The sequence below is a fragment of the Flavobacterium sp. NRK1 genome (assembly GCF_024054175.1).
Classification (GTDB): domain Bacteria; phylum Bacteroidota; class Bacteroidia; order Flavobacteriales; family Flavobacteriaceae; genus Flavobacterium.
Map to the genome: position 1 here is coordinate 3491154 of NZ_JAMXLA010000001.1, position 57671 is coordinate 3548824.

The 57671-nt window shown below is 36.1% G+C and carries 58 protein-coding genes, 1 tRNA gene and 1 riboswitch (2 of these 60 cut by a window edge); of the genes, 30 read left to right on the forward strand and 29 right to left on the reverse strand.

Annotated features, from left to right (window positions below; genetic code table 11):
• Both NHE85_RS16055 and NHE85_RS16060 read left to right on the forward strand, forming a co-directional pair.
• A protein-coding gene (locus NHE85_RS16055; RefSeq protein ID WP_252813155.1) for a GNAT family N-acetyltransferase crosses the window boundary here: on the forward strand, positions 1-269 show its 3' portion. Its footprint begins 10 nt before the window's first position; the window shows 269 of its 279 coding nt (coding positions 11-279); the start codon falls outside the window, past its left edge; its stop codon occupies positions 267-269.
• A gap of 75 nt (positions 270-344) precedes the next feature.
• A complete protein-coding gene (locus tag NHE85_RS16060) occupies positions 345-764 on the forward strand; it encodes a DUF3995 domain-containing protein (protein ID WP_252813156.1) in 420 nt (139 codons plus the stop codon).
• An 82-nt stretch (positions 765-846) separates the two neighbouring features.
• Here NHE85_RS16060 and NHE85_RS16065 read toward each other — a convergent pair whose 3' ends face one another.
• The 3 genes from NHE85_RS16065 to NHE85_RS16075 are packed head-to-tail and all read right to left on the reverse strand — an operon-like array spanning position 847 to position 3660.
• A complete protein-coding gene (locus tag NHE85_RS16065; RefSeq protein WP_252813157.1) occupies positions 847-1893 on the reverse strand; it encodes an NAD(P)-dependent alcohol dehydrogenase in 1047 nt (348 codons plus the stop codon).
• Between the two features lie 26 nt (positions 1894-1919).
• Positions 1920-2636, reverse strand: coding sequence for a LytTR family DNA-binding domain-containing protein (locus NHE85_RS16070; RefSeq protein WP_252813158.1), 717 nt, complete (start codon positions 2634-2636; stop codon positions 1920-1922).
• A complete protein-coding gene (locus tag NHE85_RS16075) occupies positions 2620-3660 on the reverse strand; it encodes a sensor histidine kinase (RefSeq protein ID WP_252813159.1) in 1041 nt (346 codons plus the stop codon). The genes NHE85_RS16070 and NHE85_RS16075 overlap by 17 nt, the downstream gene beginning before the upstream one ends.
• Before the next feature lie 163 nt (positions 3661-3823).
• Here NHE85_RS16075 and NHE85_RS16080 point away from each other — a divergent pair, with 163 nt between their 5' ends.
• The 3 genes from NHE85_RS16080 to NHE85_RS16090 are packed head-to-tail and all read left to right on the forward strand — an operon-like array spanning position 3824 to position 9546.
• On the forward strand, positions 3824-5212 hold the full coding sequence (locus tag NHE85_RS16080) for a TolC family protein (protein ID WP_252813160.1): 1389 nt from the start codon (positions 3824-3826) through the stop codon (positions 5210-5212).
• 13 nt (positions 5213-5225) lie between these two features.
• On the forward strand, positions 5226-8453 hold the full coding sequence (locus NHE85_RS16085) for an efflux RND transporter permease subunit (RefSeq protein ID WP_252813161.1): 3228 nt from the start codon (positions 5226-5228) through the stop codon (positions 8451-8453).
• A gap of 4 nt (positions 8454-8457) precedes the next feature.
• Positions 8458-9546, forward strand: a complete 1089-nt coding sequence (locus NHE85_RS16090; RefSeq protein WP_252813162.1) for an efflux RND transporter periplasmic adaptor subunit — start codon at positions 8458-8460, stop codon at positions 9544-9546.
• Positions 9547-9606: 60 nt separating this feature from the next.
• On the opposite strand, the gene NHE85_RS16095 is transcribed toward NHE85_RS16090, so the two are convergent.
• From NHE85_RS16095 to NHE85_RS16120, 6 genes are all read right to left on the reverse strand, one after another.
• Positions 9607-11877 carry a cation:proton antiporter gene (locus tag NHE85_RS16095; RefSeq protein WP_252813163.1) on the reverse strand — a complete coding sequence of 757 codons (2271 nt, stop codon included), beginning with the start codon at positions 11875-11877 and terminating at the stop codon, positions 9607-9609.
• Positions 11878-12014: 137 nt separating this feature from the next.
• Positions 12015-12734 carry a LytTR family DNA-binding domain-containing protein gene (locus NHE85_RS16100; protein ID WP_252813164.1) on the reverse strand — a complete coding sequence of 240 codons (720 nt, stop codon included), beginning with the start codon at positions 12732-12734 and terminating at the stop codon, positions 12015-12017.
• Positions 12703-13452, reverse strand: a complete 750-nt coding sequence (locus NHE85_RS16105; RefSeq protein WP_252813165.1) for a histidine kinase — start codon at positions 13450-13452, stop codon at positions 12703-12705. The genes NHE85_RS16100 and NHE85_RS16105 overlap by 32 nt, the downstream gene beginning before the upstream one ends.
• A 19-nt stretch (positions 13453-13471) precedes the next feature.
• Positions 13472-13858 (reverse strand): rhodanese-like domain-containing protein, encoded by a 387-nt coding sequence (locus tag NHE85_RS16110; protein ID WP_252813166.1) that lies wholly within the window; start codon positions 13856-13858, stop codon positions 13472-13474.
• Positions 13859-13902: 44 nt separating this feature from the next.
• Positions 13903-14736: a GNAT family N-acetyltransferase gene (locus tag NHE85_RS16815; protein ID WP_252813167.1), complete on the reverse strand. Its 834-nt coding sequence runs from the start codon at positions 14734-14736 to the stop codon at positions 13903-13905.
• Positions 14737-14744: 8 nt separating this feature from the next.
• On the reverse strand, positions 14745-15263 hold the full coding sequence (locus NHE85_RS16120; protein ID WP_252813168.1) for a thioredoxin family protein: 519 nt from the start codon (positions 15261-15263) through the stop codon (positions 14745-14747).
• A gap of 199 nt (positions 15264-15462) precedes the next feature.
• Here NHE85_RS16120 and NHE85_RS16125 point away from each other — a divergent pair, with 199 nt between their 5' ends.
• Both NHE85_RS16125 and NHE85_RS16130 read left to right on the forward strand, forming a co-directional pair.
• On the forward strand, positions 15463-15894 hold the full coding sequence (locus tag NHE85_RS16125) for a response regulator (RefSeq protein ID WP_252813169.1): 432 nt from the start codon (positions 15463-15465) through the stop codon (positions 15892-15894).
• Between the two features lie 86 nt (positions 15895-15980).
• Positions 15981-16796 carry an alpha/beta hydrolase gene (locus NHE85_RS16130; protein WP_252813170.1) on the forward strand — a complete coding sequence of 272 codons (816 nt, stop codon included), beginning with the start codon at positions 15981-15983 and terminating at the stop codon, positions 16794-16796.
• Between the two features lie 97 nt (positions 16797-16893).
• On the opposite strand, the gene sucC is transcribed toward NHE85_RS16130, so the two are convergent.
• Positions 16894-18087, reverse strand: coding sequence for an ADP-forming succinate--CoA ligase subunit beta (sucC, locus tag NHE85_RS16135; protein WP_252813171.1), 1194 nt, complete (start codon positions 18085-18087; stop codon positions 16894-16896).
• A gap of 287 nt (positions 18088-18374) precedes the next feature.
• Between sucC and NHE85_RS16140 the strand changes: the two genes are divergently transcribed.
• The 6 genes from NHE85_RS16140 to NHE85_RS16165 all read left to right on the forward strand — a co-directional run bounded on the left by NHE85_RS16140 (position 18375) and on the right by NHE85_RS16165 (position 24670).
• Complete coding sequence (locus NHE85_RS16140) at positions 18375-18797, forward strand: hypothetical protein (RefSeq protein ID WP_252813172.1); 423 nt, start codon at positions 18375-18377, stop codon at positions 18795-18797.
• 28 nt (positions 18798-18825) lie between these two features.
• The gene (locus tag NHE85_RS16145) at positions 18826-19245 is read left to right on the forward strand and encodes a lipocalin-like domain-containing protein (RefSeq protein WP_252813173.1); all 420 of its coding nucleotides are present in this window, start codon (positions 18826-18828) and stop codon (positions 19243-19245) included.
• A 329-nt stretch (positions 19246-19574) separates the two neighbouring features.
• Positions 19575-20819 (forward strand): diaminopimelate decarboxylase, encoded by a 1245-nt coding sequence (gene lysA / locus NHE85_RS16150; protein ID WP_252813174.1) that lies wholly within the window; start codon positions 19575-19577, stop codon positions 20817-20819.
• A gap of 103 nt (positions 20820-20922) precedes the next feature.
• The gene (locus NHE85_RS16155; RefSeq protein ID WP_252813175.1) at positions 20923-21789 is read left to right on the forward strand and encodes a GIY-YIG nuclease family protein; all 867 of its coding nucleotides are present in this window, start codon (positions 20923-20925) and stop codon (positions 21787-21789) included.
• A gap of 46 nt (positions 21790-21835) precedes the next feature.
• Positions 21836-23152: a DUF2268 domain-containing putative Zn-dependent protease gene (locus NHE85_RS16160; protein ID WP_252813176.1), complete on the forward strand. Its 1317-nt coding sequence runs from the start codon at positions 21836-21838 to the stop codon at positions 23150-23152.
• A gap of 99 nt (positions 23153-23251) precedes the next feature.
• Positions 23252-24670, forward strand: a complete 1419-nt coding sequence (locus NHE85_RS16165) for an alkaline phosphatase (RefSeq protein WP_252813177.1) — start codon at positions 23252-23254, stop codon at positions 24668-24670.
• A gap of 281 nt (positions 24671-24951) precedes the next feature.
• On the opposite strand, the gene NHE85_RS16170 is transcribed toward NHE85_RS16165, so the two are convergent.
• On the reverse strand, positions 24952-25890 hold the full coding sequence (locus NHE85_RS16170) for a nitronate monooxygenase family protein (protein WP_252813178.1): 939 nt from the start codon (positions 25888-25890) through the stop codon (positions 24952-24954).
• Positions 25891-25966: 76 nt separating this feature from the next.
• Positions 25967-27574 (reverse strand): S8 family serine peptidase, encoded by a 1608-nt coding sequence (locus NHE85_RS16175; protein ID WP_252813179.1) that lies wholly within the window; start codon positions 27572-27574, stop codon positions 25967-25969.
• 96 nt (positions 27575-27670) lie between these two features.
• Here NHE85_RS16175 and NHE85_RS16180 point away from each other — a divergent pair, with 96 nt between their 5' ends.
• From NHE85_RS16180 to NHE85_RS16190, 3 genes are all read left to right on the forward strand, one after another.
• Positions 27671-28528: an EamA family transporter gene (locus NHE85_RS16180; protein WP_252813180.1), complete on the forward strand. Its 858-nt coding sequence runs from the start codon at positions 27671-27673 to the stop codon at positions 28526-28528.
• Between the two features lie 111 nt (positions 28529-28639).
• Positions 28640-28751, forward strand: a riboswitch (SAM riboswitch).
• 145 nt (positions 28752-28896) lie between these two features.
• Positions 28897-30078 carry a PLP-dependent aspartate aminotransferase family protein gene (locus NHE85_RS16185; protein WP_252813181.1) on the forward strand — a complete coding sequence of 394 codons (1182 nt, stop codon included), beginning with the start codon at positions 28897-28899 and terminating at the stop codon, positions 30076-30078.
• A gap of 12 nt (positions 30079-30090) precedes the next feature.
• Positions 30091-31326, forward strand: a complete 1236-nt coding sequence (locus tag NHE85_RS16190) for a homoserine dehydrogenase (protein WP_252813182.1) — start codon at positions 30091-30093, stop codon at positions 31324-31326.
• A gap of 99 nt (positions 31327-31425) precedes the next feature.
• Here the strand turns inward: NHE85_RS16190 and NHE85_RS16195 are convergent, their stop codons facing one another.
• Entirely contained in the window at positions 31426-32034 is a 609-nt protein-coding gene (locus NHE85_RS16195) for a DUF1684 domain-containing protein (protein WP_252813183.1), read from the reverse strand.
• A gap of 14 nt (positions 32035-32048) precedes the next feature.
• Positions 32049-32255, reverse strand: coding sequence for a DUF4287 domain-containing protein (locus NHE85_RS16200; protein ID WP_252813184.1), 207 nt, complete (start codon positions 32253-32255; stop codon positions 32049-32051).
• A 125-nt stretch (positions 32256-32380) separates the two neighbouring features.
• Between NHE85_RS16200 and NHE85_RS16205 the strand changes: the two genes are divergently transcribed.
• The 4 genes from NHE85_RS16205 to NHE85_RS16220 all read left to right on the forward strand — a co-directional run bounded on the left by NHE85_RS16205 (position 32381) and on the right by NHE85_RS16220 (position 36399).
• Entirely contained in the window at positions 32381-33598 is a 1218-nt protein-coding gene (locus NHE85_RS16205; protein ID WP_252813185.1) for an MFS transporter, read from the forward strand.
• Between the two features lie 110 nt (positions 33599-33708).
• On the forward strand, positions 33709-34068 hold the full coding sequence (locus NHE85_RS16210) for a BlaI/MecI/CopY family transcriptional regulator (RefSeq protein WP_252813186.1): 360 nt from the start codon (positions 33709-33711) through the stop codon (positions 34066-34068).
• A 1-nt stretch (position 34069) separates the two neighbouring features.
• Entirely contained in the window at positions 34070-36100 is a 2031-nt protein-coding gene (locus NHE85_RS16215) for a M56 family metallopeptidase (RefSeq protein ID WP_252813187.1), read from the forward strand.
• Between the two features lie 158 nt (positions 36101-36258).
• On the forward strand, positions 36259-36399 hold the full coding sequence (locus NHE85_RS16220) for an SsrA-binding protein (RefSeq protein WP_252813188.1): 141 nt from the start codon (positions 36259-36261) through the stop codon (positions 36397-36399).
• On the opposite strand, the gene NHE85_RS16225 is transcribed toward NHE85_RS16220, so the two are convergent.
• On the reverse strand, positions 36396-36908 hold the full coding sequence (locus NHE85_RS16225; RefSeq protein ID WP_252813189.1) for an adenine phosphoribosyltransferase: 513 nt from the start codon (positions 36906-36908) through the stop codon (positions 36396-36398). The genes NHE85_RS16220 and NHE85_RS16225 overlap by 4 nt on opposite strands.
• Before the next feature lie 70 nt (positions 36909-36978).
• On the opposite strand from NHE85_RS16225, the gene NHE85_RS16230 reads away from it, so the two are divergent.
• Positions 36979-37052: transfer RNA gene (locus tag NHE85_RS16230), tRNA-Arg, on the forward strand.
• Between the two features lie 271 nt (positions 37053-37323).
• On the opposite strand, the gene NHE85_RS16235 is transcribed toward NHE85_RS16230, so the two are convergent.
• Entirely contained in the window at positions 37324-37866 is a 543-nt protein-coding gene (locus NHE85_RS16235; protein ID WP_252813190.1) for a hypothetical protein, read from the reverse strand.
• 52 nt (positions 37867-37918) lie between these two features.
• Positions 37919-38143, reverse strand: a complete 225-nt coding sequence (locus NHE85_RS16240; RefSeq protein ID WP_252813191.1) for an RHS repeat domain-containing protein — start codon at positions 38141-38143, stop codon at positions 37919-37921.
• Positions 38144-38783: 640 nt separating this feature from the next.
• Here NHE85_RS16240 and NHE85_RS16245 point away from each other — a divergent pair.
• The gene (locus tag NHE85_RS16245; protein ID WP_252813192.1) at positions 38784-40298 is read left to right on the forward strand and encodes a DEAD/DEAH box helicase; all 1515 of its coding nucleotides are present in this window, start codon (positions 38784-38786) and stop codon (positions 40296-40298) included.
• 107 nt (positions 40299-40405) lie between these two features.
• Here NHE85_RS16245 and NHE85_RS16250 read toward each other — a convergent pair whose 3' ends face one another.
• From NHE85_RS16250 to NHE85_RS16270, 5 genes are all read right to left on the reverse strand, one after another.
• On the reverse strand, positions 40406-42130 hold the full coding sequence (locus tag NHE85_RS16250; protein WP_252813193.1) for an FAD/NAD(P)-binding protein: 1725 nt from the start codon (positions 42128-42130) through the stop codon (positions 40406-40408).
• A gap of 147 nt (positions 42131-42277) precedes the next feature.
• Positions 42278-42745 (reverse strand): hypothetical protein, encoded by a 468-nt coding sequence (locus tag NHE85_RS16255; RefSeq protein WP_252813194.1) that lies wholly within the window; start codon positions 42743-42745, stop codon positions 42278-42280.
• 372 nt (positions 42746-43117) lie between these two features.
• The gene (locus tag NHE85_RS16260) at positions 43118-43360 is read right to left on the reverse strand and encodes a nuclear transport factor 2 family protein (protein ID WP_252813195.1); all 243 of its coding nucleotides are present in this window, start codon (positions 43358-43360) and stop codon (positions 43118-43120) included.
• A gap of 73 nt (positions 43361-43433) precedes the next feature.
• Entirely contained in the window at positions 43434-44453 is a 1020-nt protein-coding gene (locus NHE85_RS16265; protein WP_252813196.1) for an SDR family NAD(P)-dependent oxidoreductase, read from the reverse strand.
• A 404-nt stretch (positions 44454-44857) separates the two neighbouring features.
• Positions 44858-45286 (reverse strand): helix-turn-helix domain-containing protein, encoded by a 429-nt coding sequence (locus tag NHE85_RS16270; RefSeq protein ID WP_252813197.1) that lies wholly within the window; start codon positions 45284-45286, stop codon positions 44858-44860.
• A gap of 131 nt (positions 45287-45417) precedes the next feature.
• Between NHE85_RS16270 and NHE85_RS16275 the strand changes: the two genes are divergently transcribed.
• The 7 genes from NHE85_RS16275 (at position 45418) to NHE85_RS16305 (ending at position 51542) form a co-directional block, all read left to right on the forward strand.
• Positions 45418-46287, forward strand: a complete 870-nt coding sequence (locus NHE85_RS16275; RefSeq protein WP_252813198.1) for an SDR family oxidoreductase — start codon at positions 45418-45420, stop codon at positions 46285-46287.
• Between the two features lie 330 nt (positions 46288-46617).
• Positions 46618-47616 (forward strand): aldo/keto reductase, encoded by a 999-nt coding sequence (locus NHE85_RS16280; protein WP_252813199.1) that lies wholly within the window; start codon positions 46618-46620, stop codon positions 47614-47616.
• 51 nt (positions 47617-47667) lie between these two features.
• Entirely contained in the window at positions 47668-48564 is an 897-nt protein-coding gene (locus tag NHE85_RS16285) for an AraC family transcriptional regulator (RefSeq protein ID WP_252813200.1), read from the forward strand.
• A 316-nt stretch (positions 48565-48880) separates the two neighbouring features.
• A complete protein-coding gene (locus NHE85_RS16290; protein WP_252813201.1) occupies positions 48881-49378 on the forward strand; it encodes a CinA family protein in 498 nt (165 codons plus the stop codon).
• 25 nt (positions 49379-49403) lie between these two features.
• Positions 49404-49640, forward strand: coding sequence for a hypothetical protein (locus NHE85_RS16295; RefSeq protein WP_252813202.1), 237 nt, complete (start codon positions 49404-49406; stop codon positions 49638-49640).
• A gap of 437 nt (positions 49641-50077) precedes the next feature.
• Positions 50078-50632 (forward strand): ferritin-like domain-containing protein, encoded by a 555-nt coding sequence (locus tag NHE85_RS16300; RefSeq protein WP_252813203.1) that lies wholly within the window; start codon positions 50078-50080, stop codon positions 50630-50632.
• A gap of 181 nt (positions 50633-50813) precedes the next feature.
• Positions 50814-51542, forward strand: a complete 729-nt coding sequence (locus NHE85_RS16305; RefSeq protein WP_252813204.1) for a DUF72 domain-containing protein — start codon at positions 50814-50816, stop codon at positions 51540-51542.
• 58 nt (positions 51543-51600) lie between these two features.
• On the opposite strand, the gene NHE85_RS16310 is transcribed toward NHE85_RS16305, so the two are convergent.
• The 5 genes from NHE85_RS16310 to NHE85_RS16330 form a co-directional block, all read right to left on the reverse strand.
• Positions 51601-51936 carry a hypothetical protein gene (locus NHE85_RS16310; RefSeq protein ID WP_252813205.1) on the reverse strand — a complete coding sequence of 112 codons (336 nt, stop codon included), beginning with the start codon at positions 51934-51936 and terminating at the stop codon, positions 51601-51603.
• A 25-nt stretch (positions 51937-51961) separates the two neighbouring features.
• The gene (locus NHE85_RS16315; protein WP_252813206.1) at positions 51962-52597 is read right to left on the reverse strand and encodes an FAD-binding oxidoreductase; all 636 of its coding nucleotides are present in this window, start codon (positions 52595-52597) and stop codon (positions 51962-51964) included.
• 17 nt (positions 52598-52614) lie between these two features.
• A complete protein-coding gene (locus NHE85_RS16320; RefSeq protein ID WP_252813207.1) occupies positions 52615-53496 on the reverse strand; it encodes an SDR family oxidoreductase in 882 nt (293 codons plus the stop codon).
• A gap of 52 nt (positions 53497-53548) precedes the next feature.
• Positions 53549-53878: a hypothetical protein gene (locus tag NHE85_RS16325; RefSeq protein WP_252813208.1), complete on the reverse strand. Its 330-nt coding sequence runs from the start codon at positions 53876-53878 to the stop codon at positions 53549-53551.
• Between the two features lie 333 nt (positions 53879-54211).
• Positions 54212-55213 (reverse strand): SDR family oxidoreductase, encoded by a 1002-nt coding sequence (locus NHE85_RS16330; protein WP_252813209.1) that lies wholly within the window; start codon positions 55211-55213, stop codon positions 54212-54214.
• 361 nt (positions 55214-55574) lie between these two features.
• On the opposite strand from NHE85_RS16330, the gene NHE85_RS16335 reads away from it, so the two are divergent.
• A complete protein-coding gene (locus NHE85_RS16335; protein WP_252813210.1) occupies positions 55575-55799 on the forward strand; it encodes a hypothetical protein in 225 nt (74 codons plus the stop codon).
• Positions 55800-55862: 63 nt separating this feature from the next.
• On the opposite strand, the gene NHE85_RS16340 is transcribed toward NHE85_RS16335, so the two are convergent.
• Both NHE85_RS16340 and NHE85_RS16345 read right to left on the reverse strand, forming a co-directional pair.
• Complete coding sequence (locus NHE85_RS16340) at positions 55863-57482, reverse strand: ATP-binding protein (RefSeq protein ID WP_252813211.1); 1620 nt, start codon at positions 57480-57482, stop codon at positions 55863-55865.
• 1 nt (position 57483) lies between these two features.
• Positions 57484-57671 carry the 3' end of a SpoIIE family protein phosphatase gene (locus NHE85_RS16345; protein WP_252813212.1) on the reverse strand. 829 nt of this gene lie beyond the right edge of the window, so the window shows 188 of its 1017 coding nt (coding positions 830-1017); its start codon lies off the right edge, out of view; the stop codon is at positions 57484-57486.

The following is a 57671-nucleotide window of genomic DNA, read 5'->3' on the forward strand; positions in this document are numbered from 1 at the left end:
AACATTCTGACGACGGGGATAAAGGCTACTTTAGTGCTAAAGAAGGCGAAGTGAAAGCCGGATTAATGACATATGTATGGGCGGGTAATGATAAATTCATAATAGACCATACAGAAGGCAATCCTGACTTTAAAGGTATTGGTAAAAAATTGCTTGATGCAGCAGTAAACTATGCGCGGGAAAACAATAAGAAGATTATTCCGTTATGCCCTTTCGCTAAAAAAATGTTCGATCGTTATGAAGAGTTACATGATGTGCTTTCGGCATAAAGTATTGTAATTTAGCATAATATTAAAACATTCATCAGGAAGTTTAATTACCTTTAAAAGTATAAACCATACCTAATGATTTTTTTAGTACTCATAAATGCGTCTGTTTTTATTATGTTATCGTTTGTGCATGTTTACTGGGCAATGATTAATAATGAAGATATGCGCGGTGTATTACCAACCGACACTAATGGTAAAGAAGTTTTTCAGCCCGGTGTTATTGGTACTTTTGCTATAGCAGCATTTTTAGGCATATGTGCTTTTATAACTATAGGAAACCTTGGCATATATGAATCTTTTATAAATCACAGCATCATTACATATGGCACTATACTGATTGGCTTTTTATTCATAGTAAGAGCAATAGGAGATTTTAAATATGCAGGTTTCTTTAAAAGAATAAAAGGCACCTGTTTTTCAGCAAATGATACCCGATATTACTCACCCCTATGCCTTTTTGTTGGTGTTTGTAATATTATTATAGCTTTTATATAAATTGAAAAGAGCAATCGGTACCAATTGCTCTTTCAAGGTTAAGGGAAGAAAGATAACCTTTGAATGCTCTTCCCGATAATCCTTATTTCATGGAAGCCATGTCAATTACAAACCTATATTTAACATCGCTTTTATTCATTCGGTCGTATGCTTCATTAATATAATCCATATCTATTACTTCAACATCAGCTGTAATATTATGTTCAGCACAATAATCAAGCATTTCCTGAGTTTCTTTAATCCCGCCTATAAGGCTGCCCATTATACTTCTCCTTTTAAATATAAGGGTAAATGCCTGTAAAGGTTCGCCTGCAGGAGGCGCTCCAACAATAATCATAGTACCGTTTTTCTTTAAAAGATTAAGGTAAGTATTGTAATCATGCTTAGCAGATACTGTATTCAGAATAAAATCGAAACTATTGGCCAAAGAATCCATAGTTGCAGGATCTGTAGTAAGTGCAAAATGGTGTGCTCCCAATGCCTTTGCATCAGCTTCTTTAGATGGTGATGTACTAAGCATAGTAACTTCTGCCCCAAAAGAAGCAGCAAATTTAACCGCCATGTGACCAAGACCGCCAAGGCCTAATACAGCAACTTTGTGTCCTTTACCTACTTTAAGATAGCGTAATGGTGAGTAGGTTGTAATACCTGCACATAATAAAGGGGCAACTCCTTTTAAGTCAAGTTTATCAGATACATGAAGTACATAATCCTGATCTACAGTTATGGTAGTAGAATAGCCTCCGTATGTAGGAGTAGTTGTGCCTCTTTCATAACTGTTATAAGTACCGGTCATACCTTCATCACAAAACTGTTCTTCACCTTCAATACAGCTCTGGCATTTACGGCACGAATCTACAAAACATCCTACACCAGCTAACTCACCAACTTCAAACTTGGTAACATTTTCGCCCGTTTTAATAATTTTACCAACAATTTCGTGCCCCGGAACAAGAGGATATATTGCAGGTCCCCAGTCTCCTTTAGCGGTATGAATATCAGAGTGGCAAACACCACTGTATAATATCTCTATTTGTACTTGGTTTGCACCAACTTCTTTACGTTCAAATTCAAAAGGCCTTAATGGTGTTTCCGCATCATAGGCCGCAAAAGCTTTTACCTGAATCATGTTTTTAGAGGTTTTTGGTTATTATTTTAATTTTTAATCAAGTGTTTCAGTTTTTCTGCAAGTTCACGTCTGTACGTAATACCAATTGGTATAGGGTTACGTTTTATAACAACGTGGTCTTTCATTACTTCGTCAACTTTATTCAAAGCTATAATATATGATTTATGCGCTCTCATAAACTGAGATGAGGGCAGCATTTTTTCAAGATCATTGGTTGTTACGGTAGCTAAATAATTCCTTTTTGGAGTAAAAATTTTTACGTAGTTGCCATAACTTTGGGCGTACAAAATACTGCTTACTTCTATTTCAATAGTATCACTATCTACCTTAACATGTATGCTGCCGGTTTCTTCCTGATGATCCTCTCCCTGCCTGGTTGCTTCAATTTCAAAAAAACGATCTAAAGCTTTTACAAAACGAGGATAATAAATAGGTTTTAGCAAATAGTCTAATACTCCATATTCATAACTTTCAAGAGCAAATTCGCTATAAGCAGTAGTAAGTATTGTTCGTGGCGGATTAGCAAGTTTTTGAAGCATCTCTATCCCTGATATTTCAGGCATATCAATATCCAAAAACATAAGGTCAACATCGTTGCTTTCAAGATATTCCATAGCTTCAAGACCGTTATATCCCTGAAAAACAAGTTCCAGAGACGGATTTTGTTTTATATAGTTAGCCAGCACATAATGTGCCGCAGGTTCATCGTCTATAATAATACATTTTTTAACGAACTGGCTCATACCTTTTTAACTGCAATTGTAAATTTACGGTATAAATATCGGTTTGTTCTATATCAAGAGTATAATTACTTCCGTATAAAAGTCTTAATCTTTCTTTAGTGTTTTTAATGCCTATTTTTGTAGAAACAACTTCATTCTTCTTTTCAGGAATTGAGTTTCTTACAACAAGTTCCAACTTACCATTGGTAACAGTAACATCTACATCAACAAAACATTTTTCTATAGTACAGGTACCATGCTTAAAGGCATTTTCGATAAAACTTATAAGCAGCATTGGAGGTATTTTGTAACTATTAGGATCATCAACCTCACTATTAAAACTTATGTTACAGCGATACCCTACTCTTTCTTTTTCAAGCTCAATATAGCTGCTTATAAAGCTTATTTCATCCTCAAGGGCTACACATTGCCTTTCATTACTCTCCAACTGATAGCGCATAAGCTGAGATACATGCATAATAAGTTCGGGAGTACGTTGAGGATATTGAAGGCTTATACCATAAAGAGTATTAAAGGTATTAAACAAAAAATGAGGGTTTAATTGTTCTCTTAATGAGTTAAGTTGAGCCTGGTTATACAAAAGCTTTTCCTGATCCAGATCTTTACGGTCACGATAAAACTTAAGTATCATGTGTACAGACAATATACAAATAAGCGTAGCTACAAGTGTAGCTGCCTGAAAAATATAGCTTTTTTGCTCGGACGATTTATAGAGAAAACAGTTTTTATATATCCATAATGTTGTTACCTGATACATAATTATCGAGAAAACAAATATTAAAACACCTGTTAACAGTATGTATAATAATGCCTTATGTTTTTTTAGTAAAAACGGTAACAAAAAATACCTGTTTAGCTGCGCATGCAGATACAGCATAAGAAAATAGGCACAGCCCGACCAAATGCCACGCCATGACTTTATAAGTATCCAGTCGTTAAGCGTAAAAAGTATAAAAGAGAATGCAAGTATAAAAAACTCCTGCGACCATTTGTTCTCAATTATATTACTGAAAATCTTCTTCATCAATTTACATTTCTTATTGCAAAGTAAGCATATATATCTATAACTGTAACAATTTGTATGACGAATTCAATTCATCATTTATTATCAGTTTGTGCCAAAAGTGCGTTTTACCTTTGCCAATAATTTAACAAAATTATCTTACTCTATAAATTCACTTATTTCAATGCACTTAAAAAAATTAACACTGTTACTGCTCTTCGGTTCAGTTACAGGTTTTGGTCAAACACATCTTTCCCTCAGGGAAGCAATAGATAAAGGTGTGGCTAACTATGGCATGGTAAAAGCCAAAGGCAGTTATGCCAAAGCTGCACAGGAAACAGTAAAACAATCTAAGCGCGACTATTTACCTAACCTCAATTTATCTGCACAGCAGGATTATGGTACTGTAAACGGACAAAACGGGCCTCTTTACGGTTTTGGAGGATTAGGGGTTGCTTCGTCAGGGCTTCCTTTGGCAGAACAAAACTGGAATGCAGCATTCGGAGCCTTATATCTGGTTAATATGAACTGGGATTTCTTCACCTTCGGGAGAATGAAACAGCGTATTAACATTGCGAAAGCTGATGCCGAAAAACAACAGAAAGATTTTGAACAGGAGCAGTTTCAGCAAAAGATAAAAATAGCAGGTGCTTATCTTAATCTTTTAGCGAGCCAGCGTTTGGAAAAATCGCAAATAAAAAATTTAGACCGCGCACAGGTTGTACTTAATAATGCTGCAATAAGAGTTAAAAACGGCTTGCTTCCGGGTGTAGATTCTACGCTTGCCTCTGCCGAAGTATCACGTGCCAAAATAGCTCTTAACCAAATAAGAGAACAGGTAAAACTACAAAACAATAAACTGGTAGAACTTTTGGGTGTAGAACCAGCAGATTATAAAGTTGACACCACGTTTGTTGCTACAGTACCCAAAGCTGTTTTAACAGGGGAAATGCAATCGGATAGCCTGAACAATCCTGTTCGCCAGTTTTACAAAAGCCGTATAGCTTTAAGTAATAACCAATTAAGCCTTTACAAAAAAGAATACTATCCTACTTTTAGCTTCTTTGGAGTGTATCAGGCAAGGGGTTCTGGATTTAACAGCAATTATGCTACAGATCAGACTTCATTCTCCAAAAATTATGTTGACGGAATAGATCCTACACGACAAAACTATCTGCTGGGTATAGGTATGACATGGAATTTAACCTCTATAGCACGCTCATCTAAAAAAGTAAGTGCACAAAAGTTCATATCGCAGGGATTAGAAGAAGAATATAAAGCCATAGACCTACAGCTCAAAGCACAGGAAGATGCCGCAAATGCGCGTATGGATTTTGCTATGCAAAACTATAAAGAAGCTCCAAGACAGGTTCGTGCTGCACAGCAGGCATACCTGCAGCGCACAACATTATATAATAACGGCCTTACCAATCTTGTAGATGTTACACAGGCACTTTATACATTAAACCGTGCAGAAACAGATCGCGATATTATATATACCAACGTATGGCAGGCTTTATTAATGAAAGCAGCAGCTACAGGCGATTTTAATCTTTTTATCAACGAATTTTAATATTTATTAAATAATGAATTTAATACGTTTTGCACTTCGCAAACCCATATCGATACTGGTACTGGTAGCCGGACTGTTCTTTTTCGGGATAGGTGCCGTGCGCACCATTAAGGTAGATATATTACCGGAAATGAATTTGCCTGTAATATATCTGGCACACCCCTTTAATGGTTATACTCCGGATCAAATGGAATCGTATTTCGCTAAGAACTACGTAAATATTATGCTTTTTGCCAATGGCGTAAAAAGTATTGAAACAAAAAACTTACAGGGCCTTATGCTCATGAAAGTTACCTATTATGAAGGTACAAACATGGCACAGGCAGCTGCAGAAATGAGTGCGCTTACAAACCGTATACAGGCCATATTTCCGCCAGGGTCACAACCGCCGTTTGTAATACGTTTTGATGCTTCATCAATGCCTGTAGGTCAGCTTGTATTAAGCAGTAAAATAAGAAGCAATAACGAACTGCAGGATTTGGCCAATGTTTATGTGCGTTCCTCTTTTACAAATATTCCCGGATTATTATCTCCTGCACCTTTTGGCGGCAGCCCGCGAGCTATAGAAATTAATATAGACCCTGCAAAACTTAACTCCTTCAACTTAACGCCGGATCAGATTGTAGAAGCCATAAGGCTTAACAACCAAACGGCCCCTTCCGGGAATGTTCGTATAGGAGATAAAAACTACCTTACTCCTACTAACAATACTATTCACGGTATAAAAGATTTTGAAAAAATACCCCTGTTTAAAGGAGGCGTACAAAATCTTTATCTGGGTGATGTTGCTACCGTTAAAGATGGAGCTGACGTTACCAATGGTTATGCTCTTGTAAACGGCAAACGCTCGGTATATATCAGTATAGCAAAAGCCGGAGATGCATCTACCTGGGATGTGGTTAAAAACCTGAAAAAAAATCTCCCTAAAATTCAGAGTACTTTGCCTCCTGATGTATCAGTATCTTACGAGTTTGACCAGTCGGTATATGTTATAAACTCAGTAAAAAGTTTAATTACCGAAGGGGCTATTGGGGCTGTACTTACCGGACTAATGGTAATTTTATTTTTAGGAGACAGAAGAGCTGCACTTATTGTAATACTTACTATTCCTATTTCCATAATATCGGGAGTTTTATTCCTTAAATTATTCGGACAGACTATTAACCTGATGTCATTAAGCGGCTTGGCACTTGCTATTGGTATATTGGTTGATGAAAGTACAGTAACCATAGAAAATATCCACCAGCACCTCGATATGGGAAAACCAAAAGCCCTCGCAATATGGGATGCCTGTAAAGAGATAGCACTTCCAAAATTACTTATTTTATTATGTATTCTTGCGGTATTTGCTCCGGCCTTTACAATGGCAGGTATTCCGGGTTCATTATTCCTTCCCTTAGCAATGGCTATTGGTTTCTCAATGATCATTTCGTTCCTGCTTTCACAAACTTTTGTACCTGTTATGGCAAACTGGGTAATGAAAACTACAGGGCATGGTAAAACACATGAAGAAGCAGGTTTAGAACATCATGAGTATGCTCATAAAAATGATTTTGCTGAAAGGAACGACTATAATAATGATGGAAAACTAAGTGGTTTTGAAAAATTCAGACTGCGTTTTATGAAACTTATAGATCGTTTATTACCAAATCGTAAGTTTATAGGTATTGCTTATCTTATAATTATATCAGGATTAGCAGTCCTATTCCTAAATGTAATCGGACAGGATGTATTTCCTAAAGTAAACAGCAGTCAGTTTCAGCTGCGTATGCGTGCTCCAAGCGGAATGCGTATAGAGCGCACCGAAGAAAAAGCACTTAGAGTACTTAAAGAAATAGAAAGAACTGTAGGCAAAGAGCATATAGGTATATCTTCAGTATATGTTGGTACTCACCCCTCTTTATATTCAGTATCGCCTATCTATCTGTTTATGGCAGGACCTCATGAGGCAGTATTTCAGATAGCATTGAAAGATTACCATACCGATATGGATGATTTTAAAGACCTGCTTCGCAAAAATATTTCTAAAATTGAGCCTGATGTTAAACTTTCGTTTGAACCAATAGAACTTACCGACAAAGTGCTTAGTCAGGGTTCACCAACACCGGTTGAAATACGCTTTGCGGGTAAAAACAAAAAGGTAAATGAACAGTATGCCAATAAACTTATGGCAGAACTTAAAAAGAAAGATTATTTCCGTGATATTCAAATAGCCCAGCCAATACACTACCCTGCACTTAATATTGAAATTGACCGTGTAAGGGCAGCGCAATTGGGTGTAGATATGAGCGATATTTCGCGATCATTAATTGCCAGTACCTCATCTTCACGATATACAGAGAAGAACACGTGGATCGATGAAAAAATTGGTTTGTCTTATAGTGTACAGGTTCAGGTGCCATTAGATAAAATGAGTAGTGAAGAGGATATCAAAAATATTCCATTGCTAAAAAATTCTGTACGCCCTGTGTTAGGTGATGTAGCAACTATAACACATGCAGAAACCCATGGAGAAAATGACAACCTTGGTGCTATGCCATATATTTCGGTAACAGCCAATATAAACCATACCGACCTGGGTACCGCTACAAAAGATGTTAAGGCAGCAGTGGCTGGTCTTGGAGAATTACCAAGAGGACTTTTTGTTGAACCAATAGGCCTCAGCAAAGTATTAGAAGAAACAATGGGCAGTCTTGAAATGGGATTATTAGTAGCTGTAGTAGTTATTTTCCTTATGCTATCGGCAAACTTTCAGTCTTTCAGAGTTTCACTTGTTATACTTACCGCTGTACCCGCTGTAGTTTTAGGATCGTTATTACTGCTTTTAGCAACCGGCTCTACTCTTAACTTACAATCTTATATGGGAATTATCATGTCGGTCGGTGTATCTATAGCAAATGCCGTTTTACTGGTTACAAATGCAGAACAGCTCCGTAAAGAAAACGGTGGCAATGCACTTAAAGCAGCACGCGAAGCGGCATCTATACGCCTTCGTCCAATTATAATGACAAGTGTAGCAATGATAGCCGGTATGCTGCCAATGGCTATTGGCCACGGAGAAAGTGGCGAACAGGTATCACCATTAGGACGTGCAGTTATTGGCGGATTATTATTTTCAACCTTTACTGTATTAGTTATACTACCTGTTATTTTTGCATGGGCTCAAGGTAAAGCAACTATACAATCTCCATCATTAGACCCTGAAGACGAACACAGCAAACATTATGTACATACACATTAATACTATGAAAAATATCACCCTACTAACATCTGCAACAGCATTACTGCTGCTATTATACGGCTGTGGCGAAGAAAAAAAAGAAACAGCACCCGAACCAGCACCTGTTACAGAAACTTTTGAATTGCAAAAAGAAAAGTTATCCAGCGAAGTACGCCTTCCTGCAGAATTACAAGGCTTTAAACAAACCGATCTATATGCTAAAGTAAGCAGCTTTGTTAAAGAACTTAAAGTAGATATAGGCAGCCAGGTTAAACAAGGACAATTGCTTATTGTACTTGAAGCTCCGGAAATAAGCTCACAGCTTGCAGCAGCAGAATCGCGCCTGCATTCTGCCGAAGCTGTATATATGGCTACTAACAGTACCTATAACAGAATACTGGAAACAAGTAAAGTAGAAGGAACTATATCTAAAAATGATCTTGACGTTGCCCTATCACGTAAAAGCAGTGATTATGCCCAATTACAAGCTGCAAAAGCTGCTTATAAAGAAATACAGGTAATACAAAGCTATTTACAAATTCGTGCACCATTTGACGGAGTAATATCAGCACGTAATATAAATGCCGGGGCTTATGTTGGGCCTGCAGGAAAAGGCAGCGAATTGCCTTTGCTTACAATACAGGACCAACAGAAACTAAGGCTTGCCGTTTCGGTACCGGAAATGTATACAGGTTATCTGAATATGGGAGATGAAATAAGCTTTAAGGTAGCTCCACTGCCTAATAAAACATTTACTGCAAAAATTGCACGCAGAAGCGGTGCTCTTGACCAGAAGCTTCGCTCTGAAAGAATAGAAATGGATGTAATAAACAAAGACGGAAAACTATTACCGGGCACAGTAGCTGAAGTAATATTGCCACTAAATGCAAAAGACAGCACATTTGTTGTACCAAAAACTGCGGTAGTAAACAGCAGCGAAGCTATTTATGTTGTAACTGTTCAGGATAATAAACTGCACCGTACCAATGTAGTAAAAGGACGCGAATATGGTGATAAAGTAGAAATTTACAGTGACAGCCTTCAGGTAAACCAAAAACTGATTAAAGAAGCCAGTGAGGAAATGCGTAATGGCGATCCAATAAATAAAGAATAATTACTCTCTCATAGTAATTTTGTTTGGTGAGAAGCCCCGTTAAGTAAGAGCGGGGCTTTTTTATTGCTTCATAATAAGTAAAGAAGGTGTATGGTTAAGCCATGTACTGCCTGAATCAACCAGCTTTTTCCAGCTATCAACACTTATTATCATCAAATCTTGTCCTTCAAGAAAAGCCTCTTCAAGTTTTCTTTGATTCAGTAATTTTATATGATTAGGTACATTATGCTCTATGCTGCGTATCGCTTCTTTTATTTCAGGATTATTTTTAACAGATCCTTCGGCATCAAGCACTGTCACCTGCGAGCCCATGTTACTTATAAGTTTTTGTATAAAATCTATCAGGAAAGCATCGGCCGCATCAAAAATAGTTACAAAAACCTTATCTGTACTTTTAAAATCTTTATCAACTAAAATGCCTACCGGAGCTTCTGTTTTAGAAAGTATATGCTGCGTACGTTCGTCAAAAGGAGAATTTTCAAATAACTTCTCTTTACCCGTAAAAGTGTTCAGTAAATTTTCAGGATTAATAATCCTGGTTGTAAAACCTAGAATTTTACCAAGAAGGGTACCTTCAAAAATACTTTGTCCTATATCTATAAGTACCAGATCAAATTCCCCTTTATTCGCTACGGTGGCAATATCGCTATCCATATCCATAGTAGCTTTAAAGAGCGTGGTTACCTTTTGGCCAAGATTTTCGGCTTCTGCTAAAATGGGCTTAAAGCTTTCTTTTTCATATTCTTCAAGATTAAAAGTATGTATATCGTTACTGTGTGATATATGCATTGCGGTAACCATGGCATTACCCTTCATTTTCCGTACAAAAGCATTTGCAAGTTTAAGCAGTGTTTTACCTCCTTCAGGGCTATCAAAAGACACAAGTACTTTAAAACGGCTTACCTGACGAATTTCTGTAGGAATATAATTTTTCCTTCTGTTAAATATAAAGCCTATTAAGTCCAGCGCCGGGCCTGTCATTACAGTTGTAGCCAACGCCATAATAACCATCATAGAAAAAACCTCTGCCGATAAAACTCCCAGATCATAGCCAATATTAAGTACAACAAGTTCCATAAGTCCACGGGTATTCATAAGAGCACCTATGGTAAAGCTATCCCGCCAATTCTGACCTACAAATCTCGCTGTTAATGCGCTTCCAATAAATTTCCCTGTAACAGCAACGGCGATTATAAGTCCGCAGATTTTCCAAAGATACGGATCATCAAGAAGTCCTATTTGTGTTCTTAATCCTGTAAAAACAAAGAATAAAGGTAATAACATTACCTGGGATACATCTTCTACCTTTTCTATAAAAATGCTCCTGAAACGCATATTTTCAGGCATAATTGCACCTGCCATAAATGCTCCAAATAAAGCATGTATACCTATAAGTTCTGTAGTATATGATGATAGTAAGAGCGTAAGAAAGAATATTGCAACAACAGGTTTAGTAACATTTTCTTTATTGCTATACAATTCACCAATTCGTTTTAAAAATGGCTTTACCACTTTAAGCATCAGGGCAACATATACTACTGCCAATACCATTACATACAATGAGCTTATTAACGAACCCGCTTTTACAATTGCTATTACTGCTGCCAAAAGACACCATGCAGTTACATCGTCTGCAGCAGCACATGTAATAACCATAGAACCAATACGTGTTCTGTGCAACCCTCTTTCCTGTACTATTCTTGCTAATACAGGAAAAGCAGTAATACTCATTGCAATGCCCATAAATAATGCAAAAGCCATAAAATCTACACCCTGAGGTGCAAATTGGGTATAAATGAAGTAAGATAAAACCAAGCCAAGAGTAAAAGGAATAATTATACTGGCATGGCTAATTATTACTGCATCTTTAGCTTTATTTTTAAGCACATTAAGATCAAGTTCCATACCTATAACATACATAAAAAGTATAAGCCCTATCTGGCTTAAAAAATGTAAATTACCTAAAGATTCTTCCGGAAATAGAAGTGAGGAATATTCGGGAAAAAAAGTACCTACTAAAGAAGGCCCTAATACTATACCAGCTGCCATTTCACCTATAACTGTAGGCTGTCCTATTTTTTTGCAGATCCAGCCAAAAATTCTTGCAACAAAAATAATAGTGATTATCTGTACTAATAAAATTGCAAGGGGATGCGTAAGATTATTGTATAAAGAATCCAGAAAATCCTGCCACTGCCCGTTGCCTGAGGTGTTATTAATTATGTTCCGTCCGGCTTCCAGATGTTTACCATTTTTTAAAACAAGATAAATTAACGATGAAAAGACCGCTATTATACCTATATAAAAAAAACTGTTCCTAAAATTCTTCATGTTTACCACCCCTGCTTATTGTTGAAATATAGCGCAATATTACAGATAAATAGATAAGGAAATAAGGTATAAAAAAATCTTAAAAAGCTTTTGTAACAAGCTAACCGAAATATGTAATAAAAGGTAATAAACGTATTTTAAACTTTAACCCTTTTTACAAAATCATTGCGATAAATCTCGCTTAATGAAAAAATAAAATTTTTACCGTCAGAATTAATAATATCAGCTGTTATTTCATCATGGCTGTAATACTGAACATGTTTTATAGCCAATAATGTTTTTTTATTAATTCGGCAAAATTCGGACGGAGGAAGCATTTCCAGAAGTTTTTCAAAAGAAATATTTTTAACTGTTATCTTTGAAGCATCATTAAGAAATAACATTTTATCCCTGCTGTCTATCGAAGAAGTAATAACACAAAATATTCTTGAAACATTAATAAGCGCTTTTCCCTTATCAGTATTAAGCTGAATTTGTTTTGGGGTTGTTCTGGGCTTTGCCAGAAGTACCGATACTTTCTGAATTGCCTGTAATAAACGTTCTGGCTTAACCGGTTTTACTACATAATCTACAGCATCCCTGTCAAAAGCATCAACTGCAAAATTTTTATAGGCTGTTGTAAAAATAATAGCTTTCCCTTTAACAGCATCTGCAACCTGAAGTCCATTTATACCGGGCATTTCTATATCGGTAATAAGCAAATCAAAGTCTAACGACTGCCATTCGTTAAGAAGCATTTCGGGGCTATTAAAAGCTTTAATAACCTCCAGTTCATCAATTTGTTCACACAGCATTTTCAGGTAAGTTAATCCCGGCAATTCGTCGTCAAGCAGTAAGCATCTGATTTTTGTGTTCAAGCAGGTTAATTTTTAATTTGGCTATATAAACATCTTCTTCTGTATAGCGTTCCAGCTTAAAACAGGATTTATAAATAATCCGTAATCGCTGTTCAAGGGTTGCTGTACCTATACCACTATGTTCTTTCAAAAAAGTAGATTTTTCAGAGATCTTATTAGATACCATCATGGAAAACTGACTGTCTTTAAATTCTATAACCACAGTTATAAATGCATCCTGACTCTGAAGATCAGCATGTTTAAAGGCATTTTCAATAAGGTCTATAGAAATAAGCGGAGCAAGTATCTTTTGATCATATAACAAGTCCTGTTCATCTATCTTCTTTTTAATGGTAATAGAGAATAAAGGACTTATTTTTATTTTATTTATTTCAATAAGATTTAAAGCAAATTCAATTTCTTCACGGGGGCTTACAAAACGATTTTGGCTTTCATATAAAATATAATCAAGTACATTAGACAGCTTATCCATAGCAAAATAGGTTTGATAAGCATGAGATTGTATTGAATTAAGCACATTTTTAAAAAGATGCGGATTAAGTCTTGCTTCAAGTGTTTGAAGCTGAAGTGTATTAGTTTTGTTTTCTAATTCTACAAAACGGGTTTCCAGATCTTTTTTAATTTTTTCAGATTTTCGCAACTTCATAAAAAGCCATCCTGTTATTGTAAAAAATACAATAATTACCAGTGCAAGTAGTATGTTTAGCGTAGTAATCATGATTTAACAAATTACATACTTATTTTTTAAGAGACATGCCTGCATCTGACCATGCATCTGTACCACCATCAAGTTCTACAATGTGAGTAAAGCCATTAATTTTTAAAGCTTCTACAGCTTCAGCGCTTCTTCCCCCTGCTTTACAATATACATAAACAGTTTTTTGTTTATCAAGCTTATTTATCCTTTCTTTAAAATCCTGATCGTATAAATGAATATTTACAGCATTTTCAATATGTCCGCTTTTATATTCTTTTGGAGTACGAACATCTATTAACTGACCTTTATCTTTAAGCATTTCGTCAGAGAATTGTTGCGGAGAAACAAGTTCTGTACCTTTTTTTTGCTGGGCATCACAAGATATAAATGCAAGAGTTACTAATAACAGATAAATAGCTTTTTTCATAGAAGTAATATATTTAATGTAAAAATAGGCTTTTTACATGATAATCAGTAAAACAGCTTCATCTCTATTAATTCAAAGCTCGGTTTAAGAGTAAGAGCATTAAAAAATGCTGCTGCAGAAGTATCATTACTATCATAGTTAGTAAAAGCAACCTGCCCTACTGTTTTACTAATATAGCCGAATAAAGCGGTACCAATACCTTTTCTGCGATGTTCTTTTTTAACACCAAATTGCTTAATCCTTCCGTTTGTATTATCATAAATTGCAAAGCCGGCAAATTCATTATTATAATAAGCAGTAACAATGTTATGGTTATCTATAGTACGTTGTATAGCACTAAAACTGTTTTGCCAGGTTGGTTCTGTGTCACAAAATGATTTAGCACTATTCCAGTCTATAAAATTTTGAATTCTAATTTCAATATTATTAATATCTTTTTCGGGTACATTTCCACTATAACCAACTACCCTTCTAAAATGCGTAAATCCCATTTTAGCGTAAATTTTTTCAGCCTTTTCATTACCACTTAGCACTTCAAGGTAATGATGCCTGAAACCTTTATCTTTTAAAACAGGTAATATATAATTATATAATTTTTCAATAATCCTTAGCCCCCTGTATTTTGGCAATACCCCTGTACCTGCATTATAAATAGATTTTTGACCATTTATATCGTCGTATCCATGCAGTATAAACGCTATAAGTTCACCATCAGCGAAAGCACCTACAGAGTATTCAAGTATTATATTCTCTGAAATAATTTTTTTCCTGAAATTCTCTTCAGAAAAGCTAAGGTTTATTTCATAGTCAGAAAATGCTTTATTAAAAGCCACAGTAAAAGAAGAAATGCTGATAGCCTGTAAAGTAATTATTTCCACTCAAAAAATTATTTTTTAATTGTAAATACACCTTTTACAGCAGCAAGCTGACCATCAGTAAATCTCGATGTTTTTTTAAGTTTTGCTATAAATTCAGTTACTTCTTCGGGAGTGGAAGGACATCCTAAATTTTCACCTTTAGCATTAAATGAATCTGCAAGCAGGTTGCCCTTAGCATCCAGTATTATCCAAAATGGAAGGCCTGCCCTTTCACCTTTAAACTTTTTAAGAAATTCTTCACCACCGGGATTTTCAAGACTAACATTCTTGGGAGATTCTTTTACAGTTATGTGTGCAGTAACATAATTATCATTAAAAAATTTACCAAGCGCATCGCCTGTCATGTTTTTATCCATTTTTTTACACCATCCGCACCAGGAAGCATGAAACATAACAAATACATTTTTATTTTCTTTACCCGCCTGAGTGTAAGCTTTAGCCATTATATCGGAGGCATTCTCCTGTGCATTTGAAATAACAGATCCTGCGACAAGAAAAAAACATACAAACATTGTTTTTAATTTCATAATATGTAAATTTATGTTAGTATTTACGAGATTGCAATTTAAGGAATTTACTTATATATATATTATCGCCCAAATAAATAATCTATACAGTAAAATATAAATAATTGCGGAAAAACCGTAACAAAAATTTCAGGGAAATTTATAATTTGCATTGATATTATACAGTATAAGCCTATTAAAAAAACTAACTTACACTAATATGAAAATGCACAGGGATATACTTGTTATTGAAGATGACGAAGATGACAGGGAGATTTTGAAAGAAATATTCCGGGACCTTGGTTATAAAAATAACATCATATTTTTTTCTGACAGTACAGAGGCACTTGAGTATATAAGAAAGCCCGGAGTAGATCCTTTTATAATAATATCAGACATTAATATGCCTAAACTTGGCGGCTTTGAATTAAGAAATATTATTCTTGAAGAAGAGGTACTGGCTGATAAAGACATACCATATATTTTTATTACCAATGCTCAGGATGAATATTCTGTTAAACAAGCCAACAAGCTGGCTATACAGGGGTTTATTCAGAAAGGCGGCGACTATATAAAATACAGAGAAAAAATAAAAAACCTTATAGAATACTGGAGGGAAAATATAAATACATTCTCAACTAAAAGAGAGTAACATTATAAGTTAAAAAATAGTGTTTAGCCAGTAAAGCTAAAGAAATTAGCTACATATTCTTTATATTTGGCTAAACACTATTTTTTATGAAACATATTGTACTGACATTACTTATTATTACCGGATTTACATCATTTGCACAAAAAACAGAGTATGCTACGCAAACTGATGTAAAGTATTATGAAGAAGCTGTATATAAGAACGATAGTTATGCTTCCGAGCGGTGCGTACTAGATATTTATTATCCTAAAAATACAAAAAACTTTGCTACAATAATATGGTTTCACGGCGGCGGACTTACACAAGGAAGCAAAGAAACACCTGAAGCCCTTAAAGAAAAAGGATACTGTGTTATAGGTGTAGGCTACAGGCTAAGCCCAAAAGTAAAAGTAGTAAACTGTATAGAAGACAGTGCTGCCGCTATTGCCTGGGTTTTTAATAATATTAAAAAATACGGGGGCGATCCTGGTAAAATATTTATATCAGGCCATTCTGCAGGCGGCTATCTTACCATGATGAGCGTACTCGACAAAAATTATCTTGAAAAATATAATATAGATGCTAATAAAGTTGCCGGACTTATACCTTTTAGCGGACAGTGCATTACACATTTTACAGTACGTCAGGAAAGAGGAATTAAAGACACTCAGGCTATTGTAGATGAATTTGCACCATTATACTACACCAGAGCGGATGCTCCACCCCTGCTTCTTATTACAGGTGACAGAGAAATGGAAATGTTAGGCCGCTATGAAGAAAATGCTTATATGGCCAGAATGATGAAAATTTCAGGTCATAAGGAAACCAAACTTTATGAAATTGACGGTTACGGACATAATATGACATATCCTGCTTTTCCTTTACTACTTAACGAGATGAAAAGAATATTAGATAAGCAGTAATTTTTATTCTCATATTGAATTTAACTACTACAAGATACAAAAACAAAAATCCCATGCTAAGCATGGGATTTTTTATATAAGATAGTTTTATAAACTATTAGCTTAATGCAGCTTTAACCTGATCTGCAGCTTCCTGGAACAACGTAGCAGAAAGGATTGGCATACCTGAGTTATCGATAAGTTCTTTAGCGATGTCTGCGTTAGTACCTTGTAAACGAACAATGATTGGCACTTTTATAGTGTCTCCCATGTTTTTGTAAGCATCTACAACACCCTGAGCTACACGGTCACAACGAACGATTCCTCCAAAAATATTGATAAGGATAGCCTTTACGTTAGGATCTTTAAGGATAATACGGAAAGCTGTTTCAACACGTTTAGCGTCAGCAGTACCACCAACGTCAAGGAAGTTAGCCGGCTCAAAACCTGCATATTTAATAAGATCCATAGTTGCCATTGCAAGGCCAGCACCATTTACCATACAGCCCACAGTACCGTCAAGATCCACATAGTTAAGACCAACTTCTTTAGCCTCAACTTCAATTGGATTCTCTTCACGGATGTCACGCATATCTGCATATTTCTTTTGTCTGTAAAGTGCATTGTCATCAAGAACAACTTTAGCATCTACAGCCATAATTTTATCGTCAGATGTTTTTAACACAGGGTTAATTTCAAACATAGATGCATCACTGTCGATGTAAGCTTTGTAAAGAGCAGCAACAAAAACAGTCATTTCTTTAAATGCATTTCCGCTAAGTCCAAGGTTAAAAGCAATTCTTCTTGCCTGAAAAGCCTGAAGTCCTACAGCCGGATCAATTTCTTCTGTAAAAATAAGATGTGGTGTGTGCTCTGCAACTTCTTCAATATCCATACCACCTTCGGTAGAATACATGATCATGTTACGGCCTTTACCTCTGTTCAGAAGAACAGACATATAAAATTCTGAAGTTTCACTTTCTCCAGGGTAATAAACATCCTCTGCAATAAGCACTTTGTGTACCCTTTTACCTGTAGGAGGAGTTTGAGGAGTAATAAGGTCCATACCTATTATTTGTCCTGCGATCTCTTCTACCTGCTGAAGGTTTTTAGCAAGCTTAACGCCTCCGCCTTTTCCACGGCCACCCGCGTGTATCTGTGCTTTAACAACATGCCATGAAGTACCTGTTTCGGCAGTTAGCTGTTTTGCAGCAGCTACAGCTTCGGCAGGACTATTGGCAACGATACCGCGCTGAACGCGTACACCATGGCTGGCCAGTATTTCTTTTCCCTGATATTCGTGTAAATTCATAAGTATTGCATTTATCTTATTAAAAGTGGAACAAAAATAGCAAAATACATCCAACGACCATAAGTATTTTTAATTTTTTATCTACACCAACTAGTGGCAATATAAACTTTACAATTTAGAAATTTAACGGCCCTGAATAACCTATTTATTACACTTATTAAAGATAAAACAATAATAAGAGTAGATAAATAAACATATAATAGCTTTTAATAATTATCAGCCAATCTAACGCAACCTTTTTAACATTAATACATCTATATTAAAAATCAACTGTCGAAACAAACGATATGAAAAATTTAAAATTAGTGCTGCTTTTATTATCTTCATTGCTATTGATAAACTGTAGCGATGATGATCCAAAATCATCTTTAACAGATTCTAATGCCATGGTTTTAAAACTGGTTAACGTTTCAGGAAGTATTGCCGGAGTAAGCCATGATTTTAACGAAGGAGAAGTAACCTGGACACTGGATGAAGAAAATCAAACAATAAAAGTAGTAAACAATTTTACCGATACCAATGTATATAGTGGTATAGCATCGGGCACTTATGATTATGAAAATGTACCTAATGAAATTACTCCCCAGAGCTGTGCAACTACAATTGAAATAAATGGCACCTTAAATATGGGATGTAAAGATAATAATGGCAACACCATTACATTTACTCAATTGGAGGCAGACGGATATGTATTCACATTTAAATATTAATCAAATCATTATAATAATCTTAACCAGTATGAAAAATATAAAGTTTTTTACCTTACTACTGCTAGTCCTAATAGTAAGTTCATGTAATAATGACGACGACAATAACAGTAAAAGCATTAACGGAACCTGGTATTTAACAAAAATAGAAGCTCCTGATACTGGTACCAGGGAAGATTTTGGAAAAGGCAGTGTTGTATGGAAAATTAACCAATCATCTATGGAAGTTACTACAGTAGACACACGTATGCATGTAATGACACCTGAACCTACAAGCATGTACAGTTTTCCTAATGGAACTTATGATTATGAAGTGAAATCATGGGGAGGCACATGTGATAATTCATTTAATATTGAAGAATATAATTTTGGCTGTATAATTCTTAAAGGAAAAACACTAACACTAACAACTGAAGCTGTAGATTGTAACAGATTTACCTTTACACGATAAATTGATTAATTATGAAAGAAGTTCTATGCTTAGTAACCGCAATTGCCTTACTATTATTTAAACGAAACGGCAGCAGGCCTAATGTATAGTAAAATTTATTATTACTGATTCCTGTTAACTCCCGGAACTTTTAAGAGCAATTCGTTACTGCCGCTTAAAATTGTACCGGGAGTTAATTATATATGAGATATACGTTATTATAACGTTATAGAATATTATTAATGTTATATTTGTAACATTTTGTTATATTTTGTTAATCTTCTATTAATTACTTTTTTAAGTAGCAAATGGTATCTACTTTTGTAATCATAAATAGTGATTAAACGAAGATGGAGACTAAACAACTACTGCAACTGGCAGACGAATTTGGCGGCCCGCTCTATGTATATGATGCGGCAAAAATACAGTCACAATACAATAGGCTTGAAAAAGCTTTCTCTAAGGTAAATCATTTGCGGATAAATTATGCCGTAAAAGCATTATCTAATATATCCATATTAAAGCTGCTTAAACAGCTTGGCTCAGGTCTTGATACAGTGTCAATACAGGAAGTGCAGTTAGGTCTCTTAGCAGGATACTCCCCAGACAAAATTATCTATACTCCTAATGGCGTTTCGATGGAAGAGATAGAAGAAGTAGCAGCACTGGGTGTACAAATAAATATAGATAACCTTTCTATATTAGAACAGTTTGGTGCAAAGCACCCTCACACTCCGGTATGCATACGTATTAATCCGCATGTAATGGCTGGTGGCAACAGTAATATATCTGTAGGCCATATCGACAGTAAATTTGGTATTTCAATACACCAGATGCCTCACCTGTTACGTATTGTTCAAAATACTGGTATGCATATTAATGGCATACACATGCATACGGGATCTGATATTCTTGATATCGAAGTGTTTTTATATGCTGCCGAAATATTATTTGAAACAGCATCTCATTTTAAAGAGCTTGAATTTATCGATTTTGGCAGTGGCTTTAAAGTACCGTATAAAAAAGATGATATACAGACAGATATAGAAGAACTTGGTAAAAAACTTACTAAACGCTTTAATGCTTTTTGTGCAGAATATGGCAGAGACCTTACCCTTACTTTTGAACCCGGTAAATTTCTGGTTAGCGAAGCAGGCGTTTTCCTTGCAAAAGTAAATGTGGTAAAACAAACAACGTCAACCGTATTTGCTGGTATAGACAGTGGTTTTAACCATCTTATACGCCCGATGTTTTACGGATCTCATCATCATATTGAAAACATATCCAATCCAAAAGGCAAAGATCGTTTTTATTCTGTAGTGGGTTACATCTGCGAAACAGATACTTTTGGCAGCAACCGAAAAATTGCTGAAATTAAAGAAGGTGATATTTTATGTTTCCGTAATGCAGGTGCTTATTGTTTCTCTATGAGCAGCAACTATAACTCGCGCGTGCGCCCGGCTGAAGTACTTTGGTATGAAGGCAAAGGTCATGTAATAAGAGAGCGCGAAACCTTTGAAGACATCATCCGCAATCAGGTAATTATGGATTTTGAGCCTGCAGCTTTACCACAAGAAGTAGCCGCTTCGGCATAAGGTTATATAATAATTGTTTTTAGTTGAAAACCGTGCTGCAAAGCGCGGTTTTTTTATAAGTGAACTTTGATATATATTTGAGTTAGATTTTATAATTCAAAAAATGACTAATAGACCTCAAACAATACAAATTTTTCTTCCGGACGGAAATCCCACTAGTATAAAAATTGCAGATTTAACAAATAGATTAATTGTAGGTGTTTTAATACCGAGAAATAAGTTAATTGAATGTGGTATAAGACCTGAAATAAGAAAATATGGGATATATTTTTTGTTTGGAATAAATGAAGATAAAGCAAAACCCATAGCATACATTGGTGAAACTGATGATTGTTTTGAAAGACTTAAGTCGCATAATAGAAATAAAGAATTTTGGAACTATGCAGTTGCTATAACCTCAAAATCAGATATTTTTACAAAATCACATGTGAAATTCTTAGAATATATATGTATAAAAATGGCAAAGGAAATAGGTCGTTATGACTTAGAAAACTTAACTGCTCCTCCAAAGGAACATATATCAGAGAGTATGGAAGCTGATTTATTAGACAATTTTGAAACTATAAAAGTATTATTATCAACGTTAGGTTTTCCTATTCTGGAAGAAATAAGAAATACAACAAAAACAAAAAAAGAAGTTTTATACTGTAAAGGTAAAAATGCAATTGCCGAAGGAGAACTAACAGATGATGGTTTTGTTGTATTAAAAGGATCTAAAGCTAATTTTGAAGAAACGAAAACTGCAGGAAATTGGGTTATTGGCATGAGAAAAAAACTTAAAGATGATAATATATTAATTCAAGAAAATAATATTTATATTTTTAATGAAGATTTTATTTTTGGTTCGCCCAGCTCTGCTGCTGCTGCTGTTTTAGGAAGAAGAGCAAATGGGTGGACTGAATGGAGAAATAGTGAAGGGAAGACTATTGACGAAATTTACAGAATTGAAAACTTAGATGATAATATATAACTAAATGTATTAATCATCTTGAATCAGAATTGGTTTAAAGGTAATTATGATTAAAAAAGCATTATCAGTAGTCTTGTTATTTATATCCTTTATCTGCACTTGCCAGGTAAAAGTATATACATCTGATATTGATAATTACTGGGAAGCTTACGACAGTATAATCAATACACACGATTTTGCAAAGAGGCTTGACCTCATCAACAGGTTATACATCAATAAAGGAACAAAAGGTCTTAAAGCCTTCATGCAGGCTCGCCGTTACAAAGATACCCTTTTTGTAAAACATATAGAGGTTTATCCTAAATTCTGGAATTCGATTAGGGCAAACACAATTGCTGTAAAGTCTAAAACCAATGAAATCCAGAAAGCCATTGCAAAACTTAAAATATTATACCCGCTGCTAAAACCAGCCGAACTCTATTTTACTATCGGTGGTTTCAGATCAGCAGGCACGATTAGCGGAAATATGGTGCTTGTAGGCTGTGAAATTGCTACAGGTACGCCTGATATTGATATGTCGGAATTTGAGAATAAATGGCTGGCAGGTGTTTTTGCCCAACAGGACAAAGATCATATTGTACCGCTTACTATTCATGAATATATTCATACTCAGCAAAAAAAAGCAATACTAAAAAATGTACTAGCGTTTTCGGTTAGTGAGGGTTCTGCTGATTTTATAACCGAACTTGTTATGGGTAAGCCATTGGTTACAAGCTATCTTACTTATGGACGAGAGCATGCTACTACCATAAAGAAAAGTTTTAGAAAGGAAATGTTTGCTACTTCCATAGAACGTTGGTTGTTTAACGGAAGTTATTTAGAAAAAGAAGGCGATATGGGTTATTATATAGGCTACGAGATCTGCAAAGCCTATTATAATAACAGTACCGACAAAATGAAAGCTGTAAAAGATATTATAGAACTCAACTACTCCAGCGAAACCGCACTTGAAAAATTCCTTGAAAAATCAGGTTTTTATAATGAACACATAAACAGAGAACAAACCATTAAAGCTTATAATGAAAGTCTGCCCTATATAGTATCTTACGGACCGTTTAAAAATGGAGATAAAAATGTAAACAGCGGCAGTAATGAGTTTAAAATAACTTTCTCAAAACCCATGGATCCTGAAAACTTTTCATTGTACTATACAAACAAAGGCAAAGATTACTTTCCGTTAAAAAAGCTATTGCGAATGGAAGATGACAATAAAACATTTGTTTTTGAAACTGATTTAATGGCAGGGCATGATTATGAATTTATAGTTTCAAATGAAGAGTTTTCAACGCCAGACCGTTTTAAAATCAGCAATAAAAGTTTTAAAATAAAATTTAGTACTGAGCCATTAAGGCTGCCAAAATAAGAATTCATCCACATAACATATAGATAACGTTTAGATAATAACAGCAGGAATAGCGGTTATATTTTAGTTTTTTAACTTTGGACCCCTAATAAATTAACAATGAACAGGAGAAAGTTTTTTAGAAATGGTGGGCTCTTTACACTGGGCGCATCACTTATCAACCCATTTGAAAGTACTGCAGGTGTTTTTGATACAACTATTTTAAACAAAAATAAAAAGGCTAAGAATATCATTTTTATGGTTAGTGACGGTATGAGTACCGGCACACTAAACATGGCCGATTTATACCTTAACAGGAAAACAGGAAAAGGTTCAAACTGGTTACAATTATACAAAGACCAACGCGTTAACCATGCTTTAATGGATACTGCTTCTGCAAGCTCTATCGTAACTGATTCTTCTGCCGGAAGTTCTTCCTGGGGTGGTGGTTTCAGGGTAAATAACGGTTCGCTTAACGTAGGACCAAATGGTGAAATGCATATGCCTATATGGCAAAAATTTAAAAAGGCAGGTAAAATGGCAGGCTGTGTTACTACCGTGCCTATTACACATGCTACTCCAGCAGGGTTTTGTGTAAACAGCAAAAGCCGTAATGCACAGGAAGATATTGCTGAACAGTATCTTGATTTAGGTTTTGATATTATGATGGGTGGCGGAAACAACTATTTTAGCCCCGAATTACGTAAAGATAAAAAGGATGTTTATGCCTCCTATAAAGCTAAAGGATGGCAGGTTGCCCGCACACGTAAAGAAATGATGGCTGCAGATAACAGCAAGCCTATCCTTGGTGTTTTTGGTGATGATGCACTTCCTTATAGTTTAGACAGAGCGCATGATAAAACACTTACAGAAAATACTCCTACCCTTGCAGAAATGGCTGAAAAAGCTATTGACCGCATGAAAGGAAACAAAAATGGTTTTGTATTACAAATAGAAGGTGGTAAAGTAGATTGGGGTGCACATGCTAATGATGTTGGTGCTTTACTTTACGATCAGGCGGCATTTGATGAGGCGATTAAAGTTGCTATTGATTTTGCCGAAAAAGATGGTGAAACACTTGTTATTATTACTACAGATCATGGTAATGCCAATCCTGGTGTTATTTATGGAAAAGATGCTAATGATAACTTTGACAGCATACAAAACTACACCCATACCAATGAATGGGTATTAAATACCATTAAACATGACAGTACCGTATCTCAGGTAAGAGAAATAGTAGAAAGTGCTAATAAAACCACACTATCGGAAGAAGATGCAAAAACTATTTTAACCTACTATGATGGTTTGCATAAAGAAGAAGGTGGACTTTATAACTACAAAAAGGTACCTTTTAAAACTTTTTCACAGATTCAGCAAAAAACGAATTCTGTTGGATGGATAAGTATGGATCACTCTGCCGACTATGTAGAGCTGGCTATGTTTGGTCCTGGCAGCGACCTGCTAAAACCATTTGTTAAGAATACTGACCTGCATTACCTTATGCTTAATGCAGCCGAAGTTGAAAATAAATTTTAGATCTATAAATTGAATTGAAAAGCGCCTTTTTTACAAAGGCGCTTTTTTTATATTGCAATTAAATAAAATCAAACATGAAATATAGCCTTTTGCTATACATGAAAATGTAATTTCACCAGGCGCAATGTTTGAAAGTGATTTATTAATGACAGTAATAGATAATTAAAATGTACTGCCTCAAAAATAATTCGACCTTAGAAAAATCTCATAAATTAATAGTTTGAGATTTATCGACCACACTGATTTCAGCTCGAAATGAAGTTTTGAGACAGTCTATTTTTTTATAAGCTTAAAGCCTCCTGTTTTGCTTTTTCAAAGTCGGATAAAATTTCATTAAGAATATCTGCTGCAGGTTTTATATCATGTATAAGCCCTGCAATCTGACCTATTTCCAATTCGCCTTCTTCAAGGTCACCTTCAAACATTCCTTTTTTAGCACGTGCACGACCAAGCAATGTTTTAAGATCATCTACAGTTGGCGCAGTACTGTAAAGCGCAACTACATCATGAAAAAACTTATTTTTAATAAGCCTTACAGGAGCCAGTTCTTTTAGCGTAACGTGCGTATCACCATCTTGGGCATCAACAATAGCCTGTTTGAATTTTTCATGTGAAGACGATTCTACAGAAGCCGCAAAGCGGCTGCCTATCTGCACACCATCAGCGCCAAGTACCATAGCCGCAAGCATTCCGCGCCCCGTAGCAATTCCTCCCGCAGCAATAAGCGGCACATCTAATTTTTCCTTTACCATTGGGATAAGCGTAAAAGTTGTAGTTTCTTCACGCCCATTATGGCCACCTGCTTCAAAGCCTTCGGCAACAACGGCATCTACTCCGGCTTCCTGTGCTTTAAGGGCAAACTTAACGCTGCTCACCACATGTACAACCGTTATACCCTTCTCTTTAAGAAACGATGTCCATGTTTTTGGGTTACCGGCAGAAGTAAATACAATTTTAATCCCTTCTTCTATTATTATATTTATTATCTCTTCAATATTCGGGTATAGCATGGGTACATTTACGGCAAAAGGCTTATCGGTTGCTTTTTTGCATTTTTGTATGTGCTCTCGCAGCACATTAGGATACATAGATCCAGCACCTATTATACCCAATCCGCCTGCATTGCTTACAGCACTTGCCAGTTTGTAACCACTTGCCCATATCATTCCTGCCTGTATAACAGGATACTGAATATTAAAAAGTTTAGTAATTCTGTTCATTATTATTATTTAGTTCTTTGTTATTGATTTTAAGCATTCAAACTCATATTCCTAAACTATAAGTTTTTTTATCATATTAGTTTTTAATTAATCTTCCTTTTTGATTTTTTCCCGATCCTTCAAGTTTGTAACTATAAATACCTGTAGCAAGATTTTTAATTGAAAATAAAGGATTATCTAGCATTACTTTCTCTTCCATTATTTTTTGTCCGAGATTATTAAAAATGGTAACAGTAGTATTTGGAGTATTTTTCGGGAATAACAAATTTACAATATCATTGGATGGATTAGGATATATAATAAATTTATCATTAGTAAGATTCATTCCATTTTGCATGGCTACATTAAAATCAGGAATACCGAAGCCGTATTGTGCAGTTGGTGAAGTATAACGATCTGCCGATTCCTTTATAAGCTGTCTTAATTCCGTATTAGTTTTATCAGGTAATGCCTGCCATAAACATGCTACAAGTCCGGCAGTTATAGGACTGGAAAATGATGTACCGCTTGCAGCAGTAATCTCGCCATTAGTATTTGCTATTGCAGCCAGATAACCAATTGCCATAACATCGGGTTTTACCCTATTATCATACGATGGACCAATAGAGCTAAAACCTACATAATTTTCGTTGGTATCAACTGCTCCCACTGTAAGCACATCATAGGCATCGGCAGGAGCCCCAATATGAGGATTAGTAGTATTACCAGAATTTCCCGCAGAAACTACACAGAAAATTCCTTTGGAAACGGCAATATCAGCTCCGCGCGAGATAAATGCTGTTTTACCATCCATATTTTCGTAGGAATAGCTATATCTGGGATTATCATAATTAAAATACCCCAGTGAAGTATTTATAACATCTACCCCGAGACTATCGGCAGCTTCAGCAGCCTCTACCCAATAGGATTCCTCAACCGGATTTTCGCTTGTAGGATCTTCCGTTACAAAGAGATAATAAGACGCATCGGGTGCCGTTCCTGCAAGCTGGTTCTCTACATAGCCCCCCATTGTAGAAAGCACAATTGTTCCGTGCGTACCACCTGTATAAAAATCTTCCGAACGGTTTACATAATTGTAACCACCTTTTATAAGATTATTATCATACAAGCGCTGAAAAGGCGGAGTAGTATTAACAGCAGGAAATCCGGCATCTAATACTGCAATGGTAATATCTTTCCCTGTAAAATTCAGTTGATGAAGTACATCTCCATTAAGCATTTGTATTTGCCTTGAGGCAGTTCCGTAACTAAAGTTCTCTTCTGTTTCCAGTACCTTATCAACAATAGCATTTTGCTGTATTGCATTCATTCTTCCGGAATGATTCAGGGTTCTGTCAGCAAAGTCTATATGATCAACAAATTCAAGATTTTTAAGGTTAAAAATAGCATCCTGAGTACCACGTATGTGCAGCGCATTAAGCCATTTCGACTGTGCCATTACTGTAATACCATCTACCGCAGCTATAGCATCTTTATAAGGCTTATACAATGGCACATCGGTAATATCTAAATCTATATTTTGTTTTAAGCGTCTGTCCAGTGCTTTTTGAGACAGCATTTCTGTAGGATTATTAAAATAGGAACTACTGTCGGGCTTATCCTTAAAATATACCCAAGCATCTTCCTGCGAATAACAAAAAGTCGCAATAAAAAATAGTACTATCAACAGCATATGCTTTTTCATAAGGGCATTATCTATATCAAATATACAAAAGAAGCGCTCTAATACTGAGATAAACCCATCAAAACACTATTTTTGCCACGCCAAAAACTATATAAAATGCTATTTTTATTACTAAGTATATTTTGCAGTGTATCTGTTGGAATAATTTTTAAAATATCACGTAAATACAATATAGCTATAGCACAGGTTGTTATGTGGAATTATGTATTTGCGCTTCTGCTTTGCTTTTTATTTTTCAGTCCTGATGTAAGTACAATAAATAATGATGCTCCGTGGGGTATTTATCTGCCATTAATGGTGTTGCTGCCCTCTGTTTTCATCCTGCTGGCAGCATCCATTAAGCATATTGGTATTGTAAAAACAGATGCTGCACAACGTTTGTCTCTTTTTATCCCCATACTGGCTGCATGGTTTATTTTTAAAGAAGAATTTAACCTGCTTAAACTTGCAGGGTTAGGCATCGGTTTTCCTGCTATTTTAATGATACTCTCTAAAAAAGATGAACATAAAAATAACAACTGGATATATCCTGCCATAGTACTTATTGGCTTTGGTATAATAGACGTTTTGTTTAAACAAATAGCACTTTATACCACACTACCCTACACTACTTCACTATTTGTGGTATTTGGCGGATCATTAATTAGTATAACCCTCTATGTAGCTTTTGAGGTTATTTTTAAGTCTGTAAAGTTCAATATTATGAACCTGGCTTTTGGTGCTCTGGTTGGTATATTTAATTTTGGAAATATACTATTTTACCTGAAAGCCCATAAGGTATTTGCCGAAAATCCATCTACAGTTTTTGCAGCAATGAACATGGGAGTAATTGTAACCGGAAGCCTTGCCGGAATATTTATTTTTAAAGAAAAGCTGTCTAAATTAAATTATTTTGGACTTTTTATGGCGCTGCTTGCGATAGTTTTTATTACGCTTTCACAGATTTACAAATAAAAAACAATACACTAAATCGTTGTAAATAAGCAGTTTTAAAAATAATTTAAATTTTATTTGGATTTTTAATTTATTGTACCCTAAATTTGCAGCAAGTTCTTTAAAAAATTATTCTTATCCAGAAAGACCGAGGGAATTGACCCTATGACGTCTTGGCAACCTGTTCGTTTTTACGAATAAGGTGCCACATTCAACCTTCTGCATTGCAGAGGAAAGATAAGCTTAGAAAATGTACATAATACTTCAAAATATTATATGCTCTTCTGACTTATCGGGAGAGCATTTTTTATTTTATGCTCTTTCCGATAACTGGTTTTAGGATGTTTTTTACTGACAAAAAAATTTACAAACTAAAATTAGAAACAAAAATGAAAGAGCAAACTCAAATTTTACACAGCATTCCGGTAGATCCATTAACAGGTTCAATATCTACCCCTATTTACCAAACATCTACATTTGTACAAGATGCACCGGGAGTGCATAAAGGTTATGATTATGCAAGAAGCAATAACCCAACAAGAAAAGTACTTGAAGACACTATTGCTAAACTTGAAAACGGAACTAATGGTTATGCTTTTGCAAGTGGACTTGCTGCCATTGATGCCGTTATTAAACTACTTGAAGCAGGAGATGAAGTTATAGCTGTAGATGATATTTACGGCGGAGCTTTCAGATTATTTACACACATCTACCAAAAATTCGGTATCAGCATTAAATATGTAGATACTACAAATGCAGAAAATGTAGCTGCTGCCGTTACCGATAAAACAAAACTTATCTGGATAGAATCACCCACAAATCCAACGCTTAAAATATCTGACATAAGAGCTATTGCAGCTATCGCCAAAGTAAACAATGTATTGCTTTGTGTAGATAATACCTTTGCATCGCCGGCATCTCAAAAACCTATTAATCTGGGCGCAGATATTGTAGTGCATAGTGCTACTAAATACCTTGCAGGACATAGCGACCTAATTGCCGGTCTTGTTGTTACTTCTACACAGGAACTTGGCGATAAAATAAAATTCATTCAAAATGCTTCAGGTGCAATATTAGGCCCGTTTGACAGTTGGCTGGCTATTCGTGGTATAGAAACACTTACATTACGTATAAGACAACACGCTGAAAACGCACAGAAAATTGCAGAATTTCTTTTAGAAGAAAAACTGATCAAAAATGTTTACTACCCGGGACTTCCTTCACATCACAATCATGAAATTGCTAAAAGCCAGCAAAAATACTTTGGTGGTGTAATTGCTTTCGATTTGATAATTGATGATAAAGAACTTGCATCATCAATTGTCAGCAATACTAAACTATTTAAACTTGCCGAAAGTCTTGGAGGAGTTAAAAGCCTTTGTTGCCTGCCATGTGAAATGACACATAAATCTATTCCAACGGAAAAAAGATACAGTTCTGGCGTAACAGACAGCCTTATCCGTTTATCTGTTGGTCTGGAAGATGCCGATGATCTTATTGACGATCTTAAACAAGCTCTTGAAACAGCGGTAAAACAAAGTACAAATAAAAGTCAGGCAACTGCAATTTAATACGTAATAACCATGTCGAGAAAAAATTTAAATATAGGCCTTTATGGTTTTGGTTGTGTAGGTTTCGGGTTATATGAAGTATTACAGAAAACACCGGGACTAAAAGCCAACATCAGGAATATTTGCGTAAAAGACAAAAACAAACCAAGAGAAATTGGTATTGAAAATTTTACATTCGATCAGAATGATATTCTTAACGATGACGACATTAATGTTGTTGTTGAACTTATTGATGATGCGGATGCTGCTTTTGAAATTGTTTCGGCAGCATTAAAAAAAGGTAAGGCTGTAGTTTCTGCCAACAAAAAAATGATTGCAGAACATTTTACTGAATTACTTGAACTTCAGGAAAAATATAATGTGCCGTTACTGTATGAAGCAGCTGCATGTGCCAGTATGCCGATAATAAGAAATCTTGAAGAGTATTATGATAATGACCTTTTAGAATCTATAGAAGGTATTGTAAATGGCTCAACCAACTATATATTAACTAAAACTTTTGCCGAAAACTTATCTTATGACGACGCTCTTAAACAAGCACAGGATAAAGGTTTTGCAGAAAGCAACCCTATACTTGACACAGGAGGATTTGATGCCAAATATAAATTACTGATACTATTAGCGCACTCTTTTGGCTATGTTGCCAAACCTTCCGACATTTTCAATATAGGGATTGATGGCATAGGTACACTTGAACTTAAATATGCCCGTGAAAAAGGGCTTAAAATTAAACTTATAGCACAGGCATTTAAAGCCGCTGATGGAAAACTTTCTGCTTTTGTAATACCAAAATTTGTATCGCCGGAAGAACGTTTATATAGTGTAGATGATGTGTTTAACGGTGTGCTTACAAAAACAAGCTTTGCAGATACTCAGTTTTTTGTGGGTAAAGGTGCAGGTGCCCACCCTACTGCATCAGCCGTACTTTCAGATATTTCAGCACTTAGCTATAACTACAGGTACGAATACAAAAAAATTAAGCAGAAAGAAGACCTTATACTCTCTGATGATGTTACCTTAAATGTATTGCTTAGACATAAAAAAGAAGATGCCGAAACATTTAAAAAGAAATTCATTACTATAGAAGAAGCTTACACCAATAATGAAGCAGGATATATAACAGGAACACTAACTTTACAAAGCCTTAAAGATATACAGTCAGGTAACAATGGAGACAGATCATTTATCCTTCAAAATATAGTTACCGCTAAAGAAACCGCTATAGCAGAATCTGTTCTTACAGCTTAATATAAGCAACTATTTACCTCCAATTGCTATGAAAACAAACCCCAAAGATGAAATATGCTTTGGGGTTTCGTATGCTATAGGATTATATTATTTATTACGTTAATGTCTGTATTCCTTTACTCCTGCTTTTACCTCAACCTTTAAATCGTTTTGCTGTGGCGGTACCGGGCACGAGTAAGCATGATTATAGGCACAATACGGATTATAGGCAGTATTAAAATCAATTAATATAGTATTGCCTTTTGGCTGCTTAAGGTCAATATACCTTCCGCCTCCATAACTGCCATTCCCTGATGTAAAATCTGTAAAAGGGAGAAATAATGCATCTTTATACTTTTCCTGTTTTACTAAATCTAAGCTTTGAAAAACATCCAGTTTACATTCTTTACCTTGTAAAGTAAAATACACTTCGCCATATTTAACATACATCGGTTTTCGTGCAGTTGTAGTAGCCATTTCAAAAGGCTTTTCATTTGGTGTCCGTACAAATTTTGCTTCTATACAGTAAGCCATATCAATGGGATAAAAATCAAGCGACTTAAACTTTTTTAAATCCTTTTTTATAAGTGGAGATTCTTTTGGGCTAGCATATTCTTTATTCAGCTGCTTTTGGTAAGCCAATGATGTTTCCTTTGAGCATTGTTGAGAAAATGCTTTTGAAAAAGAAAACACGGCTATAATAATTAATATTTTTAAACTATAATTCATAGACTTTATGCGTATTACTGTTTCTGTTTTAAATAATGTGTTGTAAGGGTACGTGCCCAATACCTTGGCACATCAAATTCTGTTTGCAGATAGGCTACAACATCATTCGACTTTTTATCGGCAGCATTAAATGATTTAAGAATAGTATTCCAGTCAGCAATTTTTTTTCCTGTCTTTTCAATTACCTGCTCATCAGATACATCCCAATAATCCTTTTTCATAGTGTTTTTTTAATAGAGGTTCTAAAAATAACACAACAAAAATAACATTATAAATTAATATTATTTTTCATTTTGTAATTCATGTATTTAACATTTGTAATTTTGCGTTAAACCAATCATTGATAATGCTTCAACAGGCTTTTACGCGTTATATAAATAACTTCCGTGGCTTTACACGCGAAGTATGGATACTTGCCATAATAACATTTATTAACCGTGCCGGTACAATGGTATTTCCGTTTCTTTCAAAATACCTGAAAGAAGATCTTCACTTTACTTACAGTCAGGTTGGCTGGATCATGGTATGTTTTGGATCAGGTTCTATGCTTGGCTCATGGATCGGAGGTAAACTATCAGATAAAATAGGATTCTATAAAGTAATGATTTTCAGCATGATTACAAGCGGATTATCATTCTTTGTTATACAGCAGGTAACAACATTTCCCGGATTATGCATTGCCATGTTCAGTATTATGGTTATAGCCGATATGTTCCGTCCGGCAATGTTTGTTTCTTTAGGTACTTATGCCAAACCTGAAAACCGTACCAGAGCTTTTACATTAGTAAGGCTCGCTATAAATTTTGGCTTTATGGCCGGCCCTGCACTTGGCGGACTAATAATATTAGGAATAGGATATAAAGGATTGTTTTGGACTGATGGTGCTTCATGCATTATATCTATTTTAATATTTGCCTTGTTGGTAAAAGAAAAAAAGAAAGTAAAAACAGAAGATTCTGTTATTGAAGAACTACCGGAACAACGATCTGTAGCTAACGATAAATTATTCTGGTTATTCCTGTTTTGCAGTTTTACTACAGCAGTTGTTTTCTTTCAGTTATTTACCACACTACCACTTTATCATAAAGAGCAATATAATCTTTCAGAATTTCATACCGGACTTTTAATGTCTTTTAACGGACTGCTGGTTTTATTGTTTGAAATGCCAATTGTAGGTTATGTAGAACGCAAGAAAATACAAAAAATAAAAATTATTGCTTTTGGGGCTTTATTGATGGGGTTAAGTTTCTTCACACTTTTATTTCAGGGCTGGATAGGTATTCTTGTTATAAGTATGGCTATAATATCTTATGCTGAAATGTTTAATTTTCCATTTTCTAACGGATTTGCTATGGATAGGGCACCACGTGGTAAAGAAGGTCAATATATGGCCTATTATACCATGATGTTCAGCCTTGCGCATATCGTGAGCGGTAAAACCGGACTGGAAATAATTTCCCATTGGGGATACACCGCCAATTGGTCTTTTATGGGTGGGGCAGGATTGCTTGCAGCTATTGCATTATTAGTGCTTCACAAAAAGCTTCTTAAAGAAAACACTTAACAATTTAAGAAGCATCTTTTAATAAAAACTGACATTTTAGTTATTTAACTAAAAAAATAGTTGTGTAACTAAAAAAATAGTTTTAGCTTTGGATTACAAATTAAGATGTAATGCAAAAATTAACCAACAAAGAAGAAGAGATCATGCACATATTATGGAAACTTGAAAAAGCTTTCGTAAAAGATGTACTAATGGAAATTAAAGAGGATAAACCTCACTACAATACACTTTCTACTATTATAAGAAACCTTGAAGAAAAAGGTTATGTAAGCTATAATGCTTATGGTAATACCCATCAATATTATCCTGTTGTAACGAAGGAAGAATACAGAAAAGGGTTTATGAGCAATGCTATAGAGAATTATTTTAATAATTCTTATAAGAGTATGATATCCTTTTTTGCAAAGGAAGAAAAAATAAGCGCTAATGAGCTTCGTGAAATTCTGGATATGATAGAAAAAAAAGAATAATATGGAAAGCCTACTGATCTATACAACCAAAGCGTCAGGATTAATTGCGATGTTCTTACTAGCTTATTACCTGTTGCTTAGAAATGAAACGTTTTTTAGTTCAAACCGGGGCTTTTTACTTGCCGGTTTATTAACTTCTGTAGTATTGCCTTTAGTTACATATACAAAAACTATTTGGGTAGATCCTACACCAAAAACTGCGTTAGAACCTACTTCTGGTATAGATATACAGCAGTATATGATGATGATGCAGTTAACAGCTTCTGAACCTGAATCTTTTACTATAAATTGGTATCATGTAGCTGCCATAATTTATGTATTAGGAATGTTGTTTTTCTTAACCCGCTTTGTAATAGATTTTGTAGCCATAAGACACATATTGAAAGATAACAAAATTGTAAAAGAAGACCAATATAAATTAATAGACTCAAAGAACATAAAATCACCATTTTCATTCTTCAATTATATTGTATATAACTCTTCGGTATTACAACCTGAAGAAATTGAAAGTATAATCAGCCATGAAAAAGTACATAGCAGACAGAAGCACTCAATAGATATGATTATCAGCCAGTTATTCTGTATTATTTTTTGGTTTAATCCTTTTATGTGGCTATACAAAAAATCAATATCTCAAAACCTTGAATTCATTGCCGATGCTGTTGCAATTCAACAATTGGCAGACAGAAAAATTTATCAAAAAACCCTGCTGAAAATTACCGTTCAGCCGGAATGTATCGCAATTACCAATCATTTTTATCAATCATTAATCAAAAAACGAATCGTTATGTTAAACAAAAAACAATCAAAAAGGCTAAACTCCTGGAAATACGGAATAATAATTCCGGCATTAATCGCATTCATGGGTACTTTTCAGTTCAAAGTTGTTGCACAGGAAAAAGAGCCTCAGGTACAAGTATCAGTAGAAGAAGAAATGGAATTTGAATATGAAATTGATAAAAATTCTACCGATGATGACCTTAAGGACGGAACTAAAATTTTTAAAAAATTTGGAGCTGAAGTCTTAATTAATAATGTTACAAGAAATAGTGCAGGAGAAATTACCACAATTAATATAACTGTTAAGGATAAAGACCAGTCAAAAGATTATTCTGTAACCGGCAATGCCCCTATCAAGCCTTTTACAATACAAATAATTAAAAACAGTAATCCAGATGAAAACAGTATTGCCTTTGGTGTAACAAATAATAATTACAGCCTAAAATCTAATAATATAAGCAGCTTTTCAAATAATGGCACTAAATCACCTAAAGCTATTATAGTAACAAAAAATACTGAAGAAGATAGCGTAGGTTATTATAAAAGCGGAGCAATCGTTACTAATATAAGTAAAGATGCATTAGTTATTATAGATGGTAAAAAACAGGAAAAAAATACCGATGTATCCCAACTACAATTACCTAAAGGCAGAATGATAAGTGGCCTGAATGTTTTATCACCCCGGGATGCTAAAAAGAAATATGGAAGAGAAGCTAAAAAAGGAGCTGTAGAAATAACAACTAAAAACGGCTCTGTTGTATCGATGCCTTTTTCTCAGGGTTTTACCTATAATATTAATGATGAGGATAATGTTATCATTAGTACTTCAAAAATGTCGCCAATGCCACCTATGCCGCCAATGGATGAAATAATGGGGTATGCCAGAATGGGAGTTAATGAAGGTATGAAAGCATTATCTGAAATGGATTGGCAAAAAGTAATGGCTTTTGAAGGTTTATCTGAAGAAGACCGAAGAGAAATTCAGGAAGAAATGAAAAATGCCCGTATAGAAATTCGCAAAGCCTTTGATGATACTGAAATTAGAAAATCTATGACTGAAGCACATTCAATGGCAAGAGGCCTAAAAGATGGTGCTGAATATTCAAGGGCAGACAGAATGAAAGAAATGGCTGAAGCTAAAAAAGAATTAATAGAAGCTAAAAAAGAATTAGAAAAAGCAAAACTTGAACTTATTAAAGCCCAAAAAGAAATTGAGAGAAGCAAAGCAGATGCGAAAAGAAAATCGAATTAAAACTGAGATTAGTTATACATAGTAAATTTTATTTTATTATGAATACCAGGTAACCAAAAGGCTGCCTGGTATTTTTATATTAAAAATTAATATAATCATAAAGGTTAATATGTTAGCAATTGATTTTTATATATTTGAATATATAAAACCAAATAGCCATGTTTAAACTACTAGCAAAACTAAATCACTGGCTTTTGCCAAATTATACTAAAGAGCAGCTTGACCTTAGCAAAGCAACCAAATTTCAAAAAGCCATTATTGCCTGGAAATATTATGTTACAAGCCGTGCTTTAGATTAATATACTAATGGAGCATATACTTGGTGGCTGCCAAGCTTCTGTCTTCCGTTAAGAAAAGACAATTCCATTAAAAAGTTGCATTGCACTACCTCACCACCTAACTTTTCTACCAGTTCACAAACTGCCTTTGCAGTGCCGCCTGTGGCCAGCACATCATCATGAATAAGAACCCTGTCCCCGGGTTTAATAGCATCTGTATGTACTTCCAGCATATCCGTTCCATATTCAAGCTCATAAGTTGCGGAAATAGTAGTAAACGGAAGTTTTTTAGGTTTACGCACAGGAACAAATCCTACACCAAGTTCATAAGCCAGTAAAGTTGCAAAAAAGAAACCGCGGCTCTCCACCCCTACTACCTTATCAATTTTACGATCTTTAAGGTTATTAAGCAGTAGAGCCATGCATTCTTTTACAGCCTTTGGATTACCCAAAAGCGGAGTTATATCTTTAAACACAATTCCTTCTTTTGGAAAATCCTGAATGTCACGTATATACCGATTCAATGTCATTTTTTTGTAATTTTATATACTATTAGACTTGCAAGTTAAGCAAAATCCCGTATATTTGCACCCGAATTAAGGCCTCGTGGCGCAACTGAATAGCGCATCTGATTACGGCTCAGAAGGTTACAGGTTTGAATCCTGTCGAGGTCACTACTCGGGACAAAAGATAAAAATCTTTTGTCCCGTTTTTTTACTTATAATTCATTGTTTACCAGATAGATACATCGTATAATTTCATTCATCCGGGCGGTTTGGAAATCATTTCCGCGAAATGTGAAATTTTCGGGATAAATTAAACCAAGCATGTGCCTTGCCTCCATAAGAGTACTGTTCCTAAAATTATTCGAAAGCTTCAAAATATTGTCAACACCCTGATTTAAAAATTATTAATATCTTCGTTGACATCTCTCACCTCTTCCAGTTAGCGCTCTAATGATTTGAGAATTGATTCTGAATGATTCTTGTTTGCCAATAGCAACTTAAGTTTTGAATCTACTTTCCTGTAAAAATCATCTTCACTCAACTTTAAATCATTGTTTTGATAGAGGTCGTAATGATTTAAAGAATTTAACTTTGCGACTCTGTATGCATAAGAAATCTTACGCATTTCCTGCACTGGAACACAAAGATTTTTATCTTTCAGGCGCTGATTAATTTTGTACTGCTTGTCTCTAACAATCAGTTTATTTCCTTTTAGAGTAATGGTTATGTCCTGACTATTTAAGTTAAAAACAGTTAAATCGGTAAGGGAAATCTTTTCATCCCTCAACTTTGAATACGATTTTGAATACCAGTGGTCAAAAAGTTCATAATGCAAAGTATCGGCAGAAACACTTACTACGATCTCAATGTGGCCGGGAAAGAGTCTTAATCCCTTTCTGCCTGTATATATCTTATCCTGTGCACTTACGTGAGTCAAAAAAAACATGTGCAATAATAAAAATATGATAGCGCTTACTTTCATTTATTCGTTATTTAGAGTCTCTATAATAAAAAAACAAATTTTCGGTGTTTAATCAGTTTCCATAATTATAGATTTTAGACTCAATTATGTTTCCTGACTTGTCGGTTATATGCTGAATCCTGCCAAACTCATCGTAAATATAATTAGTTTCATTTCTTCTTTGATCAATTAGTGTTACAAGTTTTCCGGAGGCATCATAAAGTTCGATGATTACCTTATTGGATGGGAAATCGGTATAGAGTTTAACTAATTCTGTTTTCAGTGCCACTGTAGACATACTTTGTAAGGAACTATACGGAACATCCAAAGAAGCTATAATTTCAGCATGTATAATATTTTCAATAGTTGCAACAGCATGTTTGTAATTATAACCTATTATAATTGATTTACTTACCCCCTCCCATTGGATATTTCCACGATATTCCCATAAGAGTCAACCGTCGTAATTGCACTGTTAACCCTCACATTAGCTTCTGAAGTTCCTCCAAGATTTTCAGAAATATATACATTATTAACCAAATAGATATACCTAACTATTTCATTGAGCAGGGCGGTTTGGAAATCATTTCCACGCAATGTGACATTTTAAGGATAAATTAAACCGATCAGGTCATGTGATTCCACCACATTGCTTTTTTCAAAGGCAGTGCCTAAGTGAATAAGATTTTGAAACATATTGGTTCATAAAACTTTATATATTCATACTATCATCATTTGTCTCTCAGTTGCGATTCGAGTTTTTTAGATAATTGTACTGTACTCTTTTTGCTGCCTGTTAGCTTATGGCTATCGGCTATGAATCCAATAGGTGAATCCCCTTTCAAAAACTATTTTTAAAGTGTACCTTATATTTATAAAATATTTATAAATATTCTATGCTGCACTTGCTAACTTTAAGTACATAAAATGAATATGACATGGGAACCGGCACACCAGCGAGCACTACTTCAAAAAGAAGCATTTATAGTTATCAGAAAACAGATATTGATACACTTTTTTCAAAAATTGAAACAGCGCAGCCTGGAATGCGGCTGCTTTATCAACTACCCACAGGTGGCGGAAAGACGGTTGTTTTTTCAGAAATAGCAAACAGGTACATACAAAAGTATAGTCAGAAGGTCGTGGTGCTTACGCACCGTATCGAATTATGTAGCCAGACCTGTTCTGTACTAAAAAAAACAGGCATAAAAAGCATGGCCTATACCAGTGAAATTAAAACCAATCCCAGGATACAGCCCGATTGTTACATAGCCATGATAGAGACTCTCAAAAACAGGATCCGTGACAAAGCATTCAACCCTGACACAGTAGGATTGGTCATTATAGATGAAGCGCATCACAATTCCTTCCAAAAGCTATTGGATAAATTTAAAAATGCTTTTATCATAGGAGTAACCGCTACCCCGCTTAGTTCAGATATTACTATGCCCCTGCATAAAAATTATAATGAGCTTATAGTCGGTGAGGATATCCGTTCACTTATAACACAGGGATATCTGGCAAAGCCGAAAGCATACAAATATACTGTTGAATTAAACTCATTAGTTACAGCACGACATGGAGACTACACCGTAGCAAGCTCTGATTTATTATATACGTCAGATTCAATGCTTGAATTGCTTCACACGGCATATAAAAGCCATTGCCTGGGAAAGAAGACCTTAATCTTCAATAATGGGATATTTACATCTAAAAGGGTTTTCCAAATGTTCTCCGGTGCCGGTTATCCTATAAGGCATCTTGACAATAAAACACCCAAAGAAGAAAGAACAGCTATATTAAAATGGTTTAAAGACACCAAAGGGGCAATATTAACATCTGTTTCAATACTAACTACAGGTTTTGATGAGCCATCAGTACAATCAGTAATACTATACAGGGCAACAAACTCCCTTACCCTTTACCACCAGATGGTCGGCAGGGGATCCCGAAGGACAGGAAACAAAAAAACATTTACCATCGTAGACCTGGGGAACAACATCGAACGTTTTGGGGAATGGGATGGGCCGCTGGACTGGAAATTGGTTTTTGAGAATCCGGAAGGTTATTCAAATAAAGAAAGTAAGGGTTCGGATTATGATTCGCATAGCATAAGCAGTGAATTGCGTTCAAAATTTCCAAAAACACTGGAACTTTCCTTTGATGTTGAATCTTCGTACTTGGCTGCACTACAAAATAATGAAAAGCCTAAAACTGTGATAAGGGACGCAATCAGGCAGCATGCGCTTATGTGCATTGAAAATGCAGAGACTATTACAGAAGCACTTCATCTCTCTGATGAGCTTGAAAGCGAAATAGCCTGGAGAGTGAGGCAATATTGCAAATGTCTTGAGAATACTACCAAAAACTATACTTCCTGGCTTCAGCAGGACTATAAGTCCAAGCTTAGAACAATCATCCAAAAGTTAATGCATCGTATCATTACAACATAAAAAAAAGTTTAAAATCCCGGTATAGTATGAGGTCAAAGAAAAATTACAAAGTAACTTCAGAATTGCAATAGCTTGTAAAAACCATGAACAATATGTAACTTATAATTTTAGCTTAGCAATTCATCTGAAAGCCATCCACTAATCCGCGCTGAAGCTTCTTCGCAAAAGTCAAGGCCGGAGTAGTCTGGATTGTAACCTCCTATGTATGGTACTGCCATTATAAAAATACGTTCATTGTAGGCGCCATAATTGTCTGTGACCTGAAAGTTATCATTAATAGCAATGCCTGATACTTTTAACCTGTAGCCATCGGAGTGCTTTTCTACTATTTCAGGTAGCTCCTGCCTCTTATTTTCACCGGCAACATTACACTTAAAGCGTATGGTTGCAGCACTAATTGTTTTATCTTCAAGCATACTTTTAAATGGAAAATCCTCATAATTAAGGTGGGGCTGGCCCACACAATTTACATAGGTTTTATAATAAGCCGATTTTTCATCTCCATCGTCGGCAGTAAACCTTATTGTAATCCCACCCTTCTCCTTTTCAATTTGTTCCTGACTATCATTACCAACTGCTATAAGTTCAAGCCTGCCGGCGGCATGAAGGGCAAGCAATTCACTACAGGAGGTTTGGGGAATGAATGCTATAACAAGGGATATCAGCGGTAGCAGCGTCTTTTGCATTCTAAGAGTATCCTCGGCAGAAAGGTATTTCGCAGGATAATTCAGCGCAAAGCTTAAAATAGCCAGCATTTCTTTCCAATACACAGATTCCTGTCTTTTGATAGACTTCTCTGCCTGTATGTATTCTGCCTTTAAAAGCAGAAAAGGATCCAGTTCTTCACGCAATTCCATCATGGAAGCGACGAATTCTTCCATGGTCATATCTTTTATTTTTTCATAAAATCCCTGGTCTTTATCTCTAAACTGCTCTTTGAAATCTTTTTCAAATAAATAGTCCAGTGAAAGGAAACCATCATTTTCCTGCCTGTGCGCTGAAAGTTCTTCCTCTGTTAAGAGCGAATCACTTTTAAGGTGCGAATCTTCAAGGTGGAAACGTACAGCAGGCAGAAAGCCGTGGCGGGTGTGCATCACTATCTTAAAGTCGGGTGTTTGTTCGGAAGCCTTAAATAATAGCATACCTGTACCATGCTCAATAAATGTGCCATTGTGCCTTGCAATGGTACGAATGGCATCTATCGCGGTAAGCGAGGCTCCCTTAATGCCAACGGTATGGTTAAAGCCCTGCCTTAATTTGGATGGCGGATAAGGGCTGTCGAAATATCCAGGAACTTTACCCTCAAAGCGTTTGGGCCAGTTATGTCCGGTGCAGATAATCACTTTATCAAAGATATGCTTAGCCTGGGTATTTACTTCTACTATAACTTCTGAAGTGTCGGGCTTATCTTTTATATCCGTTACTTCGGTGCCCGATTTGAGTTCGGCAACAATTCCCTTTTCTTTTGCAAGGTTATAGAGCAAATCGAATTGGCCGCTGAGGTACTGTCCAAAAAATAGCCTGGGTAAAACCTTGTATTCATTGAAGCGCTCTGCCTCAATTGAAAATAAATCCAGTATATCTGAAGATACCGTTTGCACCCAGTCCTTAATAGATGTAACGATATGCGGGATCTCATTTGCCGATACGTTAGTGATATGTTCCTCATTTGCCCCTTCCCTGCTATAGGGCATGCCTGCTCCAAACTGCTCCTTTTTCTCAAAAATTGTGATCTCGATGTTTGTATTGCCTAATTCCAACAATCGCTTAAACATAAACAAAGCAGCCGGGCCTCCGCCAATAAGGGCAATCCGGATTTTTTTATTTTCCATAAGGTTTTACCTAAATTATAGTAATGAGCATAAATGTAATGGCTGTAAATTAATCTGGTTCCCGATTAAATCATAAAACTAAGTGAAGGTTATGCTAATAAAAAAGGGGAGCTTTGCAGCGCGGGTTATAAAATTATGAACTTTAACTTATAGATAGCTGTTGATTTTTGATATCGGATTATAATTGAATATCCTGAAAGCAATAACGACAGCTATTGCAAATATTATATGCCCGAAAAATAATTGTATGTAGTAGGATTTGGGAGAAACATCCTCATGTATAGAAGTGCTGTATATTGCCCTCCAGCAAAATATGCCAAATAGCCCTGTGCATATTCCGAATATAAGTCCGGATAGCATTCCAAAGCGTACCGGGGTGTATCTCCAGATTGACTCATATACTATTACCAGAAAAAATCCTATCACATAATGTGCAATCCATCCGCCAATCTTATGCAGTTTTCCCTTTAAATTTATACCGATACCTTCAAGTATAAAATTCATCATTACAGGTTCTTTGAATAACTTTTTATAACTCGCCGAAAGCAGATAGCTAAAGGTCGTCATAAGGTTGGTTGCTGAGAAAGCTGCTATAGCCAATTTTAATAAATTCATACCATAACTGTTTAGTTAAACTTCAGCATTATGTACTGTAAAACCAACAGAATTATATATATTTTAACCTCGATTCATTTTCCTCTCTTTCTTTATTAAAGCGCATTGCGGGTTTGATTCCGCATCTTTCCATACTCCAATGTAATACTTATGTGGCCAGGGCTTATTCATCTTTACCAGTGCTACGTTCCGGAGCAGTATAGCCCATGATCCAGTCATATTTTTTTCTACCTTTATAAGTGGCCTTCCGTTTATGATTTACATCACGATGATTTTTTTTCAATCACAAAGGCCCTCAGCTCAATCATTTTACCGTTTTCAAAACGCCAGTTATCGCAATACTCATAATTGACAGCTTTTCCTGATTTGTCTTTAATTGTAAATGTTTCCGACTGCGGTTACAAAATCACCTTCAGCAATGAGATTCCTTACGGTGAATTTTGGCGGTTCAAGATAGGTTTTAGACATATACTCCCTTATTGCCTGTTTTCCCATCACAACCCGCTCACCAACAAATTCCCATACCGAATTTTCTGCGCAATACTCAAGGAAGCCTTCATTATATCCCTTTGAAACCGTAGCATTTGCTGCTAATAATATTTTCTTATTATCCATTGTTAATAATTCTGATTTGCATTGTGTTACCTAACTGCTATAATCTTAAATCAATTAGATTTTTAGGCCAGACCTAAACCAAGCCTCTGTTTTTTACCTTTTTGCTGTCATCTGACCAGCGCTTTACGGCAAAAAGTGTAATGCCAACGACAGCACCCGCTAATAAAATCCTGCTTAAGTTTCTGTTTGTTTTCGGCATTCCCAGATTTCCATATACCCTTAGTGGCTCCTGCGAGGGTGTCAAAACATTTCCTGCCTCATTGTCTTTATCTTTGTTACTGCTCATTTTTAAACGGACCGCTGCAGATGCAGTGTTAATTATCAGCTTTGGAAACAATCTATAAAGATTCGTGATAGCTGCCGCCCTGTAATCCGGAAACATATCCTTTTTGGGATGTAATGCAAGTTTAATCATTCTGTCCGCAGTATCCCGCGGGTCTGAAGCAATTGGAGGGATTGCCATACTAAACCCGGAGTATTTGGCTGAGTGCAGGTTGCCTGTAGAATTTTGTAACTGTGGATACAGATTACAGATGTGTATCTGTTTAAAATTAGATATCTCCCCCTGAAGGCATTCCATCATGCCACGTATACCGAATTTGGTCGCAGAGTACACAGCACTATATGGTGCAGGCATAAAACCTCCTATAGATACATTATTTATCAGGATTCCCTCATTTTGCCTTTTGAAAATTTTAATAGCCTGATACGCACCGTGCATATAGCCAACTAAATTAGTGTTAATTACCTGCTCATGGATCTCCATTGGAATTTCTTCAAATTTACCACTAGCCATCACACCGGCATTGTTTACCCAAATGTCTATCTTACCAGAAATTTTCAAAGCTTCTTCTGCCACCCTTTCTACATCCTGGGCAACAGACGTGTCTGCACTAATCCCATAAGCGTTACCGAGAAGATTATTGCAAAATGCTACGACTTTATCAATGCCTTTTTGGCCCCTGGCTACAATGACCACATTGCAGCCTTCCCTGGCAAAGGCCTCGGCTGCAGCACGGCCTACCCCACTGCTGGCGCCGGTTATCACAACTGTTTTTCCTGTCAGGTGCTTTGCATTTACTATTTCGTTCATATAAATTAATTTTAAAAGATACTTAAATCCATTCACGTAAGCAGTATTAGCCTTTTGACTAAGAGCGTGAAAAGTTTATAAAAGGTACTATGAAAAATCTTTTTGATGTTGCTATTTATGAAAACTTTATTGCAATCAGATTGTAAGCATAAAACTTACCAATGTCTTCAACCCAGAGATTGCAGTATAATATTTAGGTTAAATTATTTGCTGAGCGTTAAGAAATAAGAGAATTAAGAACTTATACAAAAAAGGCCGTCCATGTGATACAGGACAGCCTTTGTCAGTCAAGAAAATTGAAAGCGAATCAAAAACAATCAGATTGAATTATTATTTATGCGATTTAAATTATGCTTAGCGCATACTTTTTCGCTTCTTCTCCGTTAAATGTCTCTTTACAATGTTTAAGGAGTATCAGACTCAAAATCTACGGTAAGCTTATCCATAACATTTTTCAAAAATTTTGCTTTATTCTTTTTTACCTCTTTTAGAAACGGCGAAGATTCATCAGAGTTAGCGACATATTTATCTCCCCATAGGGCTATTTCAATCAAAGCGGGTATTAAATCAATACCTTTTTGGCTAAGCCTGTAAAGACCTTTTACTTTATTATCCGGATACGGCAATTTAATGATTATCCCATTATTCTCCAGCAGCTGTAATCTATTCGCCAATATATTCGTTGCTATTTTTTCCGCAGATTTAGTAAAATCTCCATAAGTACGTGATTTATGAAGCATTAAATCTCTAACTATCAATAATGACCATTTGTCCCCAATAATATCCAACGAAGAACTTATCGGGCAGTCGGAGCGCTTTTCAGTCAATTTCATAAACAATACATTTTACTTGTATATTAAAAGTAAATTATTAATTTTACACTTGCATTTTGCAAGTAAATAACTTATTTTTTTACTTGCAATTAAAAAGCAAATTTAAGTATTAAAAATAAAAATATTACATTATGACAAAAATTTTAGTTACAGGAGCTACAGGTGCAATTGGAAAAAGTACAATTGAGCACCTCTTAAAAAAGGGTGTTCCTTCAAATCAAATTATCGGTTTTTCACGAAAAAAAGAAAGTCTGAAAGACTTAGCTGCGAAAGGGGTAGAAATACGTGAAGGCGATTATTCAGATTATAATTCTTTACTACATGCATTCGAAGGTGTTGATAAAGTCATGCTAACGAGTGCGGTTGCTTTTACAGACCGATTTACCCAACATTATAATATTATTACTGCTGCCCGGCAAATGGGCGTTAAGCACATAGTATATATGTCTATTATGCGTAAAGAAGGTTCAGGACGTATTATATCCGAAGTTACGGATTCAGACCGTTTTACAGAACAAGTACTTAAATCTTCCGGACTGGATTATACTGTATTATACCACCCTCCGTTTGCTGACCTTTTATCATTTTACTATGATTCCAACCCTATTGAAAACGGAATAAAAGTTCCGGCCAATGAAGGAAAAATGGCACCTGCTACGAGAGATGAATTGGCTGAAGCCCATGCTGAAATACTTTCTACCCCCGGACATGAAAATAAGACTTATTCATTAGGCGGATCTTACCATATTTCGTTTTCAGAAATAGCAAAAGTTCTTTCGGAAATAAAAGGACAACCTGTTTCTTTTACCACAATTACAGCCGAAGAATATATTGACGGAATGATTGAAAAAGGAGTCGCTCGTCACGTAGCAGAATTTTTAACAAGTTGGGTAATGGCAATTGAAGGTGGTGAATTCGAACATCAGGCAGGCGACCTCGAGCGGTTATTAGGCAGAAAGACAAAAAGTTTCAGGGATGTCTTAGAAACATTTTTTGTTTAGAATTATTATAACTTTTAATAGTCAAGTGGCTGAGAATTTATATTTTCAGCCACTTTATGATTCCTTTCAAATCTTAAAGTGTTGTAAGCATATGATAATTGGGATTAGTCTGGTCTCAATACTATCACATATCTTATTAGTTTGCAGAAAATTTTGTGATGTTACCGGGTATATTTCATACTGAAGAATTTTGCGTTCTGTTTAAATATAGTTAACTACGCTCCAATACAACAAAAAGCAGTAATGGATTTGCATACAGGCTTCAGGGCTTTGCATACAACAGGTAGGTTGACTTTGCTGAACTTTGTATCAGAAAATAAAACTATTAAAATGAAAACACTATCTTTAGGAAACAAGGGGCTCGTGGTTCCTGTTATAGGACTGGGCTGTATGGGCATGACCGGTTTTGAAGAAGGAAATATGTATGGCCCCGCAGATGAAAAGGAAGCGATTGCCACCATTCAACGTTCACTTGAACTGGGTGGGAATTTTCTGGACACCGCAGATCTCTACGGCCCTTTAAAAAATGAGCAGCTAATTGCAAAGGCTATAAAAGGCAAAAGAAATCAATACATTATTGCCACAAAGTTTGGGTGGGAAATTGATGATAACAACAAAGTTACCTGGGCCATTAACGGAAAAAAAGAATATGTAAAAAAAGCTGTGGAACGGTCACTTAAAAACCTAAACACAGATTACATTGACCTCTATTATCTGCACAGGCTTGATAAGTCGACCCCTATCGAAGAAACTGTTGAGGCAATGAGGCAACTGGTGAAAGAAGGCAAAGTGGGCTATCTTGGGTTATCGGAGGTATCATCAGAAACTGTAAGAAGAGCACATGATGTACATCCCGTAACGGCTGTTCAAAGTGAATATTCACTCTTTGAAAGAAGTGTCGAGCAACGTGGAATATTAAATACACTGAATAAATTAAAAATCGGGTTTGTGGCGTATTCACCACTCGGTAGGGGCTTTTTATCCGGCCAGATTAAAACTATTGATGATTTGCCGGAAAATGATTTCCGCAGGAACATCCCCCGCTTTCAACCCGAGCACTTCTATAAAAATATTGAACTGGTCAAAGCAATTGAAAATTTGGCATCGGAAAAAAATATAACACCTTCCCAACTGGCACTCGCCTGGATAATAAGCAAGGGAATAGTACCGATACCGGGAACTAAACGCAGAAAATACCTTGAGCAAAATATCGCTGCTTCCTCTGTAAGCCTTAGCGGAGAGGAACTTGACCGGCTTGAGAAAATAGTACCGCTTGGCACAGATACCGGGAATCCTTATGACGATTTCAGTATGGGTCTCATCGATTAGTATCTCCGCACTACATGTTTAAAATTTCTAAGATAATGGTAAATTAGCAGTATGAATGTTATTAAAAGTATTTCGGAATTTCATCGGTTACTTTCTTTGCCCGAGCCACATCATCCACTGGTTAGCGTAATAAACCTCAGTGAAAGTATTTTTCTGGAAGATGATATTTGGAAAGGCTTTGTGAATAGCTTTTATTGTATAGCCCTTAAACGTGAGGCAAAAGGAAAAATGCGTTATGGCCAGCAGCATTATGATTATGATAATGGTGTATTAAGCTTTACAGCTCCGAATCAGGTACAGTCGCTCGACCTGCAATCCGTAGAATGCGGATCAGGATACCTTTTGATTTTTCATCCTGATTTTCTGCTAAACCATAGTTTATCAGGCAACATTACCGGATATGGCTACTTTTCGTATGCCGTCAACGAGGCCCTGCACCTTTCATCTGAAGAAGAGGGCAACTTAATAGCTATTCTTGACAGGATTGACCTGGAGTGCAGGCATATTGACAGGCATACACAGGAAATCATTATCTCTCAGATCGAACTTTTGCTGAATTATTCAAAACGTTATTATGAACGCCAGTTCCTTACCCGTAAAAGCAGTACTAATCATATACTGGTTAAATTTGAAAAGCTTGTTAATGAATATTACACTGACGATGGATCTTTAGGCAAGGGATTGTTAACCGTACAGTATATAGCTGACCTAATGAACCTTTCTCCTAATTACCTGAGTGATTTCCTTCGTATGCACACAGGCCTGAACACCCAGCAGCATATCCACGAGAAGCTGATTGAACGGGCCAAGGAAAAGCTTTCTGTAACTAGCCTATCCGTCAGCGAAATTGCTTTTGCCTTTGGTTTCGAGCATCCCCAGTCTTTCAGCACGCTTTTTAAGAAGAAAACAAGCCTCTCACCCATTGAGTTTCGAAAACAGTTCAATTAAACTAAATTTAAATATAACCTTATCATTCATATAGGGAATGATCGAAATTTCTATCTGCCGGATTATTAAAAACCTTCAAAATCAATGATTTTGAAGGTTTTTTTTCTGCTCTACAATAATAAATTTACAGACATATGAGGCTTTGGTATAAGGAATCCTGTTATTATTTATTACTGGCTCGCATAAAGGTAATTCATAAATTATTTATAAAAAATTTGCTTCACTGTTCAAGGATTATCTTAAAGGTAATTTAAAATTGGTGCAACGGAATAAAATTGATACTAATTTTATAAGTAGTAAAGTAATACTTTAAGATATGTCCAGAGCAAAAGTTCATACGTGCGCAAAAGCCATCGCCGATAGTGGCCTAAAAATTGCATTTGTTGAAAGTGCTACAGCCGGCAGAATGTGTTCGGAATTTTCACTGGTGCCAGAATCAGGAAAGATACTTCAGGGAGGCATTTCCTGCTATGAAGTTTTTATTAAGGAAAATATAATAAAGGTGCCTCATTATTTGATTGAGACCTTTACCCCCGAGTCCGCAGAGGTTACAGCTGCCCTGGCTCAAAATGCGAGACTAATCTTTAAATGTGATATTATTGTTGCCGTTACCGGACTGACTACCAAAGGTGGAAGCGAATCTCCTGAAAAGCCGGTGGGTACAATGTTTATATATATACTCCATCCCACAGGATTTATATCCCATAGGGAAATTTTCACCGGGAATCAGGAAAGCATTGTACTACAGACCATTGATAGAGCTTCCGAACTCATTACACGCCTCTTAGACACTAACAAGAGTACCGCAGCCTGAGGCAGGAAAGCAAAATAATACAGAAATGGCAGCATTCCGACGTAATCCTCGTCAAGCATCACTTTTTGACCCCTTATATGCCTATTTAGTGATTGTATCCCCGCCGGAAAACATAAAGACGGCAATAGCGAAAATTAAGGCTGAAATGCAAAGAATTATAGGGATAGGAGACCGTAACATGCATTCAATACCCCATATTACACTGACCGAAAAACTTACCGATGATAAAAAATCTCGTACAGGTATTTGCTTCATTGCTTAATGGTCAGCCATGCACCAATATAACCGTAAAGGGATGGGGATTTTTTGATCATGGTCATAGCATTACCATTTATTTTAATATTATAAAGAGTAGCAGTATACTCAACCTTTGCAGTCTTTTTAAACAGGGCACTGCCACTCCGCACATTACCCTTGCAAAAAAGATACCGCACAAAACATTACAACACTTCTTACCTATCTGGAAAAATTAGAGTTTGAGGCACACTGGAACACTACCGAAGTAACAGTACTTCGTAAACTGATGACTGAAAAACATTTGGGTTTCAGGGAAAAATTTTCAATACCATTAAGGTGTTAGGAAAGATTTAGCATAACTTAAGCATAATATTAAGTACACTCTGTATCAGCCTTTTGTAAATTGCCATAACAAAAAAGGCATAACACGGCTTAATTATATTAATTATAAAAAATTGAATTATGGAAAAAACATCTCAAAATCAATCAAGTCAATCCAGAAAAGTTGATGCAAAACCATCGGCAGCTGAAGGGCTTAGAGAATTGTTTGTAGATGAATTGAAAGATATCATCTATGCTGAGCGTGCGCTTGTAAAAGCATTACCTAAGATGGCAAACAACGCTACAGATCCGGATTTGAAAATGGCTATCGAAGAGCATATTGCCGTAACTGAAAACCAGGTAGAGCGTCTTGTAAAGGTTTTTGAACTACTTGGAGAATCAAACCGCGGTGTAAAATGTGATGCAATGGAAGGCCTTTTAAAGGAAGGAGAGAGCATTCTTGAGGAAACTGAACCCGGGCCTGTGCGCGATGCCGGAATAATTTCTGCTTCACAAAAAATTGAACACTACGAAATTGCTTCCTATGGCACTCTTGCAGCGTTTGCTAAAATATTAGGTGAAAATGAAGTTGCGGCCCTGTTACAGGAAACCCTTGAGGAAGAAAAGGAGGCTGATACAAAGCTTTCGGATGCAGCCTACAACAGCATAAACATTGAAGCTGCTGAAGGCGAATAGACTATATCTAAAGTGTAAATATAGAGAACAATCGTGCTAAGGCTGCCAAGATTAGGTATAATAGTAACGCATTCATGCCTCTTTAAGGCCATAATAAAGCTTGCTCATAGCTACTATTATATTTTCGCTTGCAGCGATTGATAACTATTAGGAATTAAGTAACAACTGTAAGAATTAGATAGTGGCTGGTAAATTATACATAGGTACTTCCGGATGGCAATATAAACACTGGCGCGGCACTTTTTATCCGGATGATATTAAGGTAAAAGACCATTTCGACTATTATCTAAAACATTTTAATACAGTTGAAGTAAATGCCTCGTTTTACCGCATCCCCACAAAAGAAACCTTCGCAAAATGGCACGATAATGTGGGTGATGATTTTATTTATGTAATAAAGGCAAACCGATATATAACCCATTATAATAAGCTAAAGGATACCGGTGAAACCCTTGACAATTTCCTTTCAAATGCATCTGAACTCAAAGAAAAGCTTGGGCCTATCCTCTTCCAGCTGCCACCGGGCTGGGAAGTAGACACCGAAAGGCTGGAAAATTTCCTGAATATCCTGCCAAAGGATTTCCGCTATGTATTTGAATTCCGTAATAACACATGGTATAATGCTGAAGTAGATGCGTTGCTGAAAAAATACAATTGTGCCTTTTGTATTTACCAACTGGGCGGACACCTGTCACCCATAAAAATTACGGCAGACTTTGTGTACATCCGTCTTCATGGCCCTAAAGGCAAGTATAAAGGAAGCTACACCGATGAAACCCTTAACAAATGGGCTGACAATTGCCGCGAATGGCTGGGCAACAATAACGATGTTTATGTGTATTTTGACAACGACGAAAAAGGGTATGCCGCCTTTAACGCCTTACGATTAAAACAACTGCTGAAAAAATAAAAACAGCCTTCAAACCGAAGGCTGTTTTTATGTAAAATCTTTAAAGTTAAAGTAGTCATTAAGGCTTTAGCACAACTTTTACGCAATTATCTTCTTTATTATTAAAAATATCGTACATTTTTGTTGCTTCACTCAGTGGTACTTTGTGCGTAATAATATCGTCAAGTACTACCTTTCCTGTTGCAACCAGTTCTATAAGATGGTCGATGTAATTGTGAACGGGTGCCTGACCGCCTTTAATCTGGATGCCTTTATCAAACCATTGATGCAGCGGAAAGTTGTCATATTGTATGCCATACACCCCAAGCACTGTAGTGTGCATAGTAATTTTGTCATTAACAGGCGAATTGGCAGCCACCACAATATGATTGGCCTTTATAGTATAGTCCATCATCTTAGCAACTGTTTTGGAAATTTCATCAACATGTGTGTTGGTATATATTTCGCCCCCATACGGATGAAAGAATCTGCATGCCTTGTGAGGTATTCAATATATGGAACTGACCCTGGTCCGGAAAACGTATTGCCTGTTTATTAGGCTTTAATGGCAACCCTGGAATCTCAGATATCACCTGTGTAGGCAAACCCAATTTTTGGGTAGCCTCCAATTCCTTTTCAAGGTTTTCAGACTTATCAGTTGGGTCTAAGAACAAAAAGCCCTCTGCGTCTTTATAATTGCAGTCAATACCCTCAGTAACTACCGCACTTTTAATCCATTGTATTGCATGTTTATGACTTTCGGCGGCAAGCCTTGCTTTTTCTTCTCCAAATATTTTTATAAGGTCATAATACCTGTCGTCCAGCGCATATGTTATTTGCGCCGTTGTCCTGCCTGTTTCACCACTGCCCAGGCAGCCGTCTTCTAAAAGCACCACCTTTCTGCCTGATTTTGCAAGACAGTAGGCTGTAGTAACTCCGGCAATGCCACCTCCCACTATCAGTACATCTGTAATTAAATTGCTTTGCAGAGTTTTATATTCAAGCAATGCACTGCTTTCATTCCAGTAAGAATAGTGGCTGCCGCTGGTTAGCTGATCATTTATCGGGTCGCTCATAGCTGCAAGGATTTGGATTAATAATCGCCATTAATACCCTGTTTGCTTGCATTAATGGCCTTTCTCTCACGCTGCGACGCCGGGTGTGAACTCTCCTGCCTGCCATCGGGCTCCATGCTTGACTCCATTTTTTTCTCCATGTTAGCCGTAATCATTTTATCGGGTGTTACGGTATTTAACGCTTTCTGAAATTTGTTCATGGCGCCCGGCGTAACAGTTAAGTCACCATTCATAAGTGCCTCATATCCAGCATGTGCTACTTCAGCGGGCGAATACAAATCCTGTTCTTTATAAATTACCGTATTTTCGGCTTTTGCCTTATGGAAGAAATCCGTATCTGTAGCATCCGGCTGAAGCGCAGTAATGCTTACTCCGGTCTCTTTTAATTCTTCTGCAAGTGCTTCTGTAAATGATAGCACAAACGCCTTAGTTGCAGCATAAACAGAGAGATAAGGAGATGGCGCTTTAGATACCGATGAGGCTAATTGCAATATCTTTCCATTGCCGCGAGCAACCATTTCTCTTACATAAAATTTGGTAAGGCTCAACAGCGAAATAATATTTAGCTGTACAAGGTCTATTTCCCTTTCCAGATCGGTTTTAATAAACCTGCCCCATTCACCCTGCCCGGCATCGTTAACAAGAATGTCAACCACAATACCAAGTTCTGTAGTTTTATCATACACTTTTTGGGCAGCTTCTTTTTCAAATAGGTCGGCTGCAATAACATGTGTATGGATGTTGCTATTTAGCTGTGTAAGTTCAGCAGCCACTTCGTTCAGGTTTTTTTCATTACGGGCTACCAGCACCAAGCTATATCCATTTTCTGCAAGTAATTTAGCGAGTTCGTAGCCAATACCGCTTGTGGCACCGGTTATCAATGCATGTTTCTTTTCCATAGTATTTTTGTTTGATGTTTAGAAAATAAGAAAGCCGGAATCCGGCTTTCTGTTATAATGTGATATCGTTTTCAGGCTCTGAATAATCACTTATCGGGTGCGCCTCGGCGGGATACGACTCCAGTCTTTTTGAAGGTCTCGATTTATTGTCGTGGCCTTCGGTCTTTACTATTTTATTATATACACCGAGAAGCAGAAAAGGTGCGGCCCACTGACCTACAAACAATGCTGATTTATCTTTACCCAGGCATTTTAACGTAGCTGATGCAGCCATAGAGCCAAGAGCAGCCCATAAAAACAGGTCTGATGGTAGTTTTGAAGTCTGGTTCTCGATAGCCTTTGTAACAGGCCCTTCCGAATGGTCGTTTTGAATTACTGACATAACAATTTATTTTTGATTAGTATTTAATTAGGTTTAGTTACTTCTGGCGGTGTAACTTCATTTCGTTCCGAGGGAGGCGGAAATTTCCGGGTCGTATCATTTAACGTATCCTGTTGGGTAATATCCCTGTTAGCTGTTCTCGTTTCGGCATCCCCATCAGACCCGTAGGATACCCCACCTCCCGGTACTTTTTTTGTGCCGGTTTCCGAAGCATTGTACGGATGATCGTCTTTTCCTTTCTCACTTTGCCCGCACTAAACAAGGTCCAGGGACATTAAAAATATTATAGCTATTGTTTTCATATTGTTGTGATTTTTATTTATAAAAACTAATTTAAGGTTGTCCGCCTCCGCCGGCTGCGCCGTAAATTTGTCCGGTAGCATAACTTGCATCATTAGCTGCAAGCTGTACATAAATAGAAGCTAATTCAGCCGGTTGCCCCGGCCTGCCCATAGGGGTGTCTCCTCCAAATTGGGTTAGCTTTTCCATAGTAGCGCCGCCGCTAACCTGTAACGGTGTCCATATTGGGCCTGGTGCTACCCCGTTAACCCTTATACCTTTTGGCCCCAACTGCTTTGCCAATGATTTAATATAATTGGTTGTGGCTGCTTTTGTCTGAGCATAGTCATATAATTCGGCACTTGGGTCATATGCCTGTTCAGAAGATGTTCCTATAATGCTTGCGCCTGGTTTTAAGTGTGGTAATGCAGCCTTTATGATCCAGAAGGGTGCGTAAATATTTGTCTTCATGGTAGCGTCAAATGCTTCCGTAGTGATATCCATAATAGATTCCTGAGTTTGCTGGCGTGCCGCATTATTTACTACAATGTCTAGCCCACCAAGGCCTTTAACCGCTTCTTCTACAAGCTTTTTGCAAAATGCCTCATCACGCAAGTCACCGGGAATAGCTATGGCCTTGCGGCCTTCAGCCTTTATAAGTTTGATAACCTCCTGTGCATCTTCTTCCTCATTAGGATAATAATTAATAGCTACATCGGCACCTTCACGTGCATAAGCAATTGCAGCGGCCCTTCCCATACCTGAATCTCCACCGGTAATCAGTGCCTTACGGCCTTTTAGCCTGCCGGAACCTTTATAACTTTTTTCACCATGATCGGGTTTTGGATCCATTTTGCCTGCAAGCCCAGGCCAGGACTGTTTTTGTTCTTTAAAAGGTGGCTGCGGATATTTTGTGGTGGGATCTTCTCCTGCATTAGACGGAGTATTATTGTGTTCAAGCCCCTTAGCTACAGCGGGGCTAACAACTGTAGTGGCAATTACTGCACCGATGCTGCCTAGCGCCTGACGGCGGCTTATGGTATTTTCCTTTTCCATAATTATAAGTTTTATTGTGAAAAACTTAAAATTACAATGACATAAGAAGCAGGTGTGGTAAATATCCGTTAAAGGTTTGATAAACTAACTGTTACTAAATTATCGAGATAATTCTTATTAAGATAGCTTTTCGCAGATTATATAATATCGAAAGGACACTCTTTATGCTATCTTTATTACCGATAAGTTGCACGCTTTAATTTATATAATTCTAAAGTTGAATTATAATCACATCCTTAAAATAATTTAATTTAGAGATTCTATATCTCTCTCCCTTACATAAAAAAATTATAAAACTAAACATCTTGATTCCTATTCAGATTATTTTTTTTAAATTAGAGAAACATTAAAACCAAAAAAAATGAATGCTTCAAAAATAATAGGTATAATACTAATTGTTATCAGTTTAGGTGTTGGATATATAGGAGTAAATAAAATAGCCGACAGTACTAAAGAAATTAACTTTTTGGGTATCAAGATTGATGCGTCTAATGAGTCCGGAAAACAGCAGGGCTTTATTTATTTAGGATTAGCAATTGTTCTTTTTGCGGGAGGGCTATACGCTGCAAAAAAATCAAATAATTAATCGTTACAATATTGCAGAAAGACAACACTTTATTTTTATAAACTCCAGATTTATACAAAGCTTTTATCGTATTGCAGCAGGTAGAAAAATATCTATTGTTGTACCTAAATCTGGTACACTGTTTATATGAATAGTTCCTTCGTGGTTATTGACAATCTTTTCACACAAAGCAAGCCCTATTCCTGTGCCTTCATATTCACTTTGGTGATGAAGCCTCTTAAAAATAGTGAATATTTTAGATAAGTATTTGTCATCTATACCAATACCGTTGTCAGTTATAGATATCTTGTGAAAATTTCCTGACTGTTGCGTAATATTTTCAGCTAAAAACTCATAAGCTATCTTTATTTCAGGGCTTACTTTTACAAATTTTAAGGAATTACTTATAAGATTATAAAATAACTGGCTTAACTGTACAGAAATACCTTTTATAACAGGAAGCTCATCAATTGTAATATTTGCGCGCTTCTCTTCAATCAGAAATTCGAAATCACTGATTACATCTTCTACAACTATATTGAGGTCTACTTCCGAAAACTCATTTTCAGTAGAAGATAATTTTGAATAATTAAGAACATCGCTTATAAGGCGTGACATACGCTCTGCAGATGCATTTATTTTATCAAAATACAATTTTTCCTTTTCTACAGGCGTAAGATATCGTTCTGCTAAAGAAGTAAAATTTCTTATTTTACGCAAAGGCTCCTGAAGATCATGGCTGGCAATATATGCAAATTGCTCTAATTCTTTATTTTTTCGGGAAAGCTCTTCATTTGAGGTTTTAAGGCTTTCCTGCACTTGTCTAAGTTCTTTATTATCTTTTAATGTCTCTTCAATAAGCTTTTGGGCATGAATGTCTACCATTGAAATTATGAGGCCTGTTACGTCGCCCTTTTCATCATTATCCGGTACTATAGATATAAGATGCCAGACATATTTCTCATTTACCTCAACACGGGCCTGCCCTGTATAGATAATCCCTTTTTTACGTGACATTTCCCAACCTTTACTTACTATTGCGCTGTCATTAGAGTGAAATATTGTATTGATAGTAGTAGGATAGAAATTATCAAATTGGGCACCAAATATTTCTTTAGTTCTCCTGTTGCTTAAGGTTATAATGCCTGACACTCCAACTGAAAAAACAATTAATGGAAGTGTGTCAGTAAGTTGGCGGTATTTACCTTCACTTTCGCTAAGTTTTTCAGAAAGTTCGATAAGCTGCATGTTTTTCTTACGCAGTTCATCATAAGGTGATAGTGAGGTCTCTTTTGTAAAATGCTCTTTAAAAGAAGCTATACGATTTTCAGATATAATACCAGAATATGGAATTTTTACACTTAAAATGGTTTGATATACTTTATTGCTTATCTGAGTTTTAATATTATGCGATAGCTTAGAAGCATAAGCATAAGCTTCCGGATTAGCTTTTTCTAAATCTACATCATCATATATTATAGCTGTAATGTCTTTTTTTCCGCCACTTAAAAAACTAATACCTAAAATAAGATAAGAATTTTTACCATTTGATATAGAACATCGTGCAATTTCAGAAACCGCTGTAGCAAACCTTGTTTGGGCTGATGAGATTAATCCACATAGTTCTGCAAGCTTTATAGCACGTTTATGCGCCAGAATAAGATCCATTTCGTTATCAAGGCCGATATGCACAATTTCCTTCATCTTATAGATTTATTTTAGCCACAATTACAGACATATCGTCATTGTATCGGGCATTATCTTTATAAAGCACAGCAGATATTATATTAGGGTCATATTTTAGCAGGCCCGGTAAATCACTAAGGTTCCATCGGGTACGCAAGCCGTCAGAATGCATTATCAGGGTTTGGTACCTTTCAAGGTCCATAACAG

Bases quoted from the DNA above. Each gene is read 5' to 3' on its own strand.
- NHE85_RS16325 (WP_252813208.1), bottom strand. From the start codon at position 53,878: ATGTCAGTAATTCAAAACGACCATTCGGAAGGGCCTGTTACAAAGGCT.
- NHE85_RS16085 (WP_252813161.1), top strand. From the start codon at position 5,226: ATGAATTTAATACGTTTTGCACTTCGCAAACCCATATCGATACTGGTA.
- NHE85_RS16195 (WP_252813183.1), bottom strand. From the start codon at position 32,034: ATGAATTATAGTTTAAAAATATTAATTATTATAGCCGTGTTTTCTTTT.
- NHE85_RS16260 (WP_252813195.1), bottom strand. From the start codon at position 43,360: ATGGATAATAAGAAAATATTATTAGCAGCAAATGCTACGGTTTCAAAG.
- NHE85_RS16215 (WP_252813187.1), top strand. From the start codon at position 34,070: ATGGAAAGCCTACTGATCTATACAACCAAAGCGTCAGGATTAATTGCG.
- NHE85_RS16125 (WP_252813169.1), top strand. From the start codon at position 15,463: ATGAAAATGCACAGGGATATACTTGTTATTGAAGATGACGAAGATGAC.
- NHE85_RS16240 (WP_252813191.1), bottom strand. From the start codon at position 38,143: ATGTCTACAGTGGCACTGAAAACAGAATTAGTTAAACTCTATACCGAT.
- NHE85_RS16140 (WP_252813172.1), top strand. From the start codon at position 18,375: ATGAAAAATTTAAAATTAGTGCTGCTTTTATTATCTTCATTGCTATTG.
- sucC (WP_252813171.1), bottom strand. From the start codon at position 18,087: ATGAATTTACACGAATATCAGGGAAAAGAAATACTGGCCAGCCATGGT.
- NHE85_RS16290 (WP_252813201.1), top strand. From the start codon at position 48,881: ATGTCCAGAGCAAAAGTTCATACGTGCGCAAAAGCCATCGCCGATAGT.
- NHE85_RS16145 (WP_252813173.1), top strand. From the start codon at position 18,826: ATGAAAAATATAAAGTTTTTTACCTTACTACTGCTAGTCCTAATAGTA.
- NHE85_RS16225 (WP_252813189.1), bottom strand. From the start codon at position 36,908: ATGACATTGAATCGGTATATACGTGACATTCAGGATTTTCCAAAAGAA.
- NHE85_RS16275 (WP_252813198.1), top strand. From the start codon at position 45,418: ATGACAAAAATTTTAGTTACAGGAGCTACAGGTGCAATTGGAAAAAGT.
- NHE85_RS16160 (WP_252813176.1), top strand. From the start codon at position 21,836: ATGATTAAAAAAGCATTATCAGTAGTCTTGTTATTTATATCCTTTATC.
- lysA (WP_252813174.1), top strand. From the start codon at position 19,575: ATGGAGACTAAACAACTACTGCAACTGGCAGACGAATTTGGCGGCCCG.
- NHE85_RS16255 (WP_252813194.1), bottom strand. From the start codon at position 42,745: ATGAATTTATTAAAATTGGCTATAGCAGCTTTCTCAGCAACCAACCTT.
- NHE85_RS16155 (WP_252813175.1), top strand. From the start codon at position 20,923: ATGACTAATAGACCTCAAACAATACAAATTTTTCTTCCGGACGGAAAT.
- NHE85_RS16220 (WP_252813188.1), top strand. From the start codon at position 36,259: ATGTTTAAACTACTAGCAAAACTAAATCACTGGCTTTTGCCAAATTAT.
- NHE85_RS16180 (WP_252813180.1), top strand. From the start codon at position 27,671: ATGCTATTTTTATTACTAAGTATATTTTGCAGTGTATCTGTTGGAATA.
- NHE85_RS16095 (WP_252813163.1), bottom strand. From the start codon at position 11,877: ATGAAGAATTTTAGGAACAGTTTTTTTTATATAGGTATAATAGCGGTC.
- NHE85_RS16280 (WP_252813199.1), top strand. From the start codon at position 46,618: ATGAAAACACTATCTTTAGGAAACAAGGGGCTCGTGGTTCCTGTTATA.
- NHE85_RS16120 (WP_252813168.1), bottom strand. From the start codon at position 15,263: ATGAAATTAAAAACAATGTTTGTATGTTTTTTTCTTGTCGCAGGATCT.
- NHE85_RS16335 (WP_252813210.1), top strand. From the start codon at position 55,575: ATGAATGCTTCAAAAATAATAGGTATAATACTAATTGTTATCAGTTTA.
- NHE85_RS16060 (WP_252813156.1), top strand. From the start codon at position 345: ATGATTTTTTTAGTACTCATAAATGCGTCTGTTTTTATTATGTTATCG.
- NHE85_RS16075 (WP_252813159.1), bottom strand. From the start codon at position 3,660: ATGAAGAAGATTTTCAGTAATATAATTGAGAACAAATGGTCGCAGGAG.
- NHE85_RS16295 (WP_252813202.1), top strand. From the start codon at position 49,404: ATGGCAGCATTCCGACGTAATCCTCGTCAAGCATCACTTTTTGACCCC.
- NHE85_RS16070 (WP_252813158.1), bottom strand. From the start codon at position 2,636: ATGAGCCAGTTCGTTAAAAAATGTATTATTATAGACGATGAACCTGCG.
- NHE85_RS16190 (WP_252813182.1), top strand. From the start codon at position 30,091: ATGTCGAGAAAAAATTTAAATATAGGCCTTTATGGTTTTGGTTGTGTA.
- NHE85_RS16205 (WP_252813185.1), top strand. From the start codon at position 32,381: ATGCTTCAACAGGCTTTTACGCGTTATATAAATAACTTCCGTGGCTTT.
- NHE85_RS16065 (WP_252813157.1), bottom strand. From the start codon at position 1,893: ATGATTCAGGTAAAAGCTTTTGCGGCCTATGATGCGGAAACACCATTA.
- NHE85_RS16170 (WP_252813178.1), bottom strand. From the start codon at position 25,890: ATGAACAGAATTACTAAACTTTTTAATATTCAGTATCCTGTTATACAG.
- NHE85_RS16165 (WP_252813177.1), top strand. From the start codon at position 23,252: ATGAACAGGAGAAAGTTTTTTAGAAATGGTGGGCTCTTTACACTGGGC.
- NHE85_RS16250 (WP_252813193.1), bottom strand. From the start codon at position 42,130: ATGGAAAATAAAAAAATCCGGATTGCCCTTATTGGCGGAGGCCCGGCT.
- NHE85_RS16090 (WP_252813162.1), top strand. From the start codon at position 8,458: ATGAAAAATATCACCCTACTAACATCTGCAACAGCATTACTGCTGCTA.
- NHE85_RS16185 (WP_252813181.1), top strand. From the start codon at position 28,897: ATGAAAGAGCAAACTCAAATTTTACACAGCATTCCGGTAGATCCATTA.
- NHE85_RS16200 (WP_252813184.1), bottom strand. From the start codon at position 32,255: ATGAAAAAGGATTATTGGGATGTATCTGATGAGCAGGTAATTGAAAAG.
- NHE85_RS16265 (WP_252813196.1), bottom strand. From the start codon at position 44,453: ATGAACGAAATAGTAAATGCAAAGCACCTGACAGGAAAAACAGTTGTG.
- NHE85_RS16235 (WP_252813190.1), bottom strand. From the start codon at position 37,866: ATGAAAGTAAGCGCTATCATATTTTTATTATTGCACATGTTTTTTTTG.
- NHE85_RS16300 (WP_252813203.1), top strand. From the start codon at position 50,078: ATGGAAAAAACATCTCAAAATCAATCAAGTCAATCCAGAAAAGTTGAT.
- NHE85_RS16110 (WP_252813166.1), bottom strand. From the start codon at position 13,858: ATGAAAAAAGCTATTTATCTGTTATTAGTAACTCTTGCATTTATATCT.
- NHE85_RS16175 (WP_252813179.1), bottom strand. From the start codon at position 27,574: ATGAAAAAGCATATGCTGTTGATAGTACTATTTTTTATTGCGACTTTT.
- NHE85_RS16210 (WP_252813186.1), top strand. From the start codon at position 33,709: ATGCAAAAATTAACCAACAAAGAAGAAGAGATCATGCACATATTATGG.
- NHE85_RS16270 (WP_252813197.1), bottom strand. From the start codon at position 45,286: ATGAAATTGACTGAAAAGCGCTCCGACTGCCCGATAAGTTCTTCGTTG.
- NHE85_RS16320 (WP_252813207.1), bottom strand. From the start codon at position 53,496: ATGGAAAAGAAACATGCATTGATAACCGGTGCCACAAGCGGTATTGGC.
- NHE85_RS16105 (WP_252813165.1), bottom strand. From the start codon at position 13,452: ATGATTACTACGCTAAACATACTACTTGCACTGGTAATTATTGTATTT.
- NHE85_RS16285 (WP_252813200.1), top strand. From the start codon at position 47,668: ATGAATGTTATTAAAAGTATTTCGGAATTTCATCGGTTACTTTCTTTG.
- NHE85_RS16245 (WP_252813192.1), top strand. From the start codon at position 38,784: ATGGGAACCGGCACACCAGCGAGCACTACTTCAAAAAGAAGCATTTAT.
- NHE85_RS16315 (WP_252813206.1), bottom strand. From the start codon at position 52,597: ATGAGCGACCCGATAAATGATCAGCTAACCAGCGGCAGCCACTATTCT.
- NHE85_RS16080 (WP_252813160.1), top strand. From the start codon at position 3,824: ATGCACTTAAAAAAATTAACACTGTTACTGCTCTTCGGTTCAGTTACA.
- NHE85_RS16310 (WP_252813205.1), bottom strand. From the start codon at position 51,936: ATGATGGACTATACTATAAAGGCCAATCATATTGTGGTGGCTGCCAAT.
- NHE85_RS16330 (WP_252813209.1), bottom strand. From the start codon at position 55,213: ATGGAAAAGGAAAATACCATAAGCCGCCGTCAGGCGCTAGGCAGCATC.
- NHE85_RS16340 (WP_252813211.1), bottom strand. From the start codon at position 57,482: ATGAAGGAAATTGTGCATATCGGCCTTGATAACGAAATGGATCTTATT.
- NHE85_RS16130 (WP_252813170.1), top strand. From the start codon at position 15,981: ATGAAACATATTGTACTGACATTACTTATTATTACCGGATTTACATCA.